Origin of the sequence: Ectopseudomonas oleovorans (assembly GCF_029845265.1) — a bacterium.
Lineage (GTDB): Bacteria > Pseudomonadota > Gammaproteobacteria > Pseudomonadales > Pseudomonadaceae > Aquipseudomonas > Aquipseudomonas oleovorans.
Window position 1 is genome coordinate 109,943 of record NZ_JAOCLK010000001.1, and the last position, 56,044, is coordinate 165,986.

The 56,044-nt window shown below is 62.6% G+C and carries 56 protein-coding genes and 1 pseudogene (2 of these 57 cut by a window edge); 25 read left to right on the forward strand and 32 right to left on the reverse strand.

Going from position 1 to position 56,044, the window contains the following annotated elements:
* The 3 genes in view from N5J71_RS00580 to purU are tightly spaced (at most 43 nt apart) and all read right to left on the reverse strand, a layout consistent with a single transcriptional unit that may run on beyond the window.
* Positions 1-116, reverse strand: the 5' portion of a protein-coding gene (locus tag N5J71_RS00580; RefSeq protein ID WP_003462503.1) for a hypothetical protein. Its footprint begins 55 nt before the window's first position; the window shows 116 of its 171 coding nt (coding positions 1-116); the start codon lies at positions 114-116; its stop codon lies beyond the left edge, outside the window.
* An 11-nt stretch (positions 117-127) separates the two neighbouring features.
* Positions 128-550 carry a CBS domain-containing protein gene (locus N5J71_RS00585; protein ID WP_279916058.1) on the reverse strand — a complete coding sequence of 141 codons (423 nt, stop codon included), beginning with the start codon at positions 548-550 and terminating at the stop codon, positions 128-130.
* A gap of 43 nt (positions 551-593) precedes the next feature.
* Positions 594-1,445, reverse strand: coding sequence for a formyltetrahydrofolate deformylase (purU, locus tag N5J71_RS00590; protein ID WP_279916059.1), 852 nt, complete (start codon positions 1,443-1,445; stop codon positions 594-596).
* 292 nt (positions 1,446-1,737) lie between these two features.
* Here purU and mvaT point away from each other — a divergent pair, with 292 nt between their 5' ends.
* Positions 1,738-2,112: a histone-like nucleoid-structuring protein MvaT gene (gene mvaT / locus N5J71_RS00595; RefSeq protein ID WP_279916060.1), complete on the forward strand. Its 375-nt coding sequence runs from the start codon at positions 1,738-1,740 to the stop codon at positions 2,110-2,112.
* 194 nt (positions 2,113-2,306) lie between these two features.
* On the opposite strand, the gene sbcB is transcribed toward mvaT, so the two are convergent.
* On the reverse strand, positions 2,307-3,755 hold the full coding sequence (sbcB, locus tag N5J71_RS00600; RefSeq protein ID WP_279916061.1) for an exodeoxyribonuclease I: 1,449 nt from the start codon (positions 3,753-3,755) through the stop codon (positions 2,307-2,309).
* 181 nt (positions 3,756-3,936) lie between these two features.
* Here sbcB and N5J71_RS00605 point away from each other — a divergent pair, with 181 nt between their 5' ends.
* The 8 genes from N5J71_RS00605 (at position 3,937) to N5J71_RS00640 (ending at position 12,386) form a co-directional block, all read left to right on the forward strand.
* On the forward strand, positions 3,937-4,695 hold the full coding sequence (locus tag N5J71_RS00605; protein ID WP_279916063.1) for a DUF975 family protein: 759 nt from the start codon (positions 3,937-3,939) through the stop codon (positions 4,693-4,695).
* A gap of 88 nt (positions 4,696-4,783) precedes the next feature.
* Positions 4,784-5,509, forward strand: a complete 726-nt coding sequence (locus tag N5J71_RS00610) for an RDD family protein (protein WP_003462518.1) — start codon at positions 4,784-4,786, stop codon at positions 5,507-5,509.
* Positions 5,506-6,486, forward strand: coding sequence for a stage II sporulation protein M (locus N5J71_RS00615; protein ID WP_279916064.1), 981 nt, complete (start codon positions 5,506-5,508; stop codon positions 6,484-6,486). Before N5J71_RS00610 ends, N5J71_RS00615 begins: the two co-directional genes overlap by 4 nt.
* Positions 6,473-8,059, forward strand: a complete 1,587-nt coding sequence (locus tag N5J71_RS00620) for a DUF4129 domain-containing protein (protein WP_279916065.1) — start codon at positions 6,473-6,475, stop codon at positions 8,057-8,059. The genes N5J71_RS00615 and N5J71_RS00620 overlap by 14 nt, the downstream gene beginning before the upstream one ends.
* On the forward strand, positions 8,056-9,237 hold the full coding sequence (locus N5J71_RS00625) for a DUF4350 domain-containing protein (RefSeq protein WP_279916066.1): 1,182 nt from the start codon (positions 8,056-8,058) through the stop codon (positions 9,235-9,237). Before N5J71_RS00620 ends, N5J71_RS00625 begins: the two co-directional genes overlap by 4 nt.
* The gene (locus N5J71_RS00630; protein WP_279916067.1) at positions 9,234-10,268 is read left to right on the forward strand and encodes an AAA family ATPase; all 1,035 of its coding nucleotides are present in this window, start codon (positions 9,234-9,236) and stop codon (positions 10,266-10,268) included. Before N5J71_RS00625 ends, N5J71_RS00630 begins: the two co-directional genes overlap by 4 nt.
* Positions 10,265-11,596 (forward strand): DUF58 domain-containing protein, encoded by a 1,332-nt coding sequence (locus N5J71_RS00635; RefSeq protein WP_279916068.1) that lies wholly within the window; start codon positions 10,265-10,267, stop codon positions 11,594-11,596. Before N5J71_RS00630 ends, N5J71_RS00635 begins: the two co-directional genes overlap by 4 nt.
* 208 nt (positions 11,597-11,804) lie before the next feature.
* Complete coding sequence (locus N5J71_RS00640) at positions 11,805-12,386, forward strand: superoxide dismutase (RefSeq protein ID WP_003462535.1); 582 nt, start codon at positions 11,805-11,807, stop codon at positions 12,384-12,386.
* A gap of 319 nt (positions 12,387-12,705) precedes the next feature.
* Here the strand turns inward: N5J71_RS00640 and cadR are convergent, their stop codons facing one another.
* The gene (gene cadR / locus N5J71_RS00645; protein WP_004364961.1) at positions 12,706-13,113 is read right to left on the reverse strand and encodes a Cd(II)/Pb(II)-responsive transcriptional regulator; all 408 of its coding nucleotides are present in this window, start codon (positions 13,111-13,113) and stop codon (positions 12,706-12,708) included.
* Positions 13,114-13,208: 95 nt separating this feature from the next.
* Between cadR and N5J71_RS00650 the strand changes: the two genes are divergently transcribed.
* The 7 genes and pseudogenes from N5J71_RS00650 (at position 13,209) to trmB (ending at position 17,990) form a co-directional block, all read left to right on the forward strand.
* Complete coding sequence (locus N5J71_RS00650) at positions 13,209-14,105, forward strand: cation efflux transmembrane domain-containing protein (protein WP_072676343.1); 897 nt, start codon at positions 13,209-13,211, stop codon at positions 14,103-14,105.
* Positions 14,106-14,108: 3 nt separating this feature from the next.
* Complete coding sequence (gene lspA, locus N5J71_RS00655; RefSeq protein ID WP_004863699.1) at positions 14,109-14,621, forward strand: signal peptidase II; 513 nt, start codon at positions 14,109-14,111, stop codon at positions 14,619-14,621.
* A gap of 21 nt (positions 14,622-14,642) precedes the next feature.
* Entirely contained in the window at positions 14,643-15,932 is a 1,290-nt protein-coding gene (locus tag N5J71_RS00660) for an ISL3-like element ISPpu12 family transposase (protein WP_279916071.1), read from the forward strand.
* A 59-nt stretch (positions 15,933-15,991) separates the two neighbouring features.
* Positions 15,992-16,126: pseudogene (locus N5J71_RS00665) on the forward strand (DUF423 domain-containing protein); the annotation flags it as partial.
* Between the two features lie 86 nt (positions 16,127-16,212).
* A complete protein-coding gene (gene thiS, locus N5J71_RS00670) occupies positions 16,213-16,413 on the forward strand; it encodes a sulfur carrier protein ThiS (RefSeq protein WP_279916073.1) in 201 nt (66 codons plus the stop codon).
* Positions 16,414-16,460: 47 nt separating this feature from the next.
* Positions 16,461-17,252 (forward strand): thiazole synthase, encoded by a 792-nt coding sequence (locus N5J71_RS00675; protein WP_279916075.1) that lies wholly within the window; start codon positions 16,461-16,463, stop codon positions 17,250-17,252.
* Positions 17,253-17,261: 9 nt separating this feature from the next.
* Entirely contained in the window at positions 17,262-17,990 is a 729-nt protein-coding gene (gene trmB, locus N5J71_RS00680; protein ID WP_279916077.1) for a tRNA (guanosine(46)-N7)-methyltransferase TrmB, read from the forward strand.
* 50 nt (positions 17,991-18,040) lie between these two features.
* On the opposite strand, the gene N5J71_RS00685 is transcribed toward trmB, so the two are convergent.
* The gene (locus tag N5J71_RS00685) at positions 18,041-19,174 is read right to left on the reverse strand and encodes a sterol desaturase/SRPBCC family protein (RefSeq protein ID WP_279916159.1); all 1,134 of its coding nucleotides are present in this window, start codon (positions 19,172-19,174) and stop codon (positions 18,041-18,043) included.
* 87 nt (positions 19,175-19,261) lie between these two features.
* Between N5J71_RS00685 and bsrA the strand changes: the two genes are divergently transcribed.
* The 3 genes from bsrA to N5J71_RS00700 all read left to right on the forward strand — a co-directional run bounded on the left by bsrA (position 19,262) and on the right by N5J71_RS00700 (position 22,699).
* Complete coding sequence (gene bsrA / locus N5J71_RS00690; protein WP_279870199.1) at positions 19,262-20,164, forward strand: LysR family transcriptional regulator BsrA; 903 nt, start codon at positions 19,262-19,264, stop codon at positions 20,162-20,164.
* Positions 20,165-20,280: 116 nt separating this feature from the next.
* Entirely contained in the window at positions 20,281-20,493 is a 213-nt protein-coding gene (locus N5J71_RS00695) for a hypothetical protein (RefSeq protein ID WP_279916079.1), read from the forward strand.
* A 151-nt stretch (positions 20,494-20,644) separates the two neighbouring features.
* Positions 20,645-22,699: a putative bifunctional diguanylate cyclase/phosphodiesterase gene (locus N5J71_RS00700; RefSeq protein WP_279916081.1), complete on the forward strand. Its 2,055-nt coding sequence runs from the start codon at positions 20,645-20,647 to the stop codon at positions 22,697-22,699.
* Positions 22,700-22,759: 60 nt separating this feature from the next.
* On the opposite strand, the gene N5J71_RS00705 is transcribed toward N5J71_RS00700, so the two are convergent.
* Together N5J71_RS00705 and N5J71_RS00710 are read right to left on the reverse strand one after the other, a co-directional pair.
* Positions 22,760-23,665, reverse strand: a complete 906-nt coding sequence (locus N5J71_RS00705; RefSeq protein WP_279916083.1) for a GIDE domain-containing protein — start codon at positions 23,663-23,665, stop codon at positions 22,760-22,762.
* A 10-nt stretch (positions 23,666-23,675) separates the two neighbouring features.
* The gene (locus tag N5J71_RS00710) at positions 23,676-24,248 is read right to left on the reverse strand and encodes a LemA family protein (RefSeq protein WP_279916085.1); all 573 of its coding nucleotides are present in this window, start codon (positions 24,246-24,248) and stop codon (positions 23,676-23,678) included.
* A 190-nt stretch (positions 24,249-24,438) separates the two neighbouring features.
* Here N5J71_RS00710 and N5J71_RS00715 point away from each other — a divergent pair, with 190 nt between their 5' ends.
* Positions 24,439-25,776, forward strand: coding sequence for an imelysin family protein (locus N5J71_RS00715; RefSeq protein WP_279916087.1), 1,338 nt, complete (start codon positions 24,439-24,441; stop codon positions 25,774-25,776).
* A 900-nt stretch (positions 25,777-26,676) separates the two neighbouring features.
* On the opposite strand, the gene N5J71_RS00720 is transcribed toward N5J71_RS00715, so the two are convergent.
* Together N5J71_RS00720 and N5J71_RS00725 are read right to left on the reverse strand one after the other, a co-directional pair.
* The gene (locus N5J71_RS00720) at positions 26,677-27,504 is read right to left on the reverse strand and encodes a helix-turn-helix transcriptional regulator (protein WP_279916089.1); all 828 of its coding nucleotides are present in this window, start codon (positions 27,502-27,504) and stop codon (positions 26,677-26,679) included.
* A 5-nt stretch (positions 27,505-27,509) separates the two neighbouring features.
* Positions 27,510-28,079, reverse strand: coding sequence for a GNAT family N-acetyltransferase (locus tag N5J71_RS00725; protein ID WP_074682658.1), 570 nt, complete (start codon positions 28,077-28,079; stop codon positions 27,510-27,512).
* Positions 28,080-28,283: 204 nt separating this feature from the next.
* Between N5J71_RS00725 and N5J71_RS00730 the strand changes: the two genes are divergently transcribed.
* Both N5J71_RS00730 and N5J71_RS00735 read left to right on the forward strand, forming a co-directional pair.
* The gene (locus N5J71_RS00730) at positions 28,284-31,772 is read left to right on the forward strand and encodes a hybrid sensor histidine kinase/response regulator (RefSeq protein WP_279916090.1); all 3,489 of its coding nucleotides are present in this window, start codon (positions 28,284-28,286) and stop codon (positions 31,770-31,772) included.
* A 447-nt stretch (positions 31,773-32,219) separates the two neighbouring features.
* A complete protein-coding gene (locus N5J71_RS00735; protein ID WP_279916092.1) occupies positions 32,220-33,167 on the forward strand; it encodes an alpha/beta fold hydrolase in 948 nt (315 codons plus the stop codon).
* Between the two features lie 14 nt (positions 33,168-33,181).
* On the opposite strand, the gene N5J71_RS00740 is transcribed toward N5J71_RS00735, so the two are convergent.
* The 4 genes from N5J71_RS00740 to N5J71_RS00755 form a co-directional block, all read right to left on the reverse strand.
* Positions 33,182-34,657, reverse strand: a complete 1,476-nt coding sequence (locus N5J71_RS00740) for a DNA recombination protein RmuC (protein ID WP_074860042.1) — start codon at positions 34,655-34,657, stop codon at positions 33,182-33,184.
* 65 nt (positions 34,658-34,722) lie between these two features.
* A complete protein-coding gene (locus N5J71_RS00745) occupies positions 34,723-34,974 on the reverse strand; it encodes an SEL1-like repeat protein (protein ID WP_017675070.1) in 252 nt (83 codons plus the stop codon).
* A gap of 437 nt (positions 34,975-35,411) precedes the next feature.
* Complete coding sequence (locus N5J71_RS00750) at positions 35,412-36,164, reverse strand: RES family NAD+ phosphorylase (RefSeq protein WP_003462580.1); 753 nt, start codon at positions 36,162-36,164, stop codon at positions 35,412-35,414.
* Between the two features lie 83 nt (positions 36,165-36,247).
* The gene (locus N5J71_RS00755; RefSeq protein WP_003462583.1) at positions 36,248-36,619 is read right to left on the reverse strand and encodes an XRE family transcriptional regulator; all 372 of its coding nucleotides are present in this window, start codon (positions 36,617-36,619) and stop codon (positions 36,248-36,250) included.
* Positions 36,620-36,751: 132 nt separating this feature from the next.
* On the opposite strand from N5J71_RS00755, the gene N5J71_RS00760 reads away from it, so the two are divergent.
* From N5J71_RS00760 to N5J71_RS00770, 3 genes are read left to right on the forward strand one after another with little or no spacing between them, the layout of a single operon-like run.
* On the forward strand, positions 36,752-39,307 hold the full coding sequence (locus tag N5J71_RS00760; RefSeq protein WP_084340548.1) for an intermembrane phospholipid transport YdbH family protein: 2,556 nt from the start codon (positions 36,752-36,754) through the stop codon (positions 39,305-39,307).
* A 4-nt stretch (positions 39,308-39,311) separates the two neighbouring features.
* Positions 39,312-39,503 carry a YnbE family lipoprotein gene (locus N5J71_RS00765; protein ID WP_017675074.1) on the forward strand — a complete coding sequence of 64 codons (192 nt, stop codon included), beginning with the start codon at positions 39,312-39,314 and terminating at the stop codon, positions 39,501-39,503.
* 31 nt (positions 39,504-39,534) lie between these two features.
* Positions 39,535-39,873: a YdbL family probable chaperone protein gene (locus N5J71_RS00770; RefSeq protein ID WP_125873643.1), complete on the forward strand. Its 339-nt coding sequence runs from the start codon at positions 39,535-39,537 to the stop codon at positions 39,871-39,873.
* 539 nt (positions 39,874-40,412) lie between these two features.
* Here the strand turns inward: N5J71_RS00770 and N5J71_RS00775 are convergent.
* From N5J71_RS00775 to N5J71_RS00865, 18 genes are all read right to left on the reverse strand, one after another.
* On the reverse strand, positions 40,413-42,575 hold the full coding sequence (locus N5J71_RS00775) for a hypothetical protein (RefSeq protein ID WP_279916093.1): 2,163 nt from the start codon (positions 42,573-42,575) through the stop codon (positions 40,413-40,415).
* On the reverse strand, positions 42,559-42,786 hold the full coding sequence (locus N5J71_RS00780) for a hypothetical protein (protein WP_279916160.1): 228 nt from the start codon (positions 42,784-42,786) through the stop codon (positions 42,559-42,561). The genes N5J71_RS00775 and N5J71_RS00780 overlap by 17 nt, the downstream gene beginning before the upstream one ends.
* Positions 42,787-42,794: 8 nt before the next feature.
* A complete protein-coding gene (locus N5J71_RS00785; protein WP_213664315.1) occupies positions 42,795-43,025 on the reverse strand; it encodes a hypothetical protein in 231 nt (76 codons plus the stop codon).
* Between the two features lie 2 nt (positions 43,026-43,027).
* Complete coding sequence (locus N5J71_RS00790) at positions 43,028-43,849, reverse strand: phage/gene transfer agent baseplate hub protein (RefSeq protein ID WP_279916095.1); 822 nt, start codon at positions 43,847-43,849, stop codon at positions 43,028-43,030.
* Positions 43,839-45,551, reverse strand: a complete 1,713-nt coding sequence (locus N5J71_RS00795; protein WP_279916097.1) for a hypothetical protein — start codon at positions 45,549-45,551, stop codon at positions 43,839-43,841. The genes N5J71_RS00790 and N5J71_RS00795 overlap by 11 nt, the downstream gene beginning before the upstream one ends.
* Before the next feature lie 2 nt (positions 45,552-45,553).
* The gene (locus tag N5J71_RS00800; protein ID WP_279916099.1) at positions 45,554-46,435 is read right to left on the reverse strand and encodes a hypothetical protein; all 882 of its coding nucleotides are present in this window, start codon (positions 46,433-46,435) and stop codon (positions 45,554-45,556) included.
* Positions 46,435-47,292 carry a hypothetical protein gene (locus tag N5J71_RS00805; RefSeq protein ID WP_279916100.1) on the reverse strand — a complete coding sequence of 286 codons (858 nt, stop codon included), beginning with the start codon at positions 47,290-47,292 and terminating at the stop codon, positions 46,435-46,437. Before N5J71_RS00805 ends, N5J71_RS00800 begins: the two co-directional genes overlap by 1 nt.
* A 1-nt stretch (position 47,293) precedes the next feature.
* Positions 47,294-50,191 carry a phage tail length tape measure family protein gene (locus N5J71_RS00810; RefSeq protein ID WP_279916101.1) on the reverse strand — a complete coding sequence of 966 codons (2,898 nt, stop codon included), beginning with the start codon at positions 50,189-50,191 and terminating at the stop codon, positions 47,294-47,296.
* Positions 50,192-50,715: 524 nt separating this feature from the next.
* A complete protein-coding gene (locus N5J71_RS00820) occupies positions 50,716-50,859 on the reverse strand; it encodes a hypothetical protein (RefSeq protein ID WP_279916104.1) in 144 nt (47 codons plus the stop codon).
* Positions 50,860-50,897: 38 nt separating this feature from the next.
* The gene (locus N5J71_RS00825) at positions 50,898-51,347 is read right to left on the reverse strand and encodes a DUF6631 family protein (RefSeq protein ID WP_279916105.1); all 450 of its coding nucleotides are present in this window, start codon (positions 51,345-51,347) and stop codon (positions 50,898-50,900) included.
* Positions 51,348-51,349: 2 nt separating this feature from the next.
* Positions 51,350-52,093 carry a phage tail tube protein gene (locus N5J71_RS00830; RefSeq protein ID WP_279916106.1) on the reverse strand — a complete coding sequence of 248 codons (744 nt, stop codon included), beginning with the start codon at positions 52,091-52,093 and terminating at the stop codon, positions 51,350-51,352.
* Positions 52,094-52,096: 3 nt separating this feature from the next.
* The gene (locus tag N5J71_RS00835) at positions 52,097-52,288 is read right to left on the reverse strand and encodes a DUF7210 family protein (protein ID WP_279916107.1); all 192 of its coding nucleotides are present in this window, start codon (positions 52,286-52,288) and stop codon (positions 52,097-52,099) included.
* The gene (locus N5J71_RS00840; protein WP_279916108.1) at positions 52,285-52,722 is read right to left on the reverse strand and encodes a phage tail terminator protein; all 438 of its coding nucleotides are present in this window, start codon (positions 52,720-52,722) and stop codon (positions 52,285-52,287) included. The genes N5J71_RS00835 and N5J71_RS00840 overlap by 4 nt, the downstream gene beginning before the upstream one ends.
* Positions 52,722-53,237: a gp436 family protein gene (locus tag N5J71_RS00845; RefSeq protein ID WP_092374068.1), complete on the reverse strand. Its 516-nt coding sequence runs from the start codon at positions 53,235-53,237 to the stop codon at positions 52,722-52,724. Before N5J71_RS00845 ends, N5J71_RS00840 begins: the two co-directional genes overlap by 1 nt.
* Positions 53,238-53,240: 3 nt before the next feature.
* Positions 53,241-53,840: an HI1506-related protein gene (locus N5J71_RS00850; RefSeq protein WP_279916109.1), complete on the reverse strand. Its 600-nt coding sequence runs from the start codon at positions 53,838-53,840 to the stop codon at positions 53,241-53,243.
* Between the two features lie 11 nt (positions 53,841-53,851).
* Entirely contained in the window at positions 53,852-54,745 is an 894-nt protein-coding gene (locus N5J71_RS00855) for a Mu-like prophage major head subunit gpT family protein (protein WP_267262458.1), read from the reverse strand.
* 14 nt (positions 54,746-54,759) lie between these two features.
* The gene (locus N5J71_RS00860) at positions 54,760-55,167 is read right to left on the reverse strand and encodes a hypothetical protein (protein WP_279916110.1); all 408 of its coding nucleotides are present in this window, start codon (positions 55,165-55,167) and stop codon (positions 54,760-54,762) included.
* 3 nt (positions 55,168-55,170) lie between these two features.
* Positions 55,171-56,044 carry the 3' portion of a phage protease gene (locus N5J71_RS00865; protein ID WP_279916111.1) on the reverse strand. Its footprint extends 230 nt past the window's final position, so only the last 874 of its 1,104 coding nucleotides appear in the window; its start codon lies off the right edge, out of view; its stop codon occupies positions 55,171-55,173.

Consider the following 56,044-nt stretch of genomic DNA (forward strand, 5'->3'; position numbering starts at 1 on the left):
TCGGCGAAATCGGTGCCATCCTCCTCGCTGAGGGCTTCGGGATCGTAGCGCCGCACGCAACCTTCGCCCAATGTCGGAGGCGCCTTGGCGGTGGCCTTGTCCAACGGATCGCTCATCGTCAACACCCTCAACCAATGTTCAGCTCGCCCTGCTCATGCTGGGCGAACTCCTTGACTGCGCGCAGCACATCATGGCGACTGATCTGCCCGACCAGGCGCCCATGCTCGATCACCGGCAGACGCCGCCGGCCATGCAGGAAGCGCTCCGACAGCTCGATGATGTCAGCCTCGGGCGTGACCGTCTCCACCTCGGTGGTCATGTAGGTACTGACGGTGCCACCGACTGCTTCGTAGTAGGCGCCGGAGAGAATGCCGCGCAGGCAGTCGCCCTCGGACAACAGGCCAATCAGGTGGCCCTGGGAGTCGACCACCGGAGCACCGGAAATACGGTGCTCCAGCAGTCGATTGATGGCAGTGAACAGATCGGTATCCGACCTGAAGGTCACCAGATGGCGAGTCATGTAGTCGCGCACCTTGATGGACTTGAGCATGGGCGTTCTCCTCTTTCGTGCAGTGGCCGGCCCATGCAGCAAGTCAGTCGAATACCACCGTCTTGTTGTCGTGCACCAGCACTCGGTCTTCCAAGTGATAGCGTAGCCCACGCGCCAGCACCATTTTCTCCACGTCCTTGCCCAGACGCACCATTTCCTCGATATCGTCGCGATGGGTCACCCGAACCACGTCCTGCTCGATGATCGGGCCGGCGTCCAGCTCTTCGGTGACATAGTGCGAGGTCGCGCCAATCAGCTTGACGCCACGCAGCGAGGCCTGGTGATAGGGTTTGGCGCCCACGAAGGACGGCAGGAAGCTGTGATGAATGTTGATCACCCGCTGAGCGAACTCGGCGCATAGTGCCGGCGGCAGAATCTGCATGTAGCGCGCCAGGACGATGACATCAGCCTGGTGCGCCTTGACCAGACGCTCCACTTCGGCGAAGGCCGGAGCCTTGTCCTTGGGATCGACCGGCACATGGAAGTACGGAATGCCATGCCACTCGACCATGCTGCGCAGATCGTCGTGGTTGGCGATCACGCAGGGGATCTCGCAATCGAGCTCGTTGCTTTGCCAACGGTGCAGCAGATCGGCCAGGCAGTGCGACTCGCGGCTGGCCATCAGCACCACGCGCTTCTTCTGCGCCGAATCGGTAATGCGCCACTCCATCGAGAATTCGCGGGCAATCGGCGCGAAGGCCTGCTTGAAGCCATCGAGATCGAACGGCAGTGAGTCGGCACGGATTTCGTGACGCATGAAAAACCAGCCACTCTGCGTGTCGGAATGGTGACTGGCTTCGGTAATCCAACCGTTGTAGGTGGCGAGAAAATTACTGACTTTGGCAACGATGCCGACGCGGTCAGGGCAAGAGATGACCAATCTGAACGTACGCATAATTAAAACCCCAAGGGCGACGCATAAAGCCGGGCATTCTAACGGCATGCGCGCAAAACTGCAGCAGGGCGCCAGCCTATCGACGTCACCCCAGTCGAATAATGTGCGGTTACGCAGCACTGAAACTTCCACAAGCGCTCACCATTACCGATTTAATTCACCGTTGAATGACACAAAGGGTTGCACTGCAGCGCAGTCATTTTATCTCGCACTGTTTACTTGCTATTAGCGCCTGATTATTATTGGCCCACTATTAACTACCACAGACTTATTCACGCCAAGGTAAATATCCATGTCGCTGATCAATGAATACCGCGCCACAGAAGAAGCCATCAAAGAACTGCAAGAGCGTCTGAAGAACCTGTCGCAAGACGACAAGCTGAAGAAAGAACTGGAATTCGAAGGCAAACTGCGCACCCTGATGGGCGAATATCAGAAGTCGCTGCGCGATATCATCGCCCTGCTCGACCCTGAAGCCAAGACTGCCAAAGGCGTTCGTGCAGCCAAACCTGCCGTCGTCAAGCGCGCACGCAAGCTCAAGCAGTACAAAAACCCGCACAGCGGCGAAGTGATCGAAACCAAAGGCGGCAACCACAAGATCCTGAAAGAGTGGAAAGCCAAGTGGGGCGCCGACGTCGTCGAAGGCTGGGCCACGCTGCTGGGCTAACACCTGCGCAATGCCCAAAACGCCAGCCATGCTGGCGTTTTTTATTGTCGCGGTGTTTTCAGCCCCTAATTATTCAGGGCGATTTCCGGCAGGCGCAATATCCGCATCAAGCGAACAGTTTCCGCACTGGCCTCTTTCTGGCACGCCATGATGTGCGCCTCATACGCTGCACATTGCCCTGAGCACCTGACCGTTTAAATCCCTACGGAACTTATGGCCAAACGCGCCTGCAACGCCTGCGCATAGGCCTGCCACTGCTGCAACACTTGCAATTGCTCGGGGCTGCAGTTAACCCGCAGCGACTCCATTGCCGCATAAAATTGCGCCAGGGTATTGGGTGCACCGAACTCTGGATCACTCAAACGCTGCCGACAGAATACCTCCCAGCGCTGAGACTCAGCGACGGACAGACTGGCCGGAAAATTGCGCGCCCGATAACGAAACAACAACTCGGGCAGTCGTGCATCATCGAACGGCCATTTTTTATTGTTGGCCAATGCGTCAGGTTGTGCGGCACGTACCTGCTCACACAAACGACGATCACGATCACCGATAAAACCATCGTACAGCTGTTGCTCGGGATCGTGACTGCCTGCAAAGGCCTCTTCTCGGTAAACACTCGCCAACTTGTCCTGCCACAGTGGCTGTTCATTCTTCAACACGTCGATATGGCGCTGACAAACCGACCAGTCCAACTGCAAACGCTGCCGATCCGCCTCACGCAACACCGACAGCGGCGCCACCACCGGACAGCGGTTGATATGCAGCAGTTTCAGCGGTACCGGCAACTCGCCTTCGGCGAGATCCTCACGGCGCGTGTAGAGACGACTACGCAGCGTATCGGCATCCAGATTCAGCAAGGGCGACGGATCGGCCTGCAGGTCACAGACGATCAGCGCATTGCGGTTGCGAGGATGCCAGGCCAGCGGCAGAACCGGCGCCAGATAATGACGTGCCGCCGAGAAACGCCCGGAAACGTGCAGCACTGGCTGCAGCAGGCGAACCTGATCCATGACCCGCTGCTTGCTGCGCAGCTGATAGAGGAAATCGTACAGTTTTGTTTGCCGCTCGCGCAGCAGCCGTGCCAGGCCAATGGTGGCGCGTACGTCGGACAGCGCATCGTGCGCCTGGCCGTGATCGATGCCGTTGGCCTGGGTCAGCCGCTCCAGCTTGAGCGATACGCGCCCCTCCTCCTCAGGCCATTCGATGCCTTCGGGCCGCAGTGCGTAAGCAGTGCGTACCAGACCGATCAGATCCCAGCGGCTGTTGCCGCCCTGCCATTCGCGCGCGTAAGGGTCGAAGAAGTTGCGATACAGACTGTAACGCGTCACCTCATCATCGAAGCGCAGGCTGTTGTATCCCGCACCACAGGTGCCGGGCGCCGATAACGCGGCATGCACACGGGTCATGAATTCCCCCTCGTCCAGCCCCTGTTGTTGCAGACGCTGCGGGTCGATACCGGTGACCAGGCAGGCGACCGGGTGCGGCAGGATGTCATCGCTGGGCCGGCAATAGATGTTCAGCGGCTCGCCGATCTCGTTCAGCGCCTCGTCGGTACGAATGCCCGCCACCTGCAGCGGACGATCACAACGCGGATTGATACCGGTGGTCTCGTAGTCGTACCAGAAAATGCTGGAAGTCATTGGCGGCTCCATACCCTGGACAAAATGGCCGCCAGTTTATCATTCACCTGCGGCCTCGCTGCCGCCGGCAAAAGCATGCACCAGCGCACAGGCGCCGCACGAGCAGGTGTACTGCACTTGAGAAAAATGCTGTAACCATTAGCATTGGCGCTCCTCTAACACTCTGTACAAGGACGCAACCATGAGTGACGCGATTACCCCCAATCCCTATGCCGCCCCCTCCAGCGATCTGCAACAGTCGCCCCAAGGTCATGCACCGAGTATCGAAGAAGCCCTGGCACGTGGTTATGACTTCAGTATCGGTGAGCTGCTGAGCGAGTCCTGGAGCAAGGTCAAGGGCACCAAAGGCATCATCATCGGTGGCTTTCTGGTGTTCTACGTGGTGCTGCTGGCCGCCACCTTCATCCTCGGCGGCGTTGTCGGCATCTTCGGCGCGCTGAGCGATAGCATCGCCCTGATGTTCGTCGGCGAGATCCTGATTTCGCTGCTGGCCTCGGCGCTGGACTATCCCTTTATGGCCGGCATCAACATGGTCGGCATTCGCCGCGCCGCTGATCAACCCCTGAACTTCAACGAAATTTTCAGCCACTTCGGGCGCACCGTCCCACTGATCATCACCGCCGTGGTGATGATGCTGCTGATCTACCTCGGCATGATCCTGCTGCTGATCCCCGGCATCTACCTGGGCGTCGCCTACCTGCTGGCCATCCCCTTGGTGGTCGAACGCGGCCTGTCGCCCTGGGAGGCGCTAGAAGCCTCGCGCAAGGCCATTACCCAGCACTGGTTCAAGGTCTTCGGCCTGCTCATCGTGCTCGGTCTGATTATCATCGTCAGCGCCATCCCGCTGGGCATCGGCCTGGTATGGAGCATTCCGCTGATGGTCGTGGCCATGGGCGTGCTCTATCGCACCATTTTTGGCGTACTGCCTGCCGCTCGCTAACCGACGCCACTCGGGCCAGTTCACTGGCCCGGTTGCGTTCGTGGCCCGCTGCTCGCTAGCATCGGGCTTTCCTTGATGCAGTCCGCCGATGCCTTCACGCTCAAGCGTCAGTCTTTCGTCCCACCAGCCGCCTCTGGATACCCGCTATCAGGTCGAAACGCCGGAAGGTATCGATCTGCATCTGCGACCGGCCGGGCTGGTGCCGCGCGCCCTGGCATTCGCCATCGACCTGGCCATTCGTGGCCTGATTCTGATGGTGATGTTCATCGTTCTCGGCCTGCTCGGTCAGTTCGGCATGGGCCTGGGCACCATCCTGCTGTTTCTCGTGACCTGGTGGTACATGGTGCTGTTCGAGGTGTTCAACCAGGGCCGCTCTCCCGGCAAGCAGATGCTCGGCCTGCGCGTGGTGCACGATGACGGTACGCCCATCGGCTGGGCCGCTTCACTGACGCGCAACCTGCTGCGCTTCGTCGATATCCTGCCGTTCGGCTACACCCTGGGCATCATCAGTTGCCTGAACCATCCGGCGTTCAAGCGCCTCGGCGATATTGCCGCCGGCACCCTGGTGGTCTATCGCGATGCGCCGTTGAGCAAACCGCAGCTTGCCGATGCCGAACCGCTGCCAGCACCCTTCCCGCTCAGCCTTGACGAACAACGCGCCATTCTCGGTTTTGCCGAACGTGGTAGCCAACTGTCCGCCGCCCGCAGAGCGGAGCTGGCGGCGCTGCTGGCCGAACCGCTACAAGTGCCTGCCGAACAGGCCGAGCCGCGCCTCAACGGCATCGCCCGTGGCCTGCTGGGGAGTGCACCGTGAAACAGAGCCTGTTCGAAAGTCGCCATCAGCCAGACTGGGATGCGTTCAACAGTCAGCTCGAGGCGCTCGAGCGCGGCAGGGCCGATCCGCAGACCTGCCAGAGCTTCGCCGCCCGCTACCGCCAGCTCTGTCAGCATCTGGCCCTGGCCCAGGCCCGCGGTTACAGCAGCCATCTGATCGATCAGCTGCAGCAGCTGGCGATGCGTGGCCACCAGCAGTTCTACCGTCATCGCAGCCACCTCGGCGCACAGACGATCCGCTTCCTGTTCGGCGGCTTCCCACGCCTGGTACGTAGCGAATGGCGCAGCGTCTGCGTCGCCAGCCTGCTGTTCTTCGGCAGCCTGGCATTGATGGGGCTGCTGACCTATCTCTATCCCGAGCCGATCTTCAGCCTGGTCAGCGCCGACCAGGTCAGCGAAATGGAGCGCATGTACGATCCCGACGCGCGCCGCCTCGGCCGCTTCAGTGAACGCGGTTCGGGCGACGACTGGGTGATGTTCGGCTTCTACATCATGAACAACATCGGCATCGCCTTTCAGACCTTCGCCAGCGGCCTGCTGCTCGGTCTCGGCAGCCTGTTCTTCCTGCTGTTCAATGGCCTGATGATCGGCGCAGTGGCCGGCCACCTGACGCGCATCGGCTATGGCGAGCCGTTCTGGTCCTTCGTCATCGGCCATGGCGCCTTCGAGCTGACCGCCATCGCCCTGGCGGGTGCAGCCGGTTTCAAGCTCGGCTGGGCGCTGCTCGCCCCCGGCCGCCTGCCCCGTGGCGAAGCCTTGCGCCTGGCCGCTGGCAAGGCGATACAGCTGGTGGCCGGGGTGATCCTGTTCCTGCTGCTGGCCGCCTTCATCGAGGCCTTCTGGTCATCCACCACCTTCGCCACCCCGAACATCAAGTACGCCGTCGGTGCCGGGCTCTGGGCGCTGGTACTGGGTTATCTGCTGCTGGCCGGTCGGAGGCAGCATGCGCCTGACTGAAGCCAGCGTTGCCATCCGCCCGCGTAGCGCCTGGGAGGCCATCGACCTCGGCGTGCTGCTGGCCCGTCGTCATGCCGGCCTGCTGATGGCCAGCTGGGCGCTGGTCACCCTGCCACTGTTTGCCCTGCTCTGCGCCTTGCTCTGGCAGTATCCGGGCTGGGCCATCTTTCTGTTCTGGTGGCTCAAGCCCGCCTATGAGCGGTTACCGCTGTACATTCTTTCGCAGGCACTGTTCGGCAATACGCCCTCGCTTAAGCAATCCCTGCGTGCGCTGCCGAAACTGTTGCGACCACAACTGCTGGCCAGCCTGACCTGGCGCCGCCTCAGCCCGACGCGCAGTTTCGACCTGCCCGTACAGCAGCTCGAAGGCCTGTCCGGCCAGGCGCGCAGCCAGCGCCTGGTGGTGCTTGGTCAGCGTGACAGCGCCGCCGCTACCTGGCTGACCCTGGTCGGCGTGCATGTGGAAATCGCCCTGTGGATGGGCTTGGTCGCGCTGTTCTACATGATGCTGCCGCAACAGGTGGAACTGAACTGGAGCTGGGAAAGCCTGATCGCCGCCAGCAGTGGCCAGTGGCTGTGGCTGGAACACCTGTCCAACCTGCTTTACGTGCTGCTACTGATTCTCTGGGAGCCGGTCTATGTGGCCTGCGGATTCACCCTCTATCTCAATCGCCGTACCGCCCTGGAAGCCTGGGATATCGAACTGACCTTCCGCCGCCTGCGCCAGCGCCTGACCGGCAGCGCCTACGCCCTGCTGCTCGGTTGTGCCCTGCTGCTGACGCAGCTACCTGACAATGCCCTGGCCGATACGCCTGTGGCAGCCAGCGAAGCAACCGAACCGGCTGACCCACAAGGCCCCGACGCCCCACGCCTGCTCAAACAGCCGCTGACCAGCCAGGCTGCGCACGCCAGCATCGAAGCGCTGCTCGACGAACCGCCCTTCCAGCACCGCGAAACCGTCACGCGCTGGCGCCTGGGCGACGAAAAACCTGCCGAAGAGCCCAACCCGGAAGATGTCGAAGCCTTCCTCGATATGCTCAGGAACCTGCTCAAGCTGGGCGAATGGTGGAAAAGCCTGGATGTCGTCGCGCAAATCTTCGAAGTGCTGCTGTGGGCCGCGCTGGCCGCGCTGCTGGTATTCATCCTCTGGCGCTATCGCCAGTGGTTGCAGACCTTTGGCGAACGCATCGGCCTGCCGGCACGGCGCCGACCGCCAGCACCGCAACAGCTCTTTGGCCTGGAACTGGCCCCAGAGAGCCTGCCCGATGATGTCGCCAGCGCAGCCGAACGGCTCTGGGCCGAACAACCGCGCGCAGCGCTGGGCTTGCTCTACCGTGCCCTGCTCAGCCGTTTGCTGCACCAACACCGTCTGCCGTTGAAGCAATCGCATACCGAAGGCGAGGTGATCGCGCTGGTCGCGGGCCTCGGGCAGCACGATCTGGAAGCTTACTGTCGTCAGCTCACTCAGCACTGGCAGGCGCTGGCCTATGGTCACCGCGCACCAGCCGAATCACTGCGCGAGGGTCTGTGCCAGGGTTGGCGCAGCCTGTTCGGCCAGGAGCAGGCGACATGAGCCGGCGCACCGGATTCGCCCTGGCCACGGCTCTGCTGCTGGGCCTGGGGCTGATCGCCAGTTATCTACTGGGCAAACTCGAACCCTATGAAGACGTGATCGAGCATGGCCCAGCCCCCGAGGTTGCCAGCAGCCCTTACCTGGCCGCCGAATACTTCCTGCGCCAGCAGGGTATCGTCGCCCGTCGCGCCGAAAGCCTGGCTGTACTGGACGGCCTGCCCAGCGCGGGCCAGACCCTGATGCTGCTGGCCGACCGTGGCAACATGACGCCGCGCCAGGTCGAGCGCGTGCTGCAATGGACGGCCAATGGCGGTCATCTGCTGTTCATCGCCGAACGCCTGTGGGACGAAGAGCAAGGCCAGAGCGGCGACCTGTTGCTCGACCTGCTCGGCATCCAGCAGTACATGAGCGACGAGCTGGATGAGGAAGAAAGCAGCGAGGCAGAAATCGAGCAGGATGAAAACGCAGCTTACCCACAGCTGACCAAGCTCTACCTGGAGAACGAGCAAGCCCCGGCCTACATCGCCTTCGACACCGATTTTCACCTGTACGACGCGCAGAACCGCGCGCACGCCTGGGCCAATAGCGAGGCCGCCACGCACCTGCTGCAGCTGTACCATGGCGATGGCCTGATCACCGTGCTGAGCGATCCGTGGATCTGGCAGAACCGCACCATCAATGAATACGACCATGCCTGGCTGCTCTGGTACCTGAGCCAGGACAGTGCCGTGACCCTGCTCTACCACGCCGACAGCGACGGCCTGGCCCGCCTGCTGCTGCGCCATTTCCCGCTGGCCCTGCTGGTACTGGCCCTGCTGATCATCGCCAGCCTGTGGCACGTCGGCATGCGTCACGGTCCGTTGCAGGCACCAGTCAGCCGCGCCCGCCGTCAGCTCGAGGAACACCTGCGCGGCAGCGCCGATTTCCTCCTGCGCCATGGCGGCCAGCACAGCCTGCTCAGAGGCCTGCAACAGGACATCAATCGCCGTGCGCGGCGCCGCCACCCCGGTTTCGAGAAGCTCGCCGTCGCCGAACAGTGGCAGGTGCTCGGTCGCCTGACCCGCCTGCCCGCCAAGGACATCAGCCAGGCCATGCGCCCATTGCCGCCGCAACGCCTGTCCGCCAGTGACTTCACCCGCCAGGTCGCCCACCTGCAAACCCTCAGGAATGCCCTATGAGCGAAATCCCCGAGAACGACAACCTGCCGCAGCAGGAAGCCCCGGCTGCCATACCGAGCAACCCGCAAGCACAACAGCGCCAACGCGCCAGCCAACTGGCCCAGGCCCTGCGCGCCGAACTGCGCAAGGCTGTGATTGGCCAGAACGCGGTGATCGACGACGTGCTCACCGCGCTGATCGCCGGTGGCCATGTGTTGGTCGAAGGTGTGCCGGGGCTGGGCAAGACCCTGCTGGTGCGCGCCCTGGCGCGCTGCTTCGGTGGCGAGTTCGCACGCATCCAGTTCACCCCGGACCTGATGCCCAGCGATGTTACCGGCCATGCCGTGTACGACATGCAGAGCGAGCAGTTCAAGCTGCGCAAAGGGCCGGTGTTCACCAACCTGCTGCTGGCCGATGAAATCAACCGCGCACCGGCCAAGACCCAGGCCGCCCTGCTGGAAGTGATGCAGGAACGCCAGGTGACCCTGGAAGGCCGCGCCCTGCCGGTGCAATTGCCGTTCATGGTGCTGGCGACCATGAACCCGATCGAGCAGGAAGGCACCTACCCGCTGCCGGAAGCCGAGCTGGATCGTTTCATGCTCAAACTGCGCATGGATTATCCGCAGCTGGACGAAGAGCTGAACATGGTGCGCCAGGTGACCCGCTCAGCCAGGGCCGACATGCTTGAAGTCAGCCCGCTGCGCACCCTGCTGCAGGCCAAGGACGTGCTGGCGCTGCAGAAAATCGCCAGCGACCTGCCGCTGGATGATCAGGTGCTCGATTACGCCGTACGCCTGGCCCGCGCCACGCGCAGCTGGCCGGGCCTGGCCATGGGTGCCGGGCCGCGTGCCTCCATCGCCCTGGTGCGCGGCGCCCGTGCGCGTGCGCTGCTGCGCGGCGGCGACTTCGTTCTGCCGGATGACATCAAGAGCTGCGCCCTGGCCGTGCTGCGTCATCGCGTACGCCTGGCACCGGAGCTGGATATCGAAGGCCTGTCGGTGGACCAGGTGCTGCAACAGTTGCTCGATCAGGTGCCGGCACCGCGCCTATGAAACCTTCGCGCCTGCTTCTCGGGCTGCTCGGCGGCCTGTTCGCCGCTGCCATCTTGCTCGGCGCCCTGCCCCTGCTCGGCATGCGCCTGGCAGACAGCCTGATGCCGCTGGCCTGGGGGCTGTCGCTGGCTTTGCTACTGATCGCCGCCGTCGATGCCCTCTGGCTGCGCCGCCAGGATTCGCCACGCCTGGAGCGCGTGCTACCCGGCAACCTGCCACTGGGGCGCTGGAGCGAGGTGCAATTGATCGCACATCACGATTTCGCCCACCCGCAGGAAATCGAGGTCTTCGACCATGTGCCGGAAGGCATGGCTTTCGATTTCCTGCCGCAACGCATCACCCTGCAGCCTGGCCAGCAAACGCAGCTCAGCTATCGCCTGAAACCATTGAATCGTGGGCATTTCCACTTCACCCAGTGCGAGCTGCAACTGCCCAGCCCATTGCGTCTGTGGCAGGCCAGGCGCCTGCTGCCACTGGCTGGCGAAAGCCGCGTCTACCCGGACTTTGCCCGCCTCTACGGCGCGCAGCTCAAGGCCGTCGACGACTGGCTGAGCCAACTGGGCGTGCGTCAGCGCCCGCGTCGCGGCCTGGGCCTGGAGTTTCACCAGTTGCGTGAATTTCGTGATGGCGACACCCTGCGCCAGATCGACTGGAAGGCCACTGCGCGCAAGCGCATGCCCATCGCCCGTGAATATCAGGACGAGCGCGATCAGCAGATCGTCTTTTTGCTCGACTGCGGCCGGCGCATGCGCAGCCAGGACGACGAGCTGTCGCACTTCGACCACGCGCTCAACGCCTGCCTGCTGCTCAGCTACGTGGCACTGCGCCAGGGCGATGCCGTGGGCCTGGCGACCTTCGCCGGCAACCAGTCGCGTTACCTGGCGCCGGTCAAGGGCCCTGCGCAGTTGAACGTGCTGCTCAACGCCGTCTATGACCTCGATACCAGCCAGCAACCGGCCGATTTCAGCGCTGCGGCCGACCTGCTGCTGGCGCGTCAGCGGCGCCGCTCGCTGGTGGTATTGGTGACCAACCTGCGCGACGAAGACGATCAGGATCTGCTAACCGCCGTGCGCCGCCTGTCGCGCCAGCATCGCGTGCTGATCGCCAGCCTGCGCGAGGAAGCGCTGGATCGTCTGCGCCAGACGCCGGTGGAACAGTTCGAACAGGCCCTGGCCTACTGCGGCACGCTGGACTACCTCAATGCCCGCGCCGACCTGCATGAGCGCCTGGCTGCCCATGACGTGCCGGTGCTCGACGTCCGCCCGGGCGAACTGGGCCCGGAGCTGGTCAGCAGCTATCTGTCCTGGAAGAAGGCCGGCGCACCCTAGAAGCGACTGCCGCCACAACAGAAAGTCGAAGCCATTGCTGCAGAGACCCTGGCACCGGCTTTTCCACACAGATGTTGCGTGGTTATGGTCGTGACCGGGTGCTATGATCCCGGGCCTGCGGCGCAAAGAGTACAAACTCGACGCCGCCTGTGGGCCGCCCGTGATCGGCCTTGCGCATACCGCACACGACCTGAGTAGGAGATAGACCATGGCTTTTGAATTGCCGCCGCTGCCTTACGAAAAGAACGCCCTCGAGCCGCACATTTCTGCCGAGACTCTCGAGTTCCACCACGACAAGCACCACAACACCTACGTCGTGAACCTTAACAACCTGGTGCCGGGCACCGAGTTCGAAGGCAAGAGCCTGGAAGAAATCGTCAAGACCTCCTCGGGCGGTATCTTCAACAACGCCGCCCAGGTGTGGAACCACACCTTCTACTGGAACTGCCTGTCGCCGAACGGCGGTGGCCAGCCCACTGGCGCCCTGGCTGACGCCATCAACGCGGCCTTCGGTTCCTTCGACAAGTTCAAGGAAGAGTTCAGCAAGGTCTCCATCGGCACCTTCGGTTCCGGCTGGGGCTGGCTGGTGAAGAAGGCTGACGGTTCCTTGGCCCTGGCCAGCACCATCGGCGCCGGCTGCCCGCTGACCAGTGGCGACACTCCGCTGCTGACCTGCGACGTCTGGGAACATGCCTACTACATCGACTACCGCAACCTGCGTCCGAAGTACGTCGAGGCGTTCTGGAACCTGGTCAACTGGGACTTCGTCGCCCAGAACTACGCGGCCTGATTCCAAGCCGTGTCATGCGAAAAACCCGGTCCCGATGACTGGGTTTTTCGTTTTCGGCCGTTGAGAATGCTGTCAGATGATGCGCCTTATGCCTGCAATCGGCTGCAGAGCCGACACTCGATAGACGAACGATGCGTACAGATGCTCAAGTCTGCTGCCCTGACACCGACACAGTGCAGTGGCCGGCTCAACGTACGGACTCGCTCCAGGCTCTGATTTGTTGGGTAAAAAGGGGTAAGCGGATTAAATGGTTGATCTTACCTTTGCATGAGAGTGAGACAGACCGGCATCTCATCGGATTATCTGGTTGATGCTTCACCTACTGCTGGTGCATGTTTCCTTCGCTAATTCCAGCAAGAACCCCACACGCCTCAACTTCCCGGTCATCGTTGCAACTCGCTCTCAGTGAAACGAGTTGTTTCTCAAGCGCTTGCAGAGCGGTTATCTGCGACCGCACATGAGAGATGTGATCATCGAGCAAGGCGTTGACGGCGGTACAAGGCTGATGAGGGTCGTCCTGATAGCTCTGTAGTTCGTGAATCTCAGCCAGTGACAGGCCCAGGATTCTGCAGCGACGGATGAAGGCCAGCCCCTCACCATGCTTCTCGGTATAGACACGGTAACCGTTGTCCTGCCGATCAGGCGGCGGCAACAAGCCCTGCTGTTCATAGAAGCGGATCGTCTGTGTTTCGACCCCTACCAACTGCGCCAACTGACCAATGCGCATCAGCCTCCTCCCCAACGGATTCTTTACTCTATTGACCTTATAGTAGCTTTATAGTTTTAAATGGTACCACAACATTGTTCAAGTGGAGTCGTATCATGAGCAAATCCTGTGGTGGCGCCTGTGGCGGTGATGCAACGTCCGCAGCGGATACCGATATACAGGCCTCCTCCGAGGCGCCAGGGAGATGGGTCAGTGTTTATGCCGTGCCGAAGATGGACTGTCCATCAGAAGAACGAATGATTCGCCTAGCCCTGAACGGCTTTGAGGAGATTCGGGCGCTGTCCTTCGACTTGTCGAACCGCCGGCTGAAGGTCGTGCATGACGGCGAGGTCGAGCCCGTCACCTCGAAACTGAAGACCTTGGGGCTAGGCGCCTCGCTTCAGGAAACCGTCGCTGCAAATCCGGAGACCATCAAGGCCGCCGAGTTTTCGGCAGCTTCTGCTAAGCAAGAATCCGGGACCCTGCGCTGGTTGCTCGGCATCAATGCACTTCTGTTCGTGGTGGAAATGACTGCCGGTCTGATGGCTCAGTCAACTGGCCTCATTGCAGAGTCCCTGGACAATTTTGCTGATGCGGCAGTGTACGGACTCGCTCTTTATGCGGTTGGGCATAGCGTGAAAAGGCAGGTCCGTGTTGCGCACGTTGCTGGTGTGGTCCAACTGGTTTTGGCTGTTGGCGTACTCGTAGAGGTCGTGAGGCGCTTTGTATTCGGTAGTGAGCCTGAATCGCTGGTGATGATAGCCATCGCATTCGTCGCATTGATTGCCAATACCGCCTGTCTGCTGATGGTATCCAAACATCGAGGGGGCGGAGCTCATATGAAGGCTAGCTGGATATTTTCGGCCAACGACGTGGTGATCAACCTGGGGGTCATCACCGCCGGCGCCCTGGTCGCGTGGACCGGGTCCAATTATCCGGATCTGATTATCGGCACCATCGCGGGGGTCATTGTACTTAACGGTGCCAGACGCATTCTGGCGTTGAAGGGTTAAATAATGCTCATTATTGGCAAAAAGCTCTCGCCGTATGCCCTATTGTCCATATCGGGCCTGCTGGCAGCGTCTGATCAGGCTGTAAAGTGGCTGGTGCAGCAATCAATGGCCTATGGCGAGTATGTTTCGGTGACCCCGTTCTTTAACTGGGTGCACCTATGGAACACCGGTGCCGCATTCAGTCTTTTTGCGAATGGTGGAGGCTGGCAGCGCTACTTTTTTATCGGAATCGCGGTAGTGGTCTCGATTTTTCTGATCAAGCTGATCCTTGAAAATCGTCATAAAGGAGAAGCCATCGCTTACAGTCTTATCCTCGGTGGCGCCATGGGCAACCTGATTGACCGGGTCTTTCGCGGCTATGTTGTGGATTCCTTTGATTTCTATTGGCGAGACTGGCATTGGCCGGCCTTCAACCTGGCTGATATTGCAATTGTCCTCGGTGCCTTACTTTTCGTTTCCAGCAGCTTGTTGGGTAAAAAAGCAAACACCAATGCCGAGCCGGATGGATCTGACTGACACCTACGCCTATACAACACCATGACCGAACTTCCCGACAACATCCTTCACCTGCCGCAATACCAAGTACTGGGCTGCAAATCAACCGACGACGAAATGCACTTCCAGGTGGACGTGCCCGATCCCATCGCCTGCGAGGAATGCGGCGTGCAGGGTGAGTTCGTACGGTTCGGCAAGCGTGACGTTCCCTATCGTGATCTGCCCATCCACGGCAAGCGGGTCACTCTCTGGGTGGTCCGCCGCCGATACACCTGCCGGGCCTGCAAGACAACATTCAGGCCCCAGCTACCGGAGATGGTGGACGGATTCCGTATGACACTGCGGCTGCATGAGTACGTGGAGAAGGAATCCTTCAACCACCCCTACACCTTTGTGGCGGCACAGACCGGCCTGGACGAGAAGACGGTGCGCGACATCTTCAACGCCCGCGCCGAGTTCCTGGGGCGCTGGCACCGCTTCGAGACGCCCCGCATCCTGGGCATTGACGAGCTATACCTGAACAAGCGCTACCGCTGCATTCTGACCAACATTGAGGAGCGAACCCTGCTCGACCTTCTGGCCACCCGCCGCCAGGACGTGGTGACCAACTACCTGATGAAGCTGAAAGACCGGCAGAAGGTCGAGATCGTCAGCATGGACATGTGGAACCCCTACCGGGCAGCGGTCAAGGCTGTGCTGCCCCAGGCCCGTATCGTGGTCGATAAGTTCCATGTGGTGCGCATGGCCAACGATGCCCTAGAGAGAGTGCGCAAGGGCCTCAGAAAGGAGCTGAAACCGTCCCAGAGCCGGACTCTCAAGGGAGACCGGAAAATCCTGCTGAAACGCGCTCACGAAGTCTCAGACCGGGAGCGCCTCATCATGGAGACCTGGACAGGCGCGTTCCCGCAACTGCTGGCCGCCTACGAGCACAAGGAGCGCTTCTACGGCATCTGGGACGCCACCACACGGCTCCAGGCAGAAACCGCCCTGGACGAGTGGATAGCCACCATCCCGAAGGGCCAAAAGGAAGTCTGGAGCGATCTGGTCAGGGCAGTGGGAAACTGGCGCGAAGAGACCATGACCTACTTCGAGACGGACATGCCCGTCACCAACGCTTACACGGAGTCCATCAACCGACTGGCCAAGGACAAGAACCGTGAAGGGCGCGGTTACTCCTTCGAGGTGATGCGGGCACGAATGCTCTACACCACGAAGCACAAGAAGAAGGCACCGACTGCGAAGGTCTCTCCTTTCTACAAGAAAACCATCGGTTACGGACTGCCGGACTTCGCAGAGGAACTCAACTACGGAGTCGATCTATCAACCATCTGAGGGTGGTATCAGATTGATGGGGTGAAGGTGCCCCATCAACCATTAAATCCGTATACCCCCTGCTGTTCTCCGGCAGTCTTTATCTCATGGCGCTGAGTGGCATCAGCCGTCTGGGCATGATCACCCCGATCGGTGGCGTGGCTTTCCTGGTGGGCTGGCTGTTATTCGGCCTAGCTGTCTGGCGCCATCTGTAAACAGCTGTTCTGCACGCCTGCAGGCTCGGAAAAGCCCACGCATCGCGGTATCATAGCCAGCTGATCCATCCCCTATCGAGTGCCCCATGCAGATTCAACTCAATGGCGAAGCCTACGACCTGGAGCGCCCAGTCACCCTGGCCGAACTGCTGGAACAGCTGGAGCTGGCCGGCAAGCGGCTGGCCATCGAACACAACCTGAATATAGTGCCGCGCAGCCAATACGCCGAGACTACCCTGCAAGCGGGTGACCGGGTAGAGATTGTGCACGCCATCGGCGGTGGTTAAACAACGCCCCTGCCATTATCGGCAATTACCTGACTGCGGGAGACAGCATGACTGATATGTCGCAAGACGCCTTCGAGATCGCCGGCGTTCGTTACAATTCGCGTTTGCTGGTTGGCACCGGCAAATACAAGGACCTGGCCGAAACCGGCGCCGCGATTGAAGCCTCCGGCGCGGAGATCGTCACCGTCGCCATCCGCCGCACCAACATCGGTCAGAACCCCGGCGAGCCCAACCTGCTCGACGTGATCCCGCCGGACCGTTACACCATCCTGCCCAACACCGCCGGCTGCTATACCGCCGAGGATGCCGTGCGCACCTGCAAACTGGCGCGCGAGCTGCTGGATGGTCACAAACTGGTCAAGCTGGAAGTGCTCGCCGACCAGAAAACCCTGTTCCCCAATGTGGTGGAAACCCTCAAGGCCGCCGAAGTGCTGGTCAAAGATGGCTTCGACGTCATGGTCTATACCAGTGACGACCCCATCATTGCCCGCGAACTGGCCGCCATGGGCTGCGTTGCTGTGATGCCGCTGGCCGGCCTGATCGGTTCCGGCATGGGCATCTGCAACCCCTGGAACCTGCGCATCATCCTCGAAGAAGCCACCGTCCCGGTACTGGTTGATGCCGGCGTCGGCACCGCCTCGGATGCCACCATAGCCATGGAACTGGGCTGCGCCGGCGTCCTGATGAACACCGCCATCGCCCACGCCCGGCAACCGGTCCTCATGGCCGAAGCCATGAAGCACGCCATACTCGCCGGCCGCGCCGCCTACCTTGCAGGCCGCATGCCGCGCAAACTCTACGCCAGCGCGTCGTCGCCCATTGATGGCACTATAAATTGAGAAACCCTGATGTCCGATATCCCGATTGAGCAGCCTGAGAACCAAGGCAACGTAGCCCCCGAACACCGCCGCAGCATCCGCAGTTTCGTCATGCGCGCCGGGCGCATGACCGAAGGCCAGCAGAAAGGCATGGACCAGGGCTGGCCGCGCTTCGGCCTCAGCCTCAAGGATGGTCAGCTGGATCTGGACAGCGTGTTCGGCCGCGAGGCCCCGCGCAACCTGGAAATCGGCTTCGGTATGGGCAACTCCCTGCTGGAAATGGCGCAAAACAGCCCCGAACAGGACTTTATCGGCATCGAAGTCCACCGCCCTGGTGTTGGTGCGCTGCTGAACAACGTGCTCAAAGCCGGCATCAGCAACCTGCGCGTCTACGACTGCGACGCCATCGAAGTGCTAGACAAAGCCATCCCCGACGCCAGCCTCGACCGCCTGATGTTGTTCTTCCCGGACCCCTGGCACAAGAAAAAGCACCATAAACGCCGTATCGTACAGCCTGATTTTGTGCAGAAAGTCCGCCAGAAACTCAAACCCGGCGGCATCTTTCATATGGCCACCGACTGGCAGCACTATGCCGAACACATGCTCGAAATCATGCAAGCCGCCCCCGGCTACCGTAACCTGGCGGAAGACGGCACCTTCGTTCCCCGCCCGGAAGAGCGCCCGATCACCAAGTTCGAGAAGCGCGGTGAGCGGTTAGGACATGGGGTGTGGGATTTGAAGTTTGAGCGGGTGGGGTGATTTAAAGCTGGGCGATTGCAATAGCGCAACCGCCTGGACGGTTCACTGGTCTACGCATCGCGCTCGGAAAGCGGTGAAGCGGGTATCCGCTGCTCTGCCACCTCGCCAAGATTTTTTAACAAATCAGCTGAGTCCTTCTCCAGCCGTTTGCGCACAAACAGCCGGTTGGCCAGGCGTCCGACCGGGTGGTTAAAGCGGTACTGCACCGTGCGGATGAAGCGGCTGCCGGTGCCCAGTGGTGTGCAGTCGTAGGTTACGCGCATCATCAGGCCGTATCTGCCGCGTGCCCGTGCTACCCAGCGTTGTCCGGGACTATAGTCAAGCACATCCCAGAGCAGAAAGCCGGCGCGTTCACTGCTGTATTCAAAGCGTTCGCCGGCACCCAGCGTGCCCTTGGGGCCCTGGATGGCAACTCTGTAGTGATGCCACTCGTGCCAGCGTGTCGGCGTGGCGAGGTAGGCCAGCAGATGATCGGGCGCGCGCGGGATATCCACATGGTGCTGCATCCGCGTCATTGGCTGGTCGTCTTTGCTGTTCGGGTTGTCCGTGTACAGTGTGCCGTACAGCCAATCCCAGAGCGGGAAGACGATATTGAAATTGAAGTTGTGCATCAGCTCGCGGGCATGGTGCAGCTCATGCAGCCGGCGCATGCCGCGGACCCAAGGTAGTTGCGACAGTGGGTGCTGTGTCGGCAGGTGTTCGCAGGCATGCATGATCTCGTAGGCGAGATAACCCATCAGCAAGGTGGCGCAAAACAGCGCAGCGACATTGGTGTTCCACTGGCTCAGCGCCCAGAAGGCGGTCAGGTTGATGGTGGCGAATATCACGATCAGCCAGGCGGGGAAGAAAATGACCCGCCAGTCTTTGGGCGTTTCAAAGTTCATCTGGCCGTAGGCAAAAAAGCTGTGGTGATCGCCGGTATGGCGTTGATAGAACAGCTTGCTGAAGCGGTGTTTAACGTGCCCCAGATTCTTGTGAATCTGGTACTCGCCCCAGTTGTAAAAGATCAGCGCCAAGGGCACCGTCAGCCATTCCCAGAGCGATGGGTTGGTAATCCTGGTTAACAGAAAACCGATGCACAGCGTGCCGAACAGCAACACAAAGCCGCCATGTAGCCAGGCGTTGTAGCCGGGCTTGATGCCGGCGCGGTAGCGCGCACGAAAGCTGGTTGTATCGAACTGCATACGCATACCCATTTAGTCTATTTATTGACTCGACAATAGGCAGGGCATCATTATTTTTCAAATGGATATTTTGAAAGATAGATATTGATGATTACGAATTTACGTCAGCTCGATCTGAATCTGTTGCTGGTCTTTGATGCCCTTATGCAGGAGCAGAACCTGTCGCGTGCCGCCGTGCGCCTGCACCTTAGCCAGTCTACCGTCAGCAATGCGCTGGCCCGATTGCGCAAGCAACTTGGCGAGCCGCTGTTCCAGCGTACTGCGCGTGGCATGCTACCGACGCCCCAGGCCCAGGTACTGTATGGGCCGGTGCGGGAGGCATTGCACGTGCTGCGCACCGGCCTGGCGCCGCAGGCCGAGATTGATAGCAACAGTGAGCTGACGTTTCGGGTGTCGATGAATGACTACGCACAGGCGGTGTTCCTGCCCGTTGCGCTGACGCGCTTGCAGGCACTGGCTCCGCGTCTGGTGCTATCGGTGCAATCCGACGATGCCGACACCCTGGTCAAGCGTCTGCGCACCGGCGAGCTGGATCTGGCTATCGACTATCTGCATTTCGACGACGAGTTGCGCTACGAGCCCTTGCGTGAAGAGGCGTTGGTGGTGGTTGCCAGTGCTGAGCACCCTGATATCCAGCGCCAATTGACGTTGGCGCAGTACAAGGAGGCCAGCCACGTCTCGGTACACCCCCGTGCCGGGCGCGGTTCGCCGCTGGAAATTGTGCTCGGCTCGGCCAGGGTCCAGCGCAAGGTGAAGTTGCTGGTGCCCCACTATCTGGCGATTCCGGCGGTGGTCTCACAAAGCCGATTGCTGGGCACTATACCCAAGGCGTTAGCCGAACATTGCGCGGCGCAATATGACCTGCAGGTGTTCCCCTTGCCGATGGACCTGGCGCCGATCCAGGTCAGCCTGATCTGGCACCGGCAGCAGGATGCCTCGGTCGGGCTGCAGTGGTTGCGTCGGCAGCTACAAGCTGCGGCAGATATTTAGTGAAAGCTGCTGGCAGGGGATAGATTTCTGCTGTTTGTCTTTGGCTGCGTCAAGGGGGCTATGTATGCTGAATACTAGACTCATTATTTTCATGAATTTGCTGTGAAAGGTTTTCCATGCACCTGGTCCCCTACATTTTCCTGTTTCTGGTCGGCATGCTCGGCCTGCTGTTGCTGACGGCAGACCCCGAAGGCGGGTTTCACTGGGTCGGTTATACCGGTGCCAGCAGAAGCCCGGTCGAGGTGGGTGTGGTGCGGGTGGTGGGTGCGGTGCTGGTTGTGCTGGCGGTGTTGCCAATAATCAAGAATAAAAGGGGTATACGGATTTAATGGTTGATGGGGCACCTTCACCCCATCAACCATTAAATCCGTATACCCGTAAAAAGTACCAATTAGCGATGATGGCCCTTTGAAGGCCAAGGTTAGATTGCCAATACTCTCGTCAGATTGACGCTGTACGCACCGACACAAGGAATTGCCTTTGAAGCTGGAATTGAAAAACAGCTTGTCGCTCAAGTTGCTCCGCGTGGTGCTGCTGTCAGCATTCGTGGTCGGGGTGGTGTTGAGCTGTACGCAGATCGTTTTCGATGCCTACAAGACCCGCCAGGCGATTGCCAACGACGCCCATCGCATCCTCGGCATGTTCCGCGACCCGTCGACGCAAGCGGTCTACAGCCTGGACCGGGAAATGGGCATGCAGGTGATCGAAGGCCTGTTTCAGCACGAGGCGGTACGCTACGCCTCCATCGGCCATCCCAACGAGCCAATGCTCGCCGAGCGCTCGCGTGATCTGGCACAGATGCCCACGCGCTGGCTGACCGACACTTTTCTCGGCAAGGAGCAGCTGTTTTCGACCAAACTGGTGGGGCGCGGCCCCTACAGCGAGTATTACGGTGACCTCAACATCTCCCTGGACACCGCGCCTTATGGCGAGAGTTTCGTCACCAACTCGGTGATCATCTTCATATCGGGCGTGCTGCGCGCCATGGCCATGGGGCTGGTGCTCTATCTGGTCTATCACTGGCTGCTGACCAAACCGCTGTCGAAAATCATCGAGCACCTGACCAACATCAACCCCGACCGCCCCAGCGAACACAAGCTGCCGATGCTGCCGGGCAACGAGAAGAACGAACTGGGCCTGTGGATCAATACGGCCAACCAGTTGCTGGCCTCCATCGAACGCAACACGCATCTGCGTCATGAGGCCGAGAATAGTCTGATACGCATGGCGCAGTACGATTTCCTCACGGGCCTGCCGAACCGCCAGCAACTGCAGCAGCAACTCGACCAGATTCTCGAAGATGCCGGCCGCCTGCAGCGCCGCGTCGCCGTGCTCTGCGTCGGCCTGGATGATTTCAAGGGCATCAACGAGCAATTCAGCTATCAAAGCGGCGACCAGTTGCTGCTCGCCCTCTCCGACCGCCTGCGCAGTCACAGCGGCCGCCTTGGTGCGCTGGCACGCCTGGGGGGCGACCAGTTCGCCCTGGTCCAGGCCTATATCGAACAACCCTATGAAGCCGCCGAACTGGCGCAAAGCGTACTCGATGATCTGGAGCAGCCCTTTATGCTCGATCAGCACGAAGTCCGCCTGCGCGCCACCATCGGCATCACCCTGTTCCCGGAAGACGGCGACAGCACCGAGAAACTGCTGCAAAAAGCCGAACAGACCATGACCCTGGCCAAGAGCCGCTCGCGCAACCGTTACCAGTTTTATATCGCCAGCGTCGACAGCGAGATGCGCCGCCGCCGTGAGCTGGAAAAGGATCTGCGCGACGCCCTGGCGCAGAACCAGCTGCACCTGGTCTACCAGCCGCAGGTGGATTATCGCGATCACAGCATCGTCGGCGTCGAGGCGCTGCTGCACTGGCAACATCCACAGCATGGTTTCGTGGCGCCGGATCTGTTCATCCCGCTGGCCGAGCAGAACGGCACCATCATTCCCATCGGCGAGTGGATTCTCGACCAGAGCTGCCGCCAGCTAAGGGAATGGCACGACCAGGGCTTCAGCAACCTGCGCATGGCCATCAACCTGTCTACCGTGCAGTTGCACCACGCCGAGCTGCCGCGCGTGGTCAACAATCTGATGCAGGTCTACCGCCTGCCGCCGAAAAGCCTGGAGCTGGAGGTCACCGAAACCGGCCTGATGGAAGACATCAGTACCGCCGCCCAGCATCTGCTCAGCCTGCGCCGCTCCGGTGCACTGATCGCCATCGATGACTTCGGTACCGGCTATTCCTCGCTGAGCTATCTGAAAAGTCTGCCGCTGGACAAGATCAAGATCGACAAGAGCTTCGTCCAGGATCTGCTCGAAGATGAAGACGATGCCACCATCGTTCGCGCCATCATCCAGCTGGGCAAGAGCCTGGGCATGCAGGTCATCGCCGAGGGCGTGGAAACCGCCGAGCAGGAAGCCTACATCATTGCCCAGGGCTGCCATGAAGGTCAGGGTTACCTGTACAGCAAGCCACTGCCGGCACGTGAGCTGACGCTGTTTCTCAAGCAGGCGCGGCGCCTGAGCTCAGCGGCGACGCTCTGACCACTCAAACAGGAACGCCGCGATTGGTCGCGGCGTTTTCATTCGTACCCGCAATCGCGCTTACCAGTTCTGCACGCCAAACAGCCAGGCCGTGGCCAATGCACCGAGCAGGCACAATACGGCGCCACCCGCAGCCTGCCAGTAGAAGCTGCGCGCCAGCTCGTCTTCTCCGCTGTTGGAGAGAATGAACGGCTGCCGCTCGCCAGGCTTGGCCATCTGATGCTGCATCGGCTCCAATGCCTTTTGCCGATGCCGGTCTTCAGCCTCCAGTTGTGCAGCCAGTCGTACGCGATTCCATTCCTGCTCATCGAGTTCACCGTTGCCGTCGCTGTCAAAACGGCGCAACAGGCCGAGGTAATCGCCCTTCCATTCACGGATCACTTCACCCTGAGCGGCATGCCTGTCGAACCCCTGCTGCGCCGCGCCACGGGTACGAAAATCACCAATGGCATACAAGGGTTGCCCGACATGGAAGCGCTCTTCGGTGTAGCGATAGCGCGTACCACTGCTGAGAAAGCCGAGCAATCCCGTCTTGGCCGGCCCCAGCGGGTGGCGCAGGTGACCCTGCCAGACGTCACGCACGGCCGTACGGATCTCGGCACCACGCGGATCGATCAGGCATTCACCGGTACCATCGACCAGGCGCAGCCAGGCATCACTGGTGCCACTTTCGATCACCCGCCAGCTGCGCTTCTTGCCACTGGAGCGATATTCCTCGATACGAAAGCGCCACCACAGGCAAGGTTTCCCCGTCAGCGGCCCACGCGGCTGCACATCCGGTAGCGCTTCGAGCACGCCGTAGAGTTCGACATACCCCTGCGCCGCCGAGCGTATCTTCGAGGTTGGCGTATCGAGCAGGTGGCGCGCCTGCGACCAGCGCCGCAAACACCACCAGGCGCCGCCCAGGCAGGCACCGAGGGTGAAGCTCAGGGTAAAGAAGAAACCCAGGGGATCGGCCTGCATCATCGGCAAGTGCTCAGCTGAACAGCGACTTCAGATCCACATCAGCCTTTTCTGCATCGCTGAACACCAGCAACTCGGCAGCCTGGAAGTTGAACAGGCGCGCGACGATCACGTCGGGGAACTGCTCGATGCGCACGTTGTTGAGGTTGACCGCCTCGTTGTACAGCTCGCGGCGGTCGGCGATGCCATTTTCCAGCCCGCTGATGCGCTGCTGCAGGTGCTGGAAGCTGTCGTTGGCCTTCAGCTCAGGGTAATTCTCGGCCAGCGCGAACAGCTGACCGAGGCCGGCGCGCAACCCGCTCTCGGCCTTGCCCAGAGCGCCGACATCATGCTGTTCACGGGCACTGGCCACGGCGCTACGGGCCGTGATCACCCGCTCCAGGGTGGCGCCTTCGTACTGCATGTACTGCTTGCAGGTTTCCACCAGTTTGGGCAGTTCGTCATGACGCTGCTTGAGCAGCACATCGATGTTCGACCAGGCCTTGCTCACCCCATGCTTGAGGCGCACCAGGCCGTTGTACAGGGACACCGCGTAGGCGCCGAGCAGGACGAGGACAACGAGGACGATCACAGCGGTCAGGCTCATGCAGTTTTCTCCAGGCAGAACTGCGATTCAGGTGCTGGCATTCTAGCGGCAGCGTGACGCCTCGGCAGCGATATCCTGCACAGCGATGAATAATGGCCTTTACACATAATGCGAAACATTTGCATTATGCTGCAGTTTTTCAGGTACTACCGAGTACCACTCATATTTCGTACATGCAAAGGACCCCGCCATGATTCGTATGCCCCTGGCCTCCGCCAGCCTGCTGGCCATCGCCATTTCTCTCGCTGGTTGCGGCGAAGACAAAGCCCCTGCCGCCCAGGCTGCCGCGCCTGCTGCTGCCACCGAGAGCGCGGCTCCGGTCAGCGCAGTCAACGTCGACGAAGCAGCGGCAAAGGCCGTGGTCAACCACTATGCCGACCTGGCTCTAGCCGTATTCAACGACGCTGCCAGCACCGGCAAAGCGCTGCAGGCTGCCGTCGATGCGCTGCTCGCCGATCCCAGCGAAGCGACCCTGAAAGCCGCCCGCCAAGCCTGGCTGGCCGCGCGCATTCCCTACATGCAGACCGAAGTGTTCCGTTTCGGCAACCCGGTGGTTGACGAGTGGGAAGGCCAACTCAATGCCTGGCCGCTGGACGAAGGTCTGATCGACTATGTGGCCGACGACTATCAGCATGCCCTGGGTAACCCCGGCGCACAGGCCAACATCATCGCCAACACCGAGATTCAGGTCGGCGAAGACAAGATCGACGTCAGCGAGATCACCGGCGAACTGCTGGCCAGCCTGAACGAGCTGGGCGGTTCCGAAGCCAACGTTGCCACTGGCTACCACGCCATCGAATTCCTCCTCTGGGGCCAGGACCTGAACGGCACCAACCCTGGCGCCGGCGAGCGCCCCTACACCGACTACCTGGTCGGCGAAGGCGCCACCGGTGGCCACAACGAGCGTCGTCGCACTTACCTGAAAGCAGCCACCGACCTGCTGGTCAGCGATCTGGATGAAATGGTCGAACAGTGGAAAGACGGCGTGGAAGGCAACTACCGCAGCGAGCTGGTCGCCGATTCGGCCGACAACGGTCTGCGCAAGATGCTGTTCGGCATGGGCAGCCTGTCGCTCGGCGAACTGGCGGGCGAGCGCATGAAGGTCGCACTGGAGGCCAACTCCACCGAAGACGAGCATGACTGCTTCAGCGACAACACCCACAACTCGCACTTCTACAATGGCAAAGGCATTCGTAACGTCTACCTGGGCGAGTACAAGAAGGTCGACGGTAGCACCCTGACCGGCCCGAGCCTGTCCGAGCTGGTGGCCAAGACTGATGCCCAGGCCGATGCCACGCTCAAGGCAGACCTGCAGGAAACCGAAGCCAAGCTGCAGGCACTGGTCGACAGCGCCGAGAAGAACAACGTGCACTTCGACCAGTTGATCGCGCAAGGCAATGCCGAAGGTCAGCAACTGGTACGTGACGCCATCGCCGCCCTTGTCAAGCAGACCGGTGCCATCGAACAGGCCGCGGGCAAGCTAGGCATCAGCGACCTTAACCCGGACACTGCCGATCACAAATTCTGATCGACATAGCGGACTGAAAAAGCCGGCGCCTCCGCAAGGAGCGCCGGTTTTTTTTTGGCTCTTCGCATAGTGTGGTGAAGGTACGGATTGACACCGTACTGGCAAGTTTGTGTGCGTATCGCTTACTGACTTGGCACCATCCATTACCGCGTCTGCTGAACGTTTGGGTTGCGCCCCTTACGGGCGCCACACCTTGATTCGCTTTGCTCACCCTTCGGGCCAGCCTGCGGCTGTTACTGCGCTTCGCTACGTTTCTTTGCTTGCCCAAGAAAGGTGTGCCAAAGAAGGGCACCCCGACATCCGGGTTTCGCTACGCGAAACTTCCTTCGCTCCGGTGCTGCTCCGGGGGCCGGCTTACAAGGGCCATCCCTGGCCCTTTAAGCGGGGCCGCCGTCGGTATCTCGCCGCATCCATGCGGCTCGCTCCCCTACGCAACACCTCCACTCGGCCTCCTGAAGGGGATCGGGTCGCGAGCTTGCGTAATCTCCACGTAATTAAACTCAGCGGCGTCTGGCTTTTGCTCTTTCACCGCGATCTTACAGACGACGCCCAAATCCCCTTCAGGAGGCCGAGTGGAATCACCGTGGAAGGGGTTGAGCGACATGGATGTCGCGAGAGCTGCGATGGGCCAGGGATGGCCCTTCGCAGCGTGCCCCTGGAGCGGTGATGGAGCGAGGAAACCCCGGCGTAGCCGGGGCCGGATGGTGGGGTGCCCTTCTCTTTGGTTACTTTCTCTTGGGCAAGCAAGAGAAAGTGACTCGCCCGTAAGGGGCGAAACCCTTCAGATCAGACGACGCGCTAACGGATAGTGCCTGCACCGGCAGCTAACATGTAATTGCCAGTCCGGTGTCGGGCGTATCCTCCGCGCGAAAATGCGAAGAACCTTTTTTATTCCTGCTGTCAGCTTCGTGCCACTGCGCTGCGATATTCGCCAGGGCTCACGCCATAAACCTGCTTGAACTGTCGCGACAAGTGGCTCTGATCGGCGAAGCCCAGCTGCATTGCCACGGTGACCGCTGTGCAGCCCGTTTTGAGCAACGCCCGCGCCTGCTCCAGACGCCGCTGCTTGAGCCAGGCATGCGGCGGCAAGCCGGTCGCGCGGCGAAACACCCGAGCGAAATGAAAGGGTGAGAGGTTGACCGCGACCGCCAACTCCTCCAGCGAGGGCGGCTCGATCAGGCGTTCGGCGAGCATCTGCTTGGCGCAAGCCACTGCCCAGGGCTCACGCCCAGGCACAGGCGGCTCGGCGAGCCGCGCGTGACGCTGAAACAACAGCAGAATCGCCTCCCGCCAGGCCAGTTGCTGCTGCAGCGCCTCGGCCCCGTCCTCGAGCAACTGGTGCAGTTGCAGAAAGGCCGCGTGCAAACGCGGATCATGCAGCACGCTGAAGGCAAACGACGGCATGCCGCTCTTGGCCAGGCCCAGCTCCTGCAGCGCCCCCAGTACCTGGGCGTTGCCTGGGTAGAAACCGCGATAGCGCCAACCGTCTTCGTGCGCCCTGGAGCCGGTGTGCACTTCATCCGGGTTGATCAGCACCATGCTGCCCTGAGGTGCCAGATGATCACTGCCCCGATGACGAAAGCGCTGGGCACCATGTTCGATCACGGTGAACACGAAGCCTTCATGCACGTGGGGCGCGAAACGCTGTTCGAGGTAGCGCGCCTGCAACAGCTCGACCCCGTTCAATGCGGAGGCTTGCCAGAAGCGGGTCTGCTCGCGACTGTGCATCAGGCTCAGGCGCCGAAGCCCGCCTCCAGCACCTCACGCAGCGCCGGCCATTCCAGGTCGGTAACGCTGTACAGCACGGTGTCATCGAGACGGCCGTCGGCCAAACGGCGATGGTTGCGCAGCAACCCTTCACGAACGGCGCCAAGCTTCTCGATGGCGCGTTGCGAGCGCAGGTTGCTGGCGGCGGTTTTCAGTTGCACGCGAACCATGCCCCAGTTTTCGAAAGCATGCTTGAGCATCAAATACTTGATGCTGGTGTTCAGCCCGCTGCCATGCTGGTTGTGGTCGAGCCAGGTCCAGCCGATTTCACAAGCTGGCAGGGTATTCATGAAGTCGGCGAAGCGTGTGGTGCCCACCAACTCGTCACCCAGGCGAATGACGAACGGCAGTGCCCGCTGCTCGCGCAGATCGGCCAAGGCGCTGCGGTACCAGTCCAGTCGCTGGGTGCCGCTCATGTACAGCAGCTCCTCGCGATTGACCTCGGCCAACGCAACAAGAGCGGGAATATCCGCATCAGAAAGCGGTTCCAGGCGCAGAGCGCCACGTTGCAAAGTCACCAGCTGCGGCTTGAACATAGGGTCCCTCCTCGGACAGAGTCGCAAACCGACCAAGCTATCAGCCCCAGCGCTGCTGCACAATCGAGTCCCGTCGCAAAGCACGCCTGCTTGGCTGCGACCTTGGTCGCAGCCGACAGACCGAGGCTTTGTGCAACACTGATCAACATCGGCCTCGCCTCGGCGGCCAGGCTCATTTCGTTTCACTGTGCGTTTGGAGTCTGCATGTCGCTGTCCCCCGGGTTGATCGCCGCGGTCGCCCTGATCTACATGGCCATTCTTTTCGCCATCGCCTTCTATGGTGACCGCCGCAGCACGCCCATGCCGCCGAAGATACGGGCCTGGGTCTATTCGCTGTCGCTGGCCGTTTATTGCACCAGCTGGACCTTCTTCGGCGCCGTCGGCCAGGCTGCCGAGCAGCTGTGGTCGTTCCTGCCGATCTACCTTGGCCCGATCATCCTGCTGCTGACCATGCCCTGGGTGCTGCAGAAGATGGTGATGATCAGCAAGCAGGAGAACATCACCTCCATCGCCGACTTCATCGCCGCGCGCTACGGCAAGTCGCAGTCGCTGGCGATCGTCGTGGCGCTGATCTGCCTGGTCGGCGTGCTGCCCTACATCGCCCTGCAGCTCAAGGGCATCGTACTCGGAGTCAACCTGCTGATCGGCGCCCATGCCCAGGATACCGGCACCAGCGCGCAGGACACGGCGCTGATCGTGTCGCTGGCCCTGGCGCTGTTCACCATTCTGTTCGGCACGCGCAACCTCGACGTCACCGAGCACCACCGAGGCATGGTGCTGGCGATTGCCTTCGAATCGCTGGTCAAGCTGCTGGCCTTCCTCGCCGTGGGCGCCTTCGTCACCTTCGGCCTGTACAACGGTTTCAATGACCTGCTGGAACAGGCGCACAACACCGCCGAGCTGGACGACTTCTGGAACGAGGCGGTGAACTGGCCGGCCATGCTGGTGCAGACCGGCATGGCGATGATCGCCATCGTCTGCCTGCCGCGGCAGTTCCATGTCACCGTGGTGGAAAACATCGAGCCCAAGGACCTGCGCCTGGCACGCTGGGTATTCCCGGCCTATCTGGTGCTGGCCGTACTGTTCGTCGTGCCTATCGCCCTGGCCGGGCAGATGCTACTGCCAGCCGGCGTGACACCGGACTCCTTCGTCATCAGCCTGCCGTTGGCCGAAGCCCATCCAAGCCTGGCGGTACTGGCCTTCATCGGCGGCGCCTCGGCCGCCACCGGCATGGTGATCGTCGCCTCGGTAGCGCTGTCGACGATGATCTCCAACGACATGCTGTTGCCCTGGCTGCTGCGCCGGCAGAGCACCGAGCGGCCGTTCGAGGCCTTCCGCCACTGGATGCTCACCGCGCGCAGGGTCAGCATCGTGCTGATTCTGCTGCTGGCCTACGTCTGCTATCGCCTGCTCGGCGAGGGCACCAGCCTGGCCACCATCGGTCAGGTCTCGTTCGCTGCCATTGGCCAGCTGGCACCGGCCATGTTCGGCGCACTGGTGTGGAAACAGGCCAATCGCCGCGGCGTGTTCGCCGGCCTGATCTTCGGCGCCATGCTCTGGTTCTACACCCTGGTTCTGCCGCTGGCGGCACGCGGCATGGGCTGGTCACTGGACAGTTTCCCCGGCCTCACCACCCTGCTCTACGCCCCCATCGGCCTGCAGGTCAACCCGCTGACGCGCGGCGTAGTGCTGTCGCTGGCCGGCAACATGCTGTTGTTTGCCTGGGTCTCCTGGTTCTCGCGCACCCGGGTTTCCGAGCATTGGCAAGCCGGGCGCTTCATCGGCCATGACCTGGGCACCAAACCCAGCAGCCGCAGCCTGCTGGCGGTGCAGGTGGCCGACCTGCTGATGCTGTCCAGCCGTTTCGTCGGCGAAGAACGCGCGCAACAGAGTTTTACCCGCTTCGCCCTGCGCCAGGGCAAAGGCAAGGACTTCGATCCCAACCAACCGGCCAACAGCGAGTGGATCGCCCACACCGAACGTCTGCTCGCCGGTGTTCTTGGCGCCTCCTCGACCCGTGCGGTGGTCAAGGCCGCCATCGAAGGCCGCGAAATGCAGGTCGAGGATGTGGTACGCATCGTCGACGAAGCCAGCGAGGTGCTGCAGTTCAACCGTGCCCTGCTGCAGGGCGCGATCGAGAACATTACCCAGGGCATCAGCGTGGTCGACCAGAACCTGCGCCTGGTGGCCTGGAACCACCGTTACCTGGAATTGTTCGAGTACCCCGAAGGCTTGATCTACGTCGGTCGGCCGATTGCCGAGATCATCCGCTTCAATGCCGAACGCGGCATGCTCGGCGGCGGCGACCTCGAAGAGAACGTCGCCAAGCGCCTGTACTGGATGCGCCAGGGCACCGCGCACAGCTATGAGCGGGTGTTCCCCAACGGCCGGGTGATCGAACTGATCGGCAACCCCATGCCGGGCGGCGGGTTCGTCATGAGTTTCACCGACATCACCGAGTTCCGCGAAGCCGAGCGCGCCCTCAAGGACGCCAACGAAAGCCTCGAACGACGCGTTGCCGAACGGACCCATGAACTGTCGAAACTGAATCAGGCACTGACCGAAGCCAAGGCCCACGCCGAGGCTGCCAACCAGTCGAAGACACGCTTCCTCGCTGCGGTCAGTCATGACCTGATGCAACCGCTCAATGCGGCTCGGCTGTTCTCGGCCGCCCTTTCCCATCAGGACGACGCCCTGCCCGGCGAAGCCCAGGAGCTGGTGCGCCACCTGGACAGCTCGCTGCGTTCGGCCGAGGACCTGATCACCGACCTGCTGGACATCTCGCGCCTGGAGAACGGCCGCATCGCTCCGGATCGCCACCCCTTCGCCCTTGCCAGCCTGTTCGACACCCTCGCCGCCGAGTTCGGCGTGCTGGCCGCCGAACAGGGCATCGACCTGCGCGTGCGCGGCAGCAAGCAGTGGGTCGACAGCGACAGCAAGCTGCTGCGGCGCATCCTGCAGAACTTCCTGACCAACGCCTTCCGCTATGCCAAGGGCCGCGTGGTGCTCGGCGTACGCCGCGAGGGTGACCACCTGCGCCTGGAGGTGTGGGACCGCGGCGCCGGCATCCCCGAGGACAAGCGCAAGGTGATCTTCGAGGAATTCAAACGCCTCGACAGCCACCAGACCCGCGCCGAGAAGGGCCTGGGCCTGGGCCTGGCGATCGCCGACGGCCTCTGCCGCGTGCTCGCCCACCGCCTGGAAGTGCGTTCCTGGCCAGGCAAAGGCAGCGTGTTCAGCGTCAGCGTGCCGCTAGCGCGCCAGCCGGCGGCCAAGCCCAAGGCGGCGGCCGGCAGCGAGGTCAACGGCCAGCCGCTGCAGGGCACCCAGGTGCTGTGCATCGACAACGAGGACAGCATCCTCACCGGCATGCACAGCCTGTTGTCGCGCTGGGGCTGCCAGGTGTGGACGGCGCGCAACCGCCTGGAATGCGAGCACCTGCTCAGTGAAGACGTACGCCCACAGCTGGCGCTGATCGACTACCACCTCGACGAGGGCGAGACCGGCACCGAGCTGATGGCCTGGCTGCGCACGCGCCTGGGCGAGCCGGTGCCCGGCGTGGTGATCAGCGCCGACGGCCGCCCGGAGCTGGTGGCCGAGGTGCATGCCGCCGGCCTCGACTACCTGCCCAAACCGGTCAAGCCGGCCGCCCTGCGCGCGCTGCTCAGCCGTCATCTGGTGTTGCGCGGCTAGGGGGCCGAATGTTTTCCACAGGGCGGGACCACTGCTGAAGGTTTGCCACCTCTACCGCGACGTCCCCCACCGGCATTGGCGCACCAGGCGCCACAGCCTGGCGGGGTACGCGACGCAGGCAAATACGCGGCACTTCATCAATCTGACCGCGCTGCAGAATGCCGGTAGCAACGGCCGGACACGTTCGCACGGTTTCGCGACTCGCGGCGACCCTGCATTCGGGAGCCCCAACCAAGGACTGGACTTGCCAGGCACTGGCGCTACACGAAACCTTCCAGGATCGCCCCAAACGCTGTTTTCAGAACGGCCCAGAGGTTACTGGCACTTTCGTAACGCCAGCCCACCAGGGCAAGCCAGCACTCAACAATGGCTCTTATACCGAGCGATGCAATCGTCATTCGTGGAGCCAGCCATGTTCCTGTTCGCCCGACCATTTAGTTTCCTGCGATGAACGCGCCACTGTCGCGGGATGAACTGTCACCTCGGCAGTTGGACGTGGACAGCGACGGCCTGCGCCTGCGCACCTATATCTGGGACAGAGCCGACGCCCCGACCCTGCTGCTGGTGCATGGCTATCCGGACAACCACGAGATCTGGCGGCCGCTGATCCGCGAATTGGCCGCCGACTACCGAATCGTCGCTTACGACGTGCGTGGCTGCGGTGCTTCCCAGGTGCCGAAGCGCCTGCGCGACTACCGCCTGGAGCAACTCGGTCGCGATCTCGAAGCGGTGGTACTGGCCACCAGCGCGGATCGCCCGGTGCACCTGATCGCCCATGACTGGGGTTCGATCCAGAGCTGGGAAGCGGTAACCGAGCCGCGCATCCAGCCGCTGCTGGCGTCCTACACCAGCATCTCCGGCCCCTGTCTCGACCATGTCGGCCACTGGATGCGCGAGCGCCTGAGCCTGCGTCGACCTGGCGGTCTGTTGCAGGCACTGGGGCAGTTGCTCAGTTCCTGGTACATCGCCTTCTTCCACATCCCGCTGCTACCGGAACTGTGCTGGCAACTGGGCCTGGATCGCGCCTGGCCCAGGCTGCTACGCCGCCTCGAAGGCGTACGCGGCCTGCCGCCGAACCTGACGCAGCGCAGCGATGGCATGCGCGGTGTACAGCTGTATCGCGCCAACTTCATGCGCCGCCTGCTGCGCCCGCGCAAACGCAGCAGTCGCGTGCCGGTGCAACTGATCGTGCCGCTGAACGACCGCTTCGTGCGCCCGCAGCTGTTCGACGATCTGCAGCACTGGGCGCCACTGCTGACCCGCCGTGAAATCCGCGCCGGCCATTGGCAATTGCTGGCCGAACCCACCGCCCTGGCCGGCTGGCTGCGCGACTACGTGAGCCGATTGGAACAGGCCCGTCCTCGCACACAACCCGAGCAAGCGCCCCTGCGCTAGCGGGTAGACGTCGCTCACTCGCCCAGTTCGTCCAGCGCCGGCAGATCGGCAGAGCGCTCGAGCAACTCGCCTGGCAGACTCTTGCTTGCGCGCGCGCCCAGCAGCTTGAGGTTTTCCACACGGCCAATGAGGTTGCCGCGACCGTCCACCAGCTTGTTACGGGCACTGGCGTAAGCCTTGTCCAATTGCTGCAGACGGCTGCCCATCTCGTCCAGATCGGCGACAAAGGCAACGAACTTGTCGTACAGCTGGCCGGCACGCTCGGCGATCTCGCGCGCATTCTGGCCCTGCCGCTCCTGACGCCAGAGGCTGTCGATCACCCGCAGGGTAGCCAGCAAGGTAGTCGGGCTGACGATCACCACCTGCTGCTCGAAGGCCTCCCGGAACAGGTCCGGCTCGGCCTGCAACGCCGCAGCGAAGGCCGCCTCGATGGGCACGAAGAGCAGGACGAAATCCAGGCTGTGCAGACCTTCGAGGCGCTGGTAATCCTTGCCGGAGAGGCCCTTGAGGTGACTGCGCAGAGAGATCAGGTGTTGCTTGAGGGCCTGCTGGCGGACCGGCTCGTCCGCAGCCGCGACATACTGCTGGTATGCGCTGAGGCTGACCTTGGCATCGACAATCACCTGCCTGTCGCCCGGCAGGCGGATGAGAACGTCAGGCTGAAAGCGCTCGCCACCAGCGCCCTTGAGGCTGACCTGAGTGTGATACTCGCGCCCCTTCTCCAGGCCGGCATGCTCCAGCACTCGCTCCAGCACCAACTCGCCCCAGTTGCCCTGAGTCTTCTGGCCCTTGAGCGCGCGGGTCAGATTGGTCGCCTCGTCGCCCAGGCGTTGGTTGAGCTGCTGCAGACGCTCCAACTCCTTGCTCAGGGAAAAACGCTCACGCGCTTCTTGCTGATAACTTTCGTCGACGCGCTTCTCGAATGCCTGGATCCGCTCCTTAAGTGGGTCGAGCAACTGGCCGAGACGCTGCTGGCTGGTCTCGGCGAAGCGCTGCTCGCGCTCATCGAAGATCTTCGTCGCCAGTTCGGAGAACTGGGCGCGCAGCTCGTTGCGCGCGCCCTGCAGATCATCGAGGCGCTGTTGCTGGTTATCGCGATTTTCCTGCAACTCGGCAGCCAGCGCCGCACACTCGGCGGTGAGCCGACGCAGTTCAGCTTCGTTACGTTCGCGCTGCTGATTCCATGACTGCGCGGCCTCGCGGGCAATCTGCCGCTCCTGCTGCAGCAGCTCGTTCTCACGGCGCAAACCGGCCAACTCGGTTTGCTGCTCCACCTTGATCTCGCTGACCTCGGCCAACTCGGCGCGACAATCATCGAGTTGCGCCAGCAAACCGGCCTGGCTCAGTTGCGCATGCTCCAGGCGTTCCTGCAACAGCGCCTGCTCGCCTTGCGCGCGAGCCAGCCGGCGCTGCAAGGACCAAAGGCCGGCCAATAACGGAACCAGCGCAACGACGGTGCCGATGGCGAGAGAGAAGGGATCGATTGGCATAGACGCTCCATGTTTGACCGCCGTGCAGTATACCCGCCGGCGATTTACACGGGGTCAGCACGCAATCAGCGCGACAGACGCTCCAGCTCCAGCTGAGCACTGCGATCGCCTGCGCGGGCAGCCTGGCGTAGCAGTTCATAACCGATACGGCGATCACGGGTATTACCGCAGTCGCGACAGAGCAATTGGCCCAACCGACTTTGTGCCTGCACACAGCCTTTGCGGGCAGGCTGCTTGAGCAGGTTGCCGGCGATGCGTTTGACGCTCGGTGTTTGTCCCAGACGCGGACTGTCGAGCAGCCACAGCGCAACGCGCATGGGCAGACGAGAAGAACCGGAACGAGTTGCAGGGGATGAAGAAGGCAAGGCGCGAGGCATAAATAAAGGGGGGTGACTGCCGGGGCGCGCCACTCTACTCCTTTTTTCTCGAAGGTAAAGTCTTGCCTGCCAGATCGATTGCGGCTGCCAGAAAGAGTTTCCTCACAATCCACAGAAGCTGTGGATAACTCCGTGCACAACTTGGGCGAAAGAACTCACAGGCCTGATGCCATGGGGCTCGCAGTCAAACTGTCGATTTTTTCACCAATGGAAAAAGTGCATATTTTTCATTGACTTAAAAATCAACCACGGAAAATCAAGCGGTTAGCGGCGTTTCTGACAGTGATGTGACAGCCTGCTTCAGCATTGTGCACAACTCCCTGCGACAGATCCGCGCAGCGCTCTGTTTCGGGGCATCTGACGCGCCAGCGCAGGCGTTACGCGGGGTGCGGCAATTGCCCCTGCACCAGAAACTGCTCCCAGTGAAACAGCCGTGGTTGATCCGGCGTTTGCGCATGCTTGAACGCCACGTACTCGCTCGTGGTTTCACACAACCAGGCCGTCAGATTACGCGGACGCTTCTCCACGAACGCAGCCGGCACGTAGAGCGCCACATTGCTGCCACCGTCAGGACAGCGTGCCGAGCGGTACTCGAAAGCCTGAATGCCCGCCGCGCGCATCGACGTACCGAGACGCTGAGGCACGCTGTAATCACTGGGGTGAGCCAACAGTGCGTCATGTTGAGCGAAAGGCGACTGTTGCAACTGGATACCGTGCTCGACGCGGTAACGCGCCTCGAAGGTCGAATGCTCGGAGAGGATGCGGCCACTGGGCGGCGGCACGACCATGCCATTCCACAATACGAAACGGTAGTAGGCGGCCTCGGCCATCGCCGTTTGCAGACGCTGAGCGGCGTAGAACAGGCTGGGTTCGTGCACGCGGCCGAAGCGCGAGCCCCAACGCAGCGGCGGATAACGAAACGGCGTCTTCAGCAGGTAGTGCAACGGCTCGGCGGCTTCAGGCAGCGGCGGCTTGCTGCTCTCGAGCAGTTCCTCGAGCAGGGTCTGCTCGGCCAGGTTATCCACCAGTTGCAGGGTCGCAACCTGGGCCTGGCTCTCCACCATGCGCAACAGCTTGCCGCGCAGCGGTCGCACCTGTCGCTCGCCGTCGCATAGTTGCCAGATATCCATGGCGATCACTCCTAAGCGTGGAGCCTGCTAGAGCCTGCTTTTAACCCAGCAGGGCCGACGCGCAGCAGGCTTTGAGCAGGCTCTCAGACCTTGCCGCGAATGGCGTCCAGATACTCGACAACACGCACCAGCCCCTGCACCTGACTCATCTGCTGCAGCGGAATACCTGCCAGATGGCGATTTTCGGTGCGCAGAAAATGGCGCATGTCCTGCTGATTGCCGCCAAACAGGGCAAACAGCGCGCGATAGGCGCGTATCAGCAACAGCGCCAGCTCGCCGGTCTTGCTCTGCGGACGCAAACCACCCTGCTCACTCCAGCGGCTGATGGCACTGCGATGGACGCCAACGATGTCGGCCAGCTCCTGCTGCGTCAGCCCCAGTTGCTCACGGGTATTGAGCAGGGCTTTAGCCAGTACCGCATCGGCATCGGGCTGAGAGCGAGTCACAGCACTCATCACATCCTCCTTCGCTCGTTTACGACAAAATAAATATTGAAAGCTGTAAATACACAATAGCACGGAAAGCCGCTTGGCACCCACTCGAGCATGGGGTACCGTCCAGTGGACCGCACCGAGCAAGGAACACTCATGAGTCGCCGGCGTTTCTGGCTGAGCACCTGTGTAGCGATACTGGCGCTGCTGTCGCTACTGGCCTGCTATGTCGGCTACCGCGTGCAGCAACTGTTCGAGGAGCAGCGCATCGTGCTGGACTGGCAGCGGCTTAGCCTTTCCTGGCGAGGCTTGCAGTTCCAGGATGCAAGCCTGGTACAACGTAGTGACGGCGAGCTGCTGGTGCAAAGCGGCCAGTTGCAACTCTACTGGCTGGCCAGTGAGGTGCCTCGCTACCGCCTGGTTGCGCAGGACCTGCGCCTGTCGTGGCAGCCCGCGCAGGGAGAATCCGAAAGCCCGAGCGACAGCGATCTGACCGGACTCCTGGAAACCCTGAGCAATGCCCTGCCATGGCTTCCACGGCACATCGAACTGCGCAACGCCCAAGCGCAACTGCCCTGCGCCAGCGGCCGCTGCACACTGCAGGGCGACGTCGACCTACGACTGCTGGACGATACCCTGCAGTTGCATACGCTGCTGTTGCGCGCAGCCCACAAGGCGAAGTTGCAAGCACAACTGCAGGGGCTGGGCAGTGAGCTGAACAGCCCGCGACAGCTGCAGTTGAACCTGCATCTCGATGATCAACCGCAGATCGCCCTGCATAGCAACTTGCAGGCTCAGGCCGATGCCCTGCAATGGAGCGGCGAGCTTGAGGTTACCGCGCTGCAGGATATGGCCTGGCTCGCCGAATGGCTGAGCGAATGGACGCTACTCGAGGCTGACGCTCTGCCAGCCACGCCCCGACAGGCCGGGATGAACGCCCAGTGGCAGTTGCAGGTACCGCAGATCCCCCCTACGTTCAGCGAACTGCTGGCCACCTCCGGGTGGCTGCGGGTCGATGCGCAGCTACCGCAGCCTTGGCCGCTTCCCGGCGTCGGCCTGGTCAGCGGTGAGCTGGCGCTCGATCTCAGCAATACCCTGGGCAGATGGCAGGCCCGGCGTTTGAACGCCCAACTGCAGCTCGCCACGCAGAACGCGCCTTGGCTGGCGTCGCTGCCGAGCGGCCTGCGGCCACAGCAATTGCAACTGCACCTCGCGCCTCTGGATGGCGCTGCCAATGAGGCGCTGGCCCTGCTGTTGAACGTCAGCGGCCACGGCCCGCTGGAACTGCAGGCAGATGCCGAGCTTGCCCTGCACCAATCCTCCGACTGGGCACTCGACGTTCGACACCTGCAGCTCGAAGCGCGCAGCAAACGCATGGACCTGGCTGACAGCCGTCTCGATGACCTGCATCTGAGCCTTGGCCTCAAAGGCAACGTCACGCAGCAGCAGGTGCAGCTCAGCCTGGCCGACAGCTCGCGCCTCGACGTCCAGCGCCTGCGCGGCGCCGAGCTTGACCTGCAGCAAGCTCAAGCGACGCTGGCCGGCATCACCCTGAGCGGCCCCCCAAGCACACCGACCCTGTCCGGCCCGCTGGGCCTGCGCATCCAACGCCTGCACCATCCACAATTGCAGGCCCAGGGCTGGCAATGGCAGGGACGCATCAACGCCGACAATGGCAGCCAGGCCCTCGACGGCGCACTACTGGCCGATTCAGGCCTGAGCATGGCCCTGCGTCTGGACAACACGACCAGCGCGCTGAACCTGAATGCCACCCTGGACGAGCTGTTCCTGCGCGCCGGCAACCCACTGGCACAAACCCTGGCCGACTGGCCGCCGCTAATGACCTTGGAAAACGGCCGTATTCAGGGCAACGCCAGCCTCAACCTGCCCAGCGGCAAGCCCCTGCAACTCAAGGCCAGCCTGACCGGCAAGGGCCTGGCCGGCATCTATGACCGCACCACCCTGAGCGGTCTCGATGCCGAACTGCGGCTGCAGCTGAACGGCGACCGACTTCGCCTCGACCTGCCTCAGTTGAGTGCCAAGCAGCTCGATCCCGGCATCGAGCTCGGCCCCCTGCGGCTGCAGGCCAGCTACCAGGCCAGCCTGCAACGACCACTAGCAGGCAGCCTGACCCACCAGCGCGCCGAACTGGGCATTCTCGGCGGTAGCCTGAGCCTGGCACCGGCGACCTGGGCACTGGAACAACCCAGCCATCTGCTGCCCCTGCGGCTCAGTGACCTGGATCTGCAAGAGCTGTTTCGCGTCTACCCAGCCGAAGGGTTGGCCGGTAGCGGGCTGATCGACGGCACCCTGCCGCTGCGCCTGGCTGGCGCCATCAGTATCGAACAGGGCCTGATCGAAGCCAGGCCCCCGGGTGGGCAGCTGCGTTTTCATTCACCGCGCATCCGCGCCATGGGTCAGGCCAACCCGGGCATGAAGCTGGTCACCGACGCGCTGGAAGACTTCCACTACGATCTGCTCAGCAGTAGCGTCGACTATGATCAGTCCGGCACACTGCGGCTGGGCATGCGCCTGCATGGACAGAACCCGGCCATAGAGAAAGGCAGGCCCATCCATTTCAACATCAATCTGGAAGAAGACATCCCGGCCTTGCTGGCCAGCCTGCAGCTGACCGACAAGGTCAGTGGCATCATCCAGCAACGGATTCAGCAATGGATGCGCCAGCGTGTCCCCCAAGAGCCAAAGGAGTAGCGCCATGCGCAAGTACCGCCTCCTCGCAGTCCTGAGCCTGGGGCTGCTGTGCCAGGCCTGTACCCCGACGGTACAACTGGCGATGCCGAACGAGCCGATCAACATCAACCTGAACGTCAAGGTCGAGCACGAAATCTACATCAAGGTGGACAAGGCGCTGGACAGTGTATTCAACGAAGACAGTGGTCTGTTTTAAGCCTGCCGCACAAGTTCTACGGAGAGAGACGATGATTCGATACATTTCGACCCTGCTGCTGGCATTGAGCCTGAGCCTGCCGGCATACGCACTGAACCTCAACCAGGCCATGAGTGCCCTGGGCGAAGCCAAGGCCAGCGGCCAGCTCGGCGAACAACCCAACGGCTACCTGGGCGTGGTCAAGCCTGGCGGCCAGGCCGACGAAATTGCCCGCCTGATCAACCAGGCGCGCCGCGCCGAATACCAGAAGGTGGCCAAGGACAATGGCATCAGCCTGAGCGACGTGGAAGCCATTGCCGGCAAGAAGGCCATCGAGCGCACGCCCAAGGGCCAGTACATCCAGCTGAACGGCCAGTGGCTGCAGAAGTAAAAAGCCTGCGGCAGAATCGGGTAGGAGGCGGGGTCACCCCGCCGTCCTCCCACACCACCGTACGTACGGTTCCGTATACGGCGGTTCCTGCCTACTGACAAACAGCATCAGCGAGCTTGGTTCCGTTGATGTGTCGCCTGCGGTAGCTAAGCGCCCAGACCGGCCCTCGGAGTTTCCGACTCCTACCTCCTGATGGTCTCGACCACCGCTGTTCACGGCGTTTCTGCTTTACGCTCCAACAGAGAGCACACCTGACTATCCACTCATGACAGGTTCAGCCCTTCATCGCTCCGGTTTCCAGCAACTACTACGGCCTCTGCTGACTTCTGTTCGCCCATCCCGTCACCTCTCGGGGCCGGTAGCACATGGCAGGCCAAACAGATCTCCCAGGGTAATTCGCGCGACCTTCCTGCTTATGCCTGTCGGATTTACGTCGTAGCGTTCCGTGCAAGTTGTAGCGCCGCGCGAAAAATAGCGGCGTTGCGCGCGATAAATGCAGCGAGCTGATTCTTTCACATACGGCAAATGAATTGCCAAACTCACGGTGGTGGCGGGTTCGTATGGTCGAACTGCCACCGCTGCCTCTGCAGGCTCTCAATCCCTCCCCGCACCGACCACACCTCTGCAATGACCTGACCCACGTAGGTGGTCGTCAGAGTCGCTGTGGTGCCGCTTACACCTGTCTGGCTGGCCAGTACCGCGTTGGTATCGGCGCGTAGCAACCGGCAGCTATAGGTGGAGCCAGCCTCGGGTCCAATACTGCCCAGGGTGGTGTCGATCAGCTGGTCGGCCTGGCCCAATCTATCCCGGTGGGCCCAGGCCAGTACCACGTCGCCCTCAATACTGGAGGGCCAGCTGCTCCCGCCGATGGTGAACTGCCCCGGCGGGTATGGCCGGCCCTGGCGCCCACCCAACAGCAGGCTATCAGTGCCCGCCAGGCCAGAGTCGAGCTGGCCGATGCTGGTGTTGGTCAGCAGCCTGGCCTGCATGGTGACGCCCGAGGAGTACTCGGTCTCGTCGGTACCCTCGAACGTGTCGTAGAACCACACCCGCGCCCCTGCCGCATGCTCACGCGGCACAGTGTCAGCACAGCCGCGACCTAACGTCACCGCACCAGAAACCAGGTTGATAGCATCCACCCGCACAATCTCGTCATCGAGCAGCGCCGCCTGGCCGAGGCTGACGCGCTCCAGGTCGATGCCGGCAGTCAGGGTGGCCGAGGTGGCCGAGATGCTCAGCGCCCCCACCAACTGCGCTGTGGGGCACCAGTCGGCAATGCCGCGATCAACGAACGAACCGCTGGCGCCTGGCCGGGTGGTGAGGCTGTAGCTGAGCGAGAGTCCAGTGGGTTTGGCAGCCAGTGTCGACAACCATGCCGCAGTCACGTCCAGCAGCGCCAGGTTGGCCGGGTCGATCAGCCCAGCCAGCTCGCGATACGGCACCTCCATCAGTCGCCGCAGGCTGACGGCCTGCGGCGTGCGATCGGGCGGCACGTAACCGCTGGGCGGTACCGCAACGAAGGATGCCGAGGGCAGGCCGAACACGTCCTCCAGGGCGGTGACGGTGATCGCCCCGGATGCCAGGGTGCCGTCCTCGATCCGCCCAGCGCGTAGCACGATGGTGTCGATACCGCGCTTGAGCGAGCGCACCCGGAACGGCTCGCCGGGCCCGAGCTTCCAGCCGCGGCGGTCGAGGCGCACCTTGAACTTGCGCAGGTTGCTGCCCTTCACCCGCATGTCGCGCCCAACCACGCGGCCGGCAAGCTCGGCGGTCGGCAGACCTGGGTAGCTGACCACCTCGCCGGCCGGGCCGCCCTGGGCCTGGGCGATGGGGGCGTTGACCGCGCGGGCGCGGCGGGTCTCACCGCTGATGGCATCGGTGTACTCGACGAACAACTGGCTCGGCGCGATCAGCGCGCTGCTGGTCTCGTCCTCCTCGATGCTCAGCAGCCCGGAGTCCTCGTCGAACAGCGGCAACGTCTCGACGTCGTAGTCATCGCGGATCAGCGTCAGGGTGATCAGCCCGGTGCGGCGATCGGGCCCGACGTAGGCACCGATGTGATCGGTGATCTGGTCGCGGAACTCGCTGAGCGGCGTTGAGCGCTTCCACTCCAGGCACAGGCCGAAACCCTCGTTGAACAGCCTGAGCGCGGCGGCGCGCCACGCCGCATCATCCATCATGCTGCGATCTAGGCCGCGCCCCCAGTCCCGGTTGGTGTAGGTCTCGTAGAGGATGTGCGCCGGGTTCATGGCCCGGACTTGGCCACCGACGAGGTCGATCGCGCAGGTTTCCGGGTACCAAACCGCGCCGTCCCAGCCTTTCAGGCGGCGGTAGCGCAGCAGCTCCCAGGGTTTGGGGTACGGGTTGATCGAGGTCACCAGGCCGGTGAAGAAGCCGCCGCAGAAGCCACGGAACGCCGGCACCAGGCCGCCCAGCGCAGCAGCCAGCCGGCTGTTTACCGGCTGATCCTCCTCGCCGAACATCACGTCGAGCTGGCCCTGGATACCGCCTTCGCCCTTGTCGCCGCCGAACAGGTTGGGCGCGTCGATGTTGATCGCCTGATTACTGGTGACGTTGCCGGTCCAGGCATTCTTGCCACTGGCGCGGATGGCCAGCAGGCCGTCCATGGCCTTGCCGATGGCGAAGTGGATATCGAACGAATAGCGAAAGCCGACCGTCTGCGCCTTATTCTTGCTGCCCATCTGCGGCCTCCATCGTGCGCGCGTGCTCCACCAGGTGGGCGGCCAGCGCATTACCAGTGTCGAGTAGCTGCTGCGCGGGAATGCCCTCGCGCACGAAGGCCAGCCAGTCGAGGCCGTGCTCGGCGAAGAAGGTGCGGCTTTGCCTGGCGCAGTAGCCAGTGCGGGTGGTCCAGGTCGGCACCGTGTGCAGGTGCTGGATGGTCACGATCAGCTCGCTGCTCACTTCTTGCCCCCCTTGCTCTTGATTGCCTGGCTACGCTGGTTGCGCACGCTCAGCACCATCCAGTCCTTCGTCCAGCATTGGCCGAACAGCACCGACTTCTCGGTGCCTTCATCGGCGCGCGGGAAGTCGAAATCGGCGAACGCCGCCGGCTTGGGCTTCTTGGGTTTTGGCTGGGTGGCGTACTGGATGAGGTAGGACGCCACCAGGATTGCGATCTGTACCCACATGGCTAGAACACCTGCTCGCCGTCGAAGGGGCTCTTGCCATCCATATGTGGCGTCGCCCGAAGGTTGAGTAGGTTGCCGAACTTGCTGCTGCAGGTAGCGGCAGTGAAGTCGCAACCGGGGTACACCCGGATCGCCTGGCCGGCACCCAACCCGACGATGCCGTCGAGCAGCTGCAACACGGAACCCACGTGCGTCTCGATATGCCGGCTGTCGTACTCGCCCGAGCTGATCGGCCACTCGACATAGCCACCGTTGAACCAACCGTCCGGGTAGCTGGCGAACTCGCCCGAGCTGATGGTCCTGCCGGCCAGGCTCTGGATGGTGGTTTCAACGCGGTGCAGATTGCGATCGACACCGCACTTCGTGGAGTAGAGCGTGGTGGTGCAGGTACGGCTGTGGGTGTCGATCAGCCCCGGACGCTCCATCGAACTCTCGATGTCCTGGACGGTGATGGTGCAAGTGTCCAGGCGCGGCCACTTCACGCTGGAGATCGAGCCGGTGAGCCGGTGGACGATCTCGCTCTCGCCGTAGTGCATATCGAGCACGCGCAGGTAGATCTCGGCGCTGGGCCGACTGCCGCGCCAGGGCTGAGCGACCTCGATGTCGGCCGGCGCGGTGATCACTAGCGAATCCTGCTTGGCCACGCCGCTCTGGCGGATGCCGTTGTCGCTGATGCCGCCGCGCAGCGTGCGGTACACCTGCGTGCCGACGGTGATATCGCGGTCGCTGCTGTTGTATAGCCAGCGCATCACCCCACGAATGAACTCGTAGAGACGGATCGGCATGCCGGCGGCGAGTGAGACCTCGCGGCTGTCAAAACTCATCGTCACGCTCCTCGCGAAACACCGTTGCCCATGCGGCAACACCTTCGCTGTCGGTCATGTGCTCGATCTCCTGCACGTCGCTCTCGAAGCGCATCAGGTTCATCCAGCTGATGCGCGCGACCTGGTGCGGCTGCACCTCGACGCCCAGGGCGCTGTCCAGGCCGACGCGCTCGACCTGGATGTCGAGTTCGGTCGAACCGATCAGCCGGCGCATGAATACAGAACCGTCGAACAGCTCGATGCGGATATCGCGCCGTCCGGGCTTGCCGTTGCTGAATCGGGTGTAGCCGATGTTCTCGATATCCAGGGTGGTGGCCACCGCCGAAATGGCTGCGACCAGGGTCAGATCGTCCATATGACTCGGTACCCATACGACCTTCTGGCGCCCGCGCATGCCATAGATGAACGAACGCACCAGCGCACGAGCCTCCCGGCCGAGATCGAGGTGGCGCTGGCCGAGCATCTGCAGGGCGCGGCGCGCGGTGTCGGTGATCAGTGGCTGGGCGAAGCCGCTGTCCAGCGTCGAGCGCAGGCGCTGCGCGGCGTGGGTAAGGTTGTCGGTGTCATCCGGGCGCCGATCCCACACCGGCCGCCCTCTATATAAAGTGGAAGGCAGCCACTCCGGCCAGTCGCTTGGCTCGACGACCAGGAACTGCACCTCGGCCTCGACCAGGCGATCGGAGAGTTTGCTCAGCGATGGCTCATCGAGCAACTGCGCCGCGCGCGCTGGGTACAGGCGCGAGCCGGCCGGCCAGGCCAGCTGCGTGTTGCGCTTGAGCTGCAGGCCGTTGCTGAGTACGTCGAGGATCTCCACCGTCTCGCTGGTGAAGGCATCCTCGCCACGCAACATGGCCAGGCCGCCGTCGCGGAAATCGAGGTGCTGCGTGCTGCAGGGAATGAATGCAGAGTCGGCGGCGATGCCCACCTGCAGCAGCTGGATATCGGGCCAGATCGGGATCGACCAGATACGATCGCTCCAGCCGAACAGCGCGAGATCGAGCAGCTGCCGCTCGCGCCCTTCGGCATACATTGGCCCAGTGAACTCGCGGCGCGGCGCCAGGCGCAGTTGGCGGCGCTGGCTGGCTGCCGACTCGCTCTGCAGAATGTCGGTAGAGGCGCTCAGGCGCTCGCGGATGCCATCGCCCCAGTCCGGCACGAAGGTCCAGGCGATGATTCGGTTGGCTGTGATGCGTAGGCCGGCCGAGTGGTCCTTGTCGAACTGCCAGGCCACGACTGTATCGAGCACAGGCTGGCCGTCTGGGGTGACAGTGACATTCCATGCCAGCTCCATCAGAGCAGGGAACAGCAGCGGCGGCGCCGGCTGGCCGCTGATCTCGATACCCTCGTCCAGGCCGGTGATACTGCTCAGCGTCCTCGGCTCCAGAAACGCGTTCCACAGAAAAACCGGGCTCGTCTGCGCCGAGACGACGTTGCCGAGGTCGAGCTGCTGCGGACTGATGTGAAAGCGGTGGTACCAGTCGTCGACGTGGGCGCGCATGCGTTGGCCGCTCAGACCCCGGCCATTGGCGGCGACCGGCCAATGGGTTGTCAGGGGTGCCTGACCGGTGCGCTGGGTATCGCTGACGTAGGGCGATGGGTCGAACTGGTTGACCCAGGCGAACGCCCAGTGGTCAGTGGTCAGGTTCGGGTTGTCGATACCGCCCTGGATAGGGCGCACCGATTGGCCGCTGAGAACGGCCACGGCTATGGCCCCTCGTAGCGGATGGCCCAGCCGAAGGTGCCGGTGTGAGTGGCTGGGGCAGCGCTACCATTGCGGGCGGCCGTGTTCTTTCTATAAAACGGCAGCACCATCCAGCGGTCACTGCCGATCTGGATGACCTCCCCAGGTGAATAGTTATCGACCCTGGTATACCGCGCGTGTTCTAGATCGACCGTCAGGCTCAGTCTGTTGGATGGTCTGACTTTATAGGCGCGTATAGGCAGCAGAACCGCCTCGCTGTTCCAAGCGTTCGGCAGCAGGCCGATCAGAGGTACAACTGGCGATATACCGACGGAGACAGCGCCAACTGACTGCCCCGACCACCAGCCCTGACTATCCAAATCTGAATGCACCCAATGTTCGTGGAAGTTGGTGTTGCCGCCAGTGGTGGTGCGCCAAAATATGGCAGGGCAGCCATAACCCCACGACTGGCCTGCGCCATCTGTAGGTTCAATTGCCGGGTTATTGTTGTTTCCGGCCGGCACCGATGCTGCAACCCACATACCCGTGCCAAGCAAACCAGCCACAGCTGATTGCCCAAATGCACACCACAGGTAGAAATCGACGCCGAACCTGATAACGCAATAAACCTCTGCGTCGAAAACAAAGAACGTGTACTCAACAGGCCAGGTGATAGCGGTCCCCATCTGCCCCATGCGGACAATACTGGGCGCATCACCCGCACCTGCGCTCGTGCGCCCCAACAGCGTCAGATAACCACCAACAATCTGCAGCCGCACAAACATCACGCCCTTGCTCAACACCTCAGTGCCGCCATTCCAGGTCCAGCCGTCGGCCACACAGGCAGCAACCAACGCCGTTCTCACTGCGGCCATGTCATTCGCCGAGCCACTGTAGAAAGCCATTAGTCGTCCATCCTCAGTGCGTAGTAGTCGGTATGCCCGGTGCGCCATACGTCCTGGATCACCACGTAATCCACCCCGTCGACGGTCAGAGTGTTTTCCACTGCGTTGTCGAAGCCGGAGATATAGAAGACCCCGTCCAGCGCGCCCCAGAGGTTGGCGCTGTTGTCGTGCAGCTCGACTGGCAGCAGGTGATAGATGCCGCCGGTGTCGCGCAGGTTGGTGCTGGTCAAACCGACTCCAGTGCCAGTGATATAGCTGTTACCCCAGGGGTAGCAGAGCGGCTGAAGCCAGTTGTCGTTACTGCGCAGCCCCATGGCCGGCCGGTTCCCCTTGAAGTAGCCGGAGTGTCCGGTATCGCTGAAGCGCGTTGCGGTGGCGCCAGTGAGCATGCCGCCGCAAACCACAGGGTACGGATATTGGCTCGGGCGGCCGTAGGGCAGGCACTTGCCGACGTAGGCGCTCTCATAAACCGGAGTCCCCACCTTCATAGCCAGCGCGATGCGCTGCGGGTTGAGGGTCAGCCAGTAGTCGATGCGGTTGTTGTGCGCCGGCACGCCGCTCAAGCGTGCGCCGGGCTGGGTGTCGAAGGTATTGCCCGCCACGTAGCCGGTGAACACACCCGCCAGCAGGTTGTAGTAGTCCGCGCTGGCGTCCTGGTAGGTGCGAAAGCCGACGAAGATCTCCTCTTGCCCGGTGTAGCCCACGCCCTTGAGGATCAACTCGCGGTTGGCCGGCACCGTGTCATAGCGCAGTACCGTCCAGCCATTCGCTGCAGCGAAGTCGCGGATGGTCTCCAGCATTTTGTAGTGGGCGAGTACGCCGCCCGAGTTGTCGACGAAGCTGATTTGATGAGGCATGTCAGAGTCCCAGTAGCTGGCGCACTTCGGCGCCGTGTTGTTGCAGGTAAACCATGAAGTGCTCCTGGCCAGCTTTGCCCCAGGCCATGCCAGCAACGTCCTCGGGGCGCTGTACGGCGTAGAGGTTCACACCGTTCTTGATGGTGGTACTGCTCTTGGCCGGCTCGGCCAGGCGGGTGTTGCCCAGACTCGGCGCCGACAGCGCAGGTGCCGGCACGCCGGCAAGGCCTCCGGTGTTGTGGCGGGCCCAGCGCGACATGGCCCAGTCATCGAGCGCGGCCAGGCCGCGGGCGTTGAAGTCGTGCAGGAATGCGAGCGCTCCGGGCTGCTGCACGACGGCGGCACGGGTGACGAACTCGTAGTTGGAGAGCCAGGTGGGAATGCTGTCGCTGGTGGTGGTGCCAGGGCCCAGGACGTGGCCACCCTCGGCGAAACCGAACGCGCCGGTGTACGCCCCGGCACCGGCCGCGCCGCCGGCGCCGCCGAACATCGAGAGTAAGCCCAGCCCACCGGCGCCGGCACCGGCCGAGCCCGCACTGGCGGCAGCCAGGCTGGCCGCGGCCGCCTGGATAGCTGCTGCACCCGTCACCAGGGTGGCGCCGGCAGCGGAGAGTGCGCCGGCAGACGTGGTAACGGCCGCGGCGCCGGTGGCCAGCTCCGCACCTTGCTGCCCACCACCGCCAAACAGCCCCATCACGCTATTGGTGAGCCCCTCGGCGATGTTGCGGGCGGCCATTTGGGCCAGGGCATCTGCCACGCTCTGGCCTAGGGCGGTGACGGCCTCGCGCAGGTTCATGGTGCCGCGCGCCAGCCCCGATAGCGCAGAGGAAAGGCCGCTCTCAATGCCGGTGCGTAGGGTCTCCTGCAGCAGCGTGGTGGTGGCGCGCAAGCGGTTGGCCTGGGCGTCCAGGTTGTCGAGGGCCTGCTGTGCGGATGCGCCGATCGCACCGGGCATCTGCGCCATCTCGGCCAGCAGCGGGCGGATCTCCTGCAGCTGTGCGTTGGTCTGGCGGTGAATCTCCAGAATCCGCTCGCGCGCGCCGACTTCACTCAGCAGCCCAGCCTGCTGCTCGGCCTGTACCGATTGTTCCTGGCGGGTCTGCTCGGCCAGTACCTGGTCGTACCGGCGCTGGATCTCATTGAAACGAATCTGCGCCTGCTCGACATTCACCAGGCCGTCGATGATGGCCAGGCCGGCGGTATCGCCGCGCTCGCGCAGGCGGGTCATCAGCTCGCCATAGCGCTGCTCGATCTCGATGGTCAGCGCCTCGGCGTCGCGGCCCTCGGCGCGCAGCAGCTGGGCGCGCAGGCCTGCAATCTGCTTGGCATCGGCATCGAGCTGCTGCTTGCGCTCCTCGGCGGCGATCACCGCCTGGGCGGCGATGGCGCGATCGCGCAGGGCACCGGTGAGGCCCTTCTCGGCCAGCTCGTAGGCGCGCACCTGGTCGGTGCTCAGGCCGATCAGCGCGGCGCTGCGCTCCAGGCCGCGCACGTATTGTTCCTGCTGGCGGGTCTGCTGCTCGCTGGCTTGCGCCGCCGCCTTGCTCGCTTCGCCACTGGCCCGCTTGGCGTCGATCTCCTGGGCGTAACGCAGCAGGGCCTGCTGTTGGGCTGCATCCAGCTCGCCCAGCTCGCCGCGCTCGATGGCGTAGCGCACACGGGCGGCTTCGCTGGTGACGCCGAACAGGTCGGACTGTTTTTGCAGGTTGGTAAGGAGTTTTTCGTACTCCTTGTTGACCACCTTGACCTCTTCGACTTCACCGCCACCAGTTGTGGTCGGCGCCGGAGCTGGTTTGCCCTGGCCACGAGCAGCCAGAATCAGGTCGCGCTCTGCCTCCATCTGGGCCTTGAGCTGCTTGAGTTCTGCCTCTGAGGTGAAGAGGTACATCAGGGGTGTATCCGAATCACCCTTGATGGCACGATCCACAGCGCGTATCTCGACCGCGAGGCGCTCCAGTGGGTCGAGGTTCCCAGTAAGCGACTTGATACTGGCACTGACGTTGGCGAATAGATCGCCCATGGCTACCGTGGCTTCAGCCGCCACAGTGGTCAGACTGGCCACCAAACCGATCAGGACGCTGAATGCTTCCTTGGTGGCCGGGTCGCTCATCACGCGGGTCAGCTCCTCGATCGCCTCACGGGCACCGACCAGACCTTCGCTGCCGGTGTCGCCTTCCAGGAGATCGCCGAATGCGTTCTTCAGCGCCTCGATGCTGCCGCCAAGGGTGTCACGGGCTGCACGGGCACTGCCGCCCATCTGCGTTTCCAGCTCGGCCAGGATGATCTTCTGGGCGTCAATGATTCGGCCAGACTCAACCAGGGTCTTGATCTGCTCCTTCTGCTGCTCGGTGAACTGGACGCCGACGCGCGACAGGGCGGCCACGCCCTGGATGGGATCGTTGAGCGCCTTACCCAGCTGGATGGCCGAGGACTTGAGGTCTTGACCCATTGCGGTGCTCATGTCGAGCACCGTCTCCAGAGCCCGGGGGAACACCTCGCGGCCGATCTTGGTGAAGGTGAGCAGCAGAGACTGCGCCGGGATCACCGCCTCGTCGCCGTAGGTGGTCACCTGCTGCATGGCGCTGGCCATCTCCAGCAGCTCGTCGCGGGTCAAGCCAGCGGCGCCGCCAGTCGAGCGCAGGCGCTGTTCCAGCTGGGCGGTGACTCGCTCCTGCTCGATGGTGGCGCTAATCACCGCCTTATAGATGGCACCGCCGGCAATCGCGGCAGCCACATTGCCGATGGTCTTGCCCAGCTTCTCCATATCGCGGCTGGACGACTCGGCCTGGCGGCCGTTGGCCTCGACAGCACCCTCCAACTGCTGCAGCTCACCGATCGCCTGCTGCAGATCGGCGCGGATGCGCATTGCCAGTTCGAGGTTCTTGCCTGCCAGAGCCATGGGGTGCGGTCACATAGAGGGAATGTGCCGCCATGCTCGCGCGCGCGAGGTGGGATGTAATTTTGACGAGGCAAAAACAAACCGCCCGAAGGCGGTTAAGGCAGGCACCAGGGCGTTACCCCTGCTTATTTCCCCGCCGTCGTTTCTGGTATTGGCCGTCTTGCTCATACCGGCCCAGGAGGTTTACGGGGGCTTTGCTGTTCCTAACGTTGCACCGCACTTGCGGACGCCTGCAGCACCAATCAGATGTCGGGCATAACTACCCAGCTCAACGGCGGTACCAATTGAGCTGGTAGGTTCTACCTTCTTCCGGGATCTGCGCGATTGGCCAACGAAGACAGGTGAGATACAAACGCGCCGGCTTGGTTGGACTTTGGCGAGTCTTCTGTACCAAGTAAGCCGACCCGCCAGGTGTCACTATAAAATCACCAACGCTTAGACCTTCAGCACCATCTATATACAGCTTGCACGGGGTGAATGGCAGACGGCGGGCGGAACCAGATCCCATGGTTAGCTCCTAACTTTCACTTCTGCAGCAGCTTGAAGTGTTCTTCGGCGGCCTTGGCGCTTGCGCCTGCCTTGTTCATATCAATGAAGTTCTGGGCCCGCTCCAGGTTGCGGCGACGGGTTTGGGCGTTGTAGTGCAGCAGGATCTGCCGTTGCGTCATACGCCCGATGCGCTCGGCATCGCCATAGCCGGCCGAGATCAGGACGGCGTAGACGTCGCTCCAGCGCGGCGCATGGCCCGCAGCCTTTCGCTGAGCAGCTGGCCCGCTGCACTGCGCACGAAAAAAGGGCCGAGCACCCCCCACCACACCAGCATCAGGTTGTGGCCGTGCTCATGGCCGAGACCGGCTACCCATTCAACGGGCTGATCACAGGCGGCGGCCATCAGCTGCGGCAGCGCGTCGGCATGTTGCACCAGCAGATCCAGGATCTGCTCCAGGTCGGGCAACTCGCCCTCGGCCAGCACCGGCTTCAGGGTCTCGATCAACGGCGCATACAGCGGCCGCAGCTTGAGCCCCTCGACGAAGCCATACTCGCGCACCACCAACTGGCGACCGGCGATGGTGACCTCGCGCTCCGGGTGGAGCACCTCCAGGTCATCGGCGCCAGGGGCGGCGACTGGCGCCGCCTCCTTTACCTTGCGCGCCATGCTTACTGATCCTGCCATTGCACGTTGCCGAAGCCGTGCATGTTGCTGCCGTTGGCGTTGGCCGGGTCATACAGCACGCTGCCGGTCATGCTCAGCTGCCCGTACTCGTCGTGGATCAGGCCGAGGTCGCCGACCGGGTCGAAGCTGACGCGGTACAGGTCGAGCAGCACCGGGCGGTTGTTCTCGGTATTGATGCCGTCCAGATACAGCCAACGCTCTGGCGGCGTCTCGGCGAAGATCGACAGCGACTGCGCAGCGGCGTAGCTGTAGGCGGCACTGAACGGAGGGGTAACGCCGGTCAGCGAGCCCAGGCGGATCAAGCCAGCATTGGGCGACTCGACGGTGTGCGGCACTGGTGCCGGGGTGCCGGCGCTGTCGGTGATCACCACACTGCTGACGAAGCCCTTGTCCAAGCGCACCAGGTCGCCCGCAACAATACCGGTGGGCAGAACCTCACCCGTGGCCGAACCGGCGGTAACCGGCACCGATTTGCCGTGCAGGCCCAGGATCAGGTTCTCCAGAATCCATTCATCCAGCGACAGGGTGATGTTGGCCGTCTTGCCACGGCGCAGGCGGCCATACGGTAGACGATTGCCACTGAAAGACTCGGTCTTGTTGGTGGTCTCGGTCTGGAACTGCACCGAACAGGCCGGCGCGTTGCCCACCCAGATGGATTTCACCAGCTTGCCCTGGGCCGAACGCTCGCCGAGGTAGATCTTGCCCTGGAAGGAAAAGAGATCAGACATGGGTTACTCCTTGGCCTGCGGCTGCTCAGAGCCGGCGATGACCTTGTTGGCGATCAGCCAATCCCGCTCTGCGGCATTGACGCGAATCTTGTCGCCCTTCTTGAACGGCTCACCCTTGTGGGTGTGCGGCTTCTCCAGGGTGACTTCTACGAGGGTCGGCGCGGCGGCCGGGGCGTTGCTGTTGCTCTTGCTCATGGGGTTACGCCTATGAAGTGTTGGGTCTGGTAAACATCCGTCCACAGCAGCGTGCTGGCGTCGTAGTCCAGCACGTCGCCCTGGAGGAACTGAAACGGCCGCCCGCCAATGATGTCCGGCGTCCAGCCCATCAGCGCGTCGCGCACCTTGCCGAGCAGCGGCGTCAGTTCCTCCACCGTCTCGGCACCTCGGGTGTCGCGGTAGTTGCGCACTGCCAAAACCACCCCGACCGTGGCCAGGGCGCGCTGGCGGCCAGCCTTGGGCGGCTCACCGTCGCCACGCTCACGCACCAGCAACGCGAACGCGCAAGGGGTACGGAAGTCGCGCAGACTGGTCACCGCGCCGTACTCGGCGACGCCCTCGACGCTCTGCAGCTCGGGCACCTCGGCGCGCAGGCGGGCGATGACCAGGTTGATGTCGAAAGGGGCGCTCATCAGAAGCTCCGCCGGTTTTTGCGATCGAAGACACTTGGCGCTGAATCGAAGCGCACATCGATGGTGCTCGGGTTGTTCTGGATGGGGTCCAACGCGCCCAGGCTGAACTTGCCCTGGGCGATCAGCTCCAGGAACTTCAACGCATCGCGATAGGCCCGCACGATGGGGTCGTTATCCTCACGGCCTTGGCGATCCTTGTGCAGCAGATAGCGGGCGATATCGCGCACCCAGCCTGTCACCAGCTCAGGTACCGGGCTCAGCGGCAGGCCATAGCCGCGCCGCGCAAGGTAGCCATCCACCAGACCCTCGGCCTGGCGCACAGCGTCTTCGATTCGTTGCAGGGCATCATCCGCCGAGGCCACCTGCGGTGCCGTCCAGCTGCTGCGATCGGCGCCGCGCAGGGTGGCCTCCATCAACTCGGCAGGCACAATCGCCAGGTGTGCTGCGGTGGCCACCTGGGCCAGTTCGCGAGCACCGGGGCGTTCGGCCAGTTGATCGGCGGTGATGTACTGCATGGGTTACTCCACGCGCTCGCCGACACTGCCGGAGAAGATGCCGCGCTCAACCTTGAGGTTGGGCTCGTTCTCCAGCTGCTCGATCTGCTCGGCCGTCAGCGCGTCCAGGGCAATGCCGAAGCCTTCACGGGTGAAGCGAAAACCGCAGCGGCGGAAGCCCTGCTCGGGAATCGCCTCGACCCAAAGCCCCTCGTAGTCGCCATCGTCGCCCAGGCCATCAACAGCATCAGTGGCACTGCCACCTGCAGGCGATGCTGCTGCCTGCGCCTCCGCACCTGGTTGAGTCACAACGGCATCGCCCACAGACGCCTGGGGCGCGGCAGATGCCGGTTGGCTGGTGTCGGCCGCCTTATCAGGCGCGGCCGGGGCGGTATCGGTCGGGGCGTCCTGCCCCATGGAACCGTTCTCCAGAACGGATGCTTCATTCGCAGGTTGTTCGGTGCTGGCCGGCTCGTTCACCTGAGTCGGTGCAGCATTTTCGGTAGATGCCGCCGGCTGGGTGGCCAGCTGTTCGGCGGCTGCAGGGGCAGCCGCTGGGGCTGCCTTATCTGCGCTCTTGGTGGGCGCCTTTGCAGGCGCCTTGGCGGTCGATTTATTAGCCATGCATCACCCCATCAGGCCAGCCACGGGGTGACGAGCACGTCGACCACGTCGCGGTTGATGTTGGTGGCGCCGGCGGCGTTGCGCTCGGCCTTGACCACTTCCAGGGCAGTAGCACGCATGCTTGGCGGCACTACCAGCAGCTTCGGACGGATACCCAGCGGACGCGCGTTGTCGCCCTTGAGTTCCTGCATGGCGGCATAGGCCGCGTTGAAGCTGTCGGCATCCAACGCTTCCTTGGAGGCATAGGCCAGCTGCCACAGGCCATAACCAACGTTCAGGCGTGCATCCACGCCCCATACGAACTCCTTGCGGTCGAACACGTTGGAGTCGGTCTCGCCGGTCTTGGAAACGAACTGATAGTTCTTGCGCTTCTGCAGAATGATGGGCCGCATCATGCGAGTGACGTCCAGCAAGAACCACGCCGTACCGCTACCACCCTGGAAGTTGCTCACCGACGTTTCCTGGCCGTTGGCGCCGATCACCGGATGGTCGGTATCGAAGAAGAACTGGCCGTCATAGCACTTGCCGGTGAAACCGTTTTTCAGATGGGCATAAACCAGCTCGGCCGGGTGCTCCTTGGCGTCCTGGCCCAGTTGCGCCATCAGGGTGTTGTAGGTGCCGTACTGATCGTCCTCGATCGCCTCGCGGGGCACGCCCACGGTGTTCTCGAACGTCTTGTTCTTGATGCTGTAGTCATGCAGCGCCAGGTTCTGGATCACGCGGTCGCCCAGCCACTCACGGAAGCGGGTGGTAGCGCCCAGCCAGCCGTAGGTTTCGATGGCGGTGCCGGACTGCACCTCCATCACGATCTGGTCATAGTCGATCACTGCGCCCTGGAATGCGCCCTGGAACGACGCCTTGTAGCCGGTGTGCAGGATGGCGAGGTTTTGCTTGTTGATGATCATCTGAGTCTTGCTCCTTAGATCTCGACCCAGACGCCATCGCTATCCACATCGCGGATAACGCCGGCAACCGAGCGGGTGTTGGTGGCGGAGGTCTTGGCGACCGTCTGGTCGTCGACGATGTAGGCCGTGGCGCCGATATCGGCACGGGTGATCTCGTCGGCCGAGGCGCTGTTGACGAACGGGAACACGCCACGGCGGGTTTCCACGCGCAGATCACCGGCACTGCCGGCCGAGTTGTCGACGTACTCCTGCGCCACGCCCCGAGCCTTCAGGGTGGTGGCGGTGCTGCCCGGCACGGCGTAGCCCGAGGCGTTGATGCACACCAGGGCGCCGGCAAAAATCTTGGTGCTGGCGGCTACCGGGTCGGAGTACTGCACGCCATCACGGCGCTTGGTGTTGCGATCTTTGGTCAGCGCAGTCATGGCTTATTGCTCCTCGACCTTGGCGGCCTTGAACTGTTCGGCGGTCAGGCCCATGGCCGAGCACACAGCCAGCTCTTCCTGGGTCAGACCGGTTTTCTCGTCCGCCACCGGCGGTTTGCCTCCGGTCTGGCTACCGGCGATGGCCGCGATGGGTTGCGCCTTATCCAGGTAGGCAGTCAGCGCTGCGCGGTTGCTCTTGCCGAGGTCACGCGCCCACTCTTCCATGGTCTTGTGCAGGCGCCCGTCTTCCAGGGCGCCTTGGATCTGGCTGTCGAGATCCTTCTCGTCGCGCTCACCCAGGCGGGCGGTCAGCGCTGCCATATCGGCCTTGAGTCCTTCGACGACCGACAACGGCACGAACTGCGACGGGTCGACGCTGGTGGCGGCCTTGGCCTTGAGGCCGGTGCAGGCTGCCAGCATGGCTTCGCCACCGGCCTTTTCATCCAGGCCCAGCAGCTTGCGCAGGTTGGTGGTGTGGGCGGAGAGCGCGGCGACTGCCTGCTCTTCGGTGGTGTTCTCGGCCAGGCCGAGGGCGGCGATCAGCGCCAGCAGCAATTGGTTCACGGGGTTTTCCTCTGGGGAGTCATCGAAACAGCCGAACGACGCGGCGGCGCGCAGGCTGAGTTCCTGCATGCCGTCGATTGCCGGGGCATTGGTGAGCGCGCCCATCTGCACGTCCAGGACGTCGCCGGTGGTCGGGTGGTAAAGGAACACGGGGGAGAAATACTGGTACTCGCCCTCGGCGATGTACTCGGCAGCGCGACGAGTGAGCTGCACCTGCGCGAACAGGCCTTCACCCTCGCGCCATTGCAGATCCAGATACCAGCCAGCAGCAGGCGCTGCCTGTCCGTTCTCTTCCTTGAGCAGGGTCTGGTGC

Coding starts and splice junctions, on each gene's coding strand:
- N5J71_RS00820 (WP_279916104.1), bottom strand. CDS start 50,859: ATGACGCAACGGCAGATCCTGCTGCACTACAACGCCCAAACCCGTCGC.
- N5J71_RS00650 (WP_072676343.1), top strand. CDS start 13,209: ATGAGCAAATCCTGTGGTGGCGCCTGTGGCGGTGATGCAACGTCCGCA.
- N5J71_RS00610 (WP_003462518.1), top strand. CDS start 4,784: ATGCCTTCACGCTCAAGCGTCAGTCTTTCGTCCCACCAGCCGCCTCTG.
- lspA (WP_004863699.1), top strand. CDS start 14,109: ATGCTCATTATTGGCAAAAAGCTCTCGCCGTATGCCCTATTGTCCATA.
- N5J71_RS00710 (WP_279916085.1), bottom strand. CDS start 24,248: ATGAGCCTGACCGCTGTGATCGTCCTCGTTGTCCTCGTCCTGCTCGGC.
- N5J71_RS00810 (WP_279916101.1), bottom strand. CDS start 50,191: ATGGCTCTGGCAGGCAAGAACCTCGAACTGGCAATGCGCATCCGCGCC.
- N5J71_RS00640 (WP_003462535.1), top strand. CDS start 11,805: ATGGCTTTTGAATTGCCGCCGCTGCCTTACGAAAAGAACGCCCTCGAG.
- N5J71_RS00660 (WP_279916071.1), top strand. CDS start 14,643: ATGACCGAACTTCCCGACAACATCCTTCACCTGCCGCAATACCAAGTA.
- N5J71_RS00860 (WP_279916110.1), bottom strand. CDS start 55,167: ATGACTGCGCTGACCAAAGATCGCAACACCAAGCGCCGTGATGGCGTG.
- N5J71_RS00620 (WP_279916065.1), top strand. CDS start 6,473: ATGCGCCTGACTGAAGCCAGCGTTGCCATCCGCCCGCGTAGCGCCTGG.
- N5J71_RS00835 (WP_279916107.1), bottom strand. CDS start 52,288: ATGAGCAAGAGCAACAGCAACGCCCCGGCCGCCGCGCCGACCCTCGTA.
- N5J71_RS00790 (WP_279916095.1), bottom strand. CDS start 43,849: ATGAGTTTTGACAGCCGCGAGGTCTCACTCGCCGCCGGCATGCCGATC.
- N5J71_RS00740 (WP_074860042.1), bottom strand. CDS start 34,657: ATGCCAATCGATCCCTTCTCTCTCGCCATCGGCACCGTCGTTGCGCTG.
- N5J71_RS00695 (WP_279916079.1), top strand. CDS start 20,281: ATGCACCTGGTCCCCTACATTTTCCTGTTTCTGGTCGGCATGCTCGGC.
- N5J71_RS00630 (WP_279916067.1), top strand. CDS start 9,234: ATGAGCGAAATCCCCGAGAACGACAACCTGCCGCAGCAGGAAGCCCCG.
- N5J71_RS00785 (WP_213664315.1), bottom strand. CDS start 43,025: ATGTGGGTACAGATCGCAATCCTGGTGGCGTCCTACCTCATCCAGTAC.
- trmB (WP_279916077.1), top strand. CDS start 17,262: ATGTCCGATATCCCGATTGAGCAGCCTGAGAACCAAGGCAACGTAGCC.
- N5J71_RS00730 (WP_279916090.1), top strand. CDS start 28,284: ATGTCGCTGTCCCCCGGGTTGATCGCCGCGGTCGCCCTGATCTACATG.
- N5J71_RS00625 (WP_279916066.1), top strand. CDS start 8,056: ATGAGCCGGCGCACCGGATTCGCCCTGGCCACGGCTCTGCTGCTGGGC.
- N5J71_RS00775 (WP_279916093.1), bottom strand. CDS start 42,575: ATGGGCAGCAAGAATAAGGCGCAGACGGTCGGCTTTCGCTATTCGTTC.
- N5J71_RS00715 (WP_279916087.1), top strand. CDS start 24,439: ATGATTCGTATGCCCCTGGCCTCCGCCAGCCTGCTGGCCATCGCCATT.
- N5J71_RS00770 (WP_125873643.1), top strand. CDS start 39,535: ATGATTCGATACATTTCGACCCTGCTGCTGGCATTGAGCCTGAGCCTG.
- N5J71_RS00720 (WP_279916089.1), bottom strand. CDS start 27,504: ATGCACAGTCGCGAGCAGACCCGCTTCTGGCAAGCCTCCGCATTGAAC.
- N5J71_RS00675 (WP_279916075.1), top strand. CDS start 16,461: ATGACTGATATGTCGCAAGACGCCTTCGAGATCGCCGGCGTTCGTTAC.
- N5J71_RS00605 (WP_279916063.1), top strand. CDS start 3,937: ATGAGTGACGCGATTACCCCCAATCCCTATGCCGCCCCCTCCAGCGAT.
- mvaT (WP_279916060.1), top strand. CDS start 1,738: ATGTCGCTGATCAATGAATACCGCGCCACAGAAGAAGCCATCAAAGAA.
- N5J71_RS00805 (WP_279916100.1), bottom strand. CDS start 47,292: ATGCCTCATCAAATCAGCTTCGTCGACAACTCGGGCGGCGTACTCGCC.
- N5J71_RS00585 (WP_279916058.1), bottom strand. CDS start 550: ATGCTCAAGTCCATCAAGGTGCGCGACTACATGACTCGCCATCTGGTG.
- N5J71_RS00735 (WP_279916092.1), top strand. CDS start 32,220: ATGAACGCGCCACTGTCGCGGGATGAACTGTCACCTCGGCAGTTGGAC.
- N5J71_RS00760 (WP_084340548.1), top strand. CDS start 36,752: ATGAGTCGCCGGCGTTTCTGGCTGAGCACCTGTGTAGCGATACTGGCG.
- N5J71_RS00635 (WP_279916068.1), top strand. CDS start 10,265: ATGAAACCTTCGCGCCTGCTTCTCGGGCTGCTCGGCGGCCTGTTCGCC.
- N5J71_RS00850 (WP_279916109.1), bottom strand. CDS start 53,840: ATGGCTAATAAATCGACCGCCAAGGCGCCTGCAAAGGCGCCCACCAAG.
- N5J71_RS00725 (WP_074682658.1), bottom strand. CDS start 28,079: ATGTTCAAGCCGCAGCTGGTGACTTTGCAACGTGGCGCTCTGCGCCTG.
- N5J71_RS00745 (WP_017675070.1), bottom strand. CDS start 34,974: ATGCGCGTTGCGCTGTGGCTGCTCGACAGTCCGCGTCTGGGACAAACA.
- N5J71_RS00765 (WP_017675074.1), top strand. CDS start 39,312: ATGCGCAAGTACCGCCTCCTCGCAGTCCTGAGCCTGGGGCTGCTGTGC.
- N5J71_RS00685 (WP_279916159.1), bottom strand. CDS start 19,174: ATGCAGTTCGATACAACCAGCTTTCGTGCGCGCTACCGCGCCGGCATC.
- cadR (WP_004364961.1), bottom strand. CDS start 13,113: ATGCGCATTGGTCAGTTGGCGCAGTTGGTAGGGGTCGAAACACAGACG.
- N5J71_RS00830 (WP_279916106.1), bottom strand. CDS start 52,093: ATGTCTGATCTCTTTTCCTTCCAGGGCAAGATCTACCTCGGCGAGCGT.
- N5J71_RS00800 (WP_279916099.1), bottom strand. CDS start 46,435: ATGGCTTTCTACAGTGGCTCGGCGAATGACATGGCCGCAGTGAGAACG.
- thiS (WP_279916073.1), top strand. CDS start 16,213: ATGCAGATTCAACTCAATGGCGAAGCCTACGACCTGGAGCGCCCAGTC.
- N5J71_RS00755 (WP_003462583.1), bottom strand. CDS start 36,619: ATGAGTGCTGTGACTCGCTCTCAGCCCGATGCCGATGCGGTACTGGCT.
- N5J71_RS00855 (WP_267262458.1), bottom strand. CDS start 54,745: ATGATCATCAACAAGCAAAACCTCGCCATCCTGCACACCGGCTACAAG.
- purU (WP_279916059.1), bottom strand. CDS start 1,445: ATGCGTACGTTCAGATTGGTCATCTCTTGCCCTGACCGCGTCGGCATC.
- N5J71_RS00705 (WP_279916083.1), bottom strand. CDS start 23,665: ATGATGCAGGCCGATCCCCTGGGTTTCTTCTTTACCCTGAGCTTCACC.
- bsrA (WP_279870199.1), top strand. CDS start 19,262: ATGATTACGAATTTACGTCAGCTCGATCTGAATCTGTTGCTGGTCTTT.
- N5J71_RS00825 (WP_279916105.1), bottom strand. CDS start 51,347: ATGGCGCGCAAGGTAAAGGAGGCGGCGCCAGTCGCCGCCCCTGGCGCC.
- N5J71_RS00840 (WP_279916108.1), bottom strand. CDS start 52,722: ATGAGCGCCCCTTTCGACATCAACCTGGTCATCGCCCGCCTGCGCGCC.
- sbcB (WP_279916061.1), bottom strand. CDS start 3,755: ATGACTTCCAGCATTTTCTGGTACGACTACGAGACCACCGGTATCAAT.
- N5J71_RS00750 (WP_003462580.1), bottom strand. CDS start 36,164: ATGGATATCTGGCAACTATGCGACGGCGAGCGACAGGTGCGACCGCTG.
- N5J71_RS00845 (WP_092374068.1), bottom strand. CDS start 53,237: ATGCAGTACATCACCGCCGATCAACTGGCCGAACGCCCCGGTGCTCGC.